The 57,671-nt window shown below is 59.3% G+C and carries 34 protein-coding genes and 2 pseudogenes (1 of these 36 running past the window's edge); 21 read left to right on the top strand and 15 right to left on the bottom strand.

Going from position 1 to position 57,671, the window contains the following annotated elements; all coding sequences use genetic code 11:
- On the top strand, positions 1–337 hold the 3' portion of the coding sequence (locus tag GOB85_RS05700) for a hypothetical protein (RefSeq protein ID WP_173576649.1). 239 nt of this gene lie to the left of the window's left edge; only the last 337 of its 576 coding nucleotides appear in the window; its start codon lies off the left edge, out of view; the stop codon is at positions 335–337.
- 220 nt (positions 338–557) lie between these two features.
- A complete protein-coding gene (gene rho, locus GOB85_RS05695; protein ID WP_173576650.1) occupies positions 558–1,856 on the top strand; it encodes a transcription termination factor Rho in 1,299 nt (432 codons plus the stop codon).
- A gap of 94 nt (positions 1,857–1,950) precedes the next feature.
- Here rho and GOB85_RS05690 read toward each other — a convergent pair whose 3' ends face one another.
- Positions 1,951–2,901 carry an SDR family oxidoreductase gene (locus GOB85_RS05690; protein ID WP_173576651.1) on the bottom strand — a complete coding sequence of 317 codons (951 nt, stop codon included), beginning with the start codon at positions 2,899–2,901 and terminating at the stop codon, positions 1,951–1,953.
- On the bottom strand, positions 2,898–3,497 hold the full coding sequence (locus tag GOB85_RS05685) for a DedA family protein (protein ID WP_173576677.1): 600 nt from the start codon (positions 3,495–3,497) through the stop codon (positions 2,898–2,900). The genes GOB85_RS05690 and GOB85_RS05685 overlap by 4 nt, the downstream gene beginning before the upstream one ends.
- 190 nt (positions 3,498–3,687) lie before the next feature.
- Here GOB85_RS05685 and GOB85_RS05680 point away from each other — a divergent pair, with 190 nt between their 5' ends.
- Both GOB85_RS05680 and GOB85_RS05675 read left to right on the top strand, forming a co-directional pair.
- The gene (locus tag GOB85_RS05680) at positions 3,688–5,679 is read left to right on the top strand and encodes a S9 family peptidase (RefSeq protein WP_173576652.1); all 1,992 of its coding nucleotides are present in this window, start codon (positions 3,688–3,690) and stop codon (positions 5,677–5,679) included.
- 197 nt (positions 5,680–5,876) lie between these two features.
- Positions 5,877–7,220: a sugar porter family MFS transporter gene (locus tag GOB85_RS05675; protein WP_173576653.1), complete on the top strand. Its 1,344-nt coding sequence runs from the start codon at positions 5,877–5,879 to the stop codon at positions 7,218–7,220.
- A gap of 485 nt (positions 7,221–7,705) precedes the next feature.
- Here GOB85_RS05675 and GOB85_RS05670 read toward each other — a convergent pair whose 3' ends face one another.
- The gene (locus GOB85_RS05670) at positions 7,706–8,929 is read right to left on the bottom strand and encodes a cytochrome-c peroxidase (protein ID WP_173576654.1); all 1,224 of its coding nucleotides are present in this window, start codon (positions 8,927–8,929) and stop codon (positions 7,706–7,708) included.
- A 434-nt stretch (positions 8,930–9,363) separates the two neighbouring features.
- Between GOB85_RS05670 and acpA the strand changes: the two genes are divergently transcribed.
- Positions 9,364–10,974 (top strand): acid phosphatase, encoded by a 1,611-nt coding sequence (acpA, locus tag GOB85_RS05665; RefSeq protein ID WP_242011314.1) that lies wholly within the window; start codon positions 9,364–9,366, stop codon positions 10,972–10,974.
- Between the two features lie 70 nt (positions 10,975–11,044).
- On the top strand, positions 11,045–11,821 hold the full coding sequence (locus GOB85_RS05660) for a DsbA family protein (protein ID WP_173576655.1): 777 nt from the start codon (positions 11,045–11,047) through the stop codon (positions 11,819–11,821).
- Positions 11,822–12,160: 339 nt separating this feature from the next.
- Here GOB85_RS05660 and GOB85_RS05655 read toward each other — a convergent pair whose 3' ends face one another.
- On the bottom strand, positions 12,161–13,816 hold the full coding sequence (locus GOB85_RS05655) for a hypothetical protein (RefSeq protein ID WP_173576656.1): 1,656 nt from the start codon (positions 13,814–13,816) through the stop codon (positions 12,161–12,163).
- Between the two features lie 563 nt (positions 13,817–14,379).
- On the opposite strand from GOB85_RS05655, the gene GOB85_RS05650 reads away from it, so the two are divergent.
- Positions 14,380–15,885, top strand: coding sequence for a glycosyltransferase family 2 protein (locus GOB85_RS05650; RefSeq protein ID WP_173576657.1), 1,506 nt, complete (start codon positions 14,380–14,382; stop codon positions 15,883–15,885).
- Between the two features lie 415 nt (positions 15,886–16,300).
- Here GOB85_RS05650 and GOB85_RS05645 read toward each other — a convergent pair whose 3' ends face one another.
- The 3 genes from GOB85_RS05645 to metH form a co-directional block, all read right to left on the bottom strand.
- On the bottom strand, positions 16,301–16,786 hold the full coding sequence (locus tag GOB85_RS05645; RefSeq protein WP_173576658.1) for a DUF4411 family protein: 486 nt from the start codon (positions 16,784–16,786) through the stop codon (positions 16,301–16,303).
- 1 nt (position 16,787) lies between these two features.
- Positions 16,788–17,951, bottom strand: a complete 1,164-nt coding sequence (locus GOB85_RS05640; protein ID WP_173576659.1) for an ImmA/IrrE family metallo-endopeptidase — start codon at positions 17,949–17,951, stop codon at positions 16,788–16,790.
- Between the two features lie 674 nt (positions 17,952–18,625).
- Complete coding sequence (gene metH / locus GOB85_RS05635) at positions 18,626–22,141, bottom strand: methionine synthase (protein WP_242011313.1); 3,516 nt, start codon at positions 22,139–22,141, stop codon at positions 18,626–18,628.
- Between the two features lie 132 nt (positions 22,142–22,273).
- On the opposite strand from metH, the gene GOB85_RS05630 reads away from it, so the two are divergent.
- From GOB85_RS05630 to GOB85_RS05600, 7 genes and pseudogenes are all read left to right on the top strand, one after another.
- On the top strand, positions 22,274–22,747 hold the full coding sequence (locus tag GOB85_RS05630) for a hypothetical protein (RefSeq protein ID WP_173576661.1): 474 nt from the start codon (positions 22,274–22,276) through the stop codon (positions 22,745–22,747).
- A gap of 324 nt (positions 22,748–23,071) precedes the next feature.
- A complete protein-coding gene (locus tag GOB85_RS05625) occupies positions 23,072–25,249 on the top strand; it encodes a peptidase domain-containing ABC transporter (RefSeq protein WP_173576679.1) in 2,178 nt (725 codons plus the stop codon).
- A 2-nt stretch (positions 25,250–25,251) separates the two neighbouring features.
- Positions 25,252–26,718, top strand: coding sequence for an HlyD family type I secretion periplasmic adaptor subunit (locus GOB85_RS05620; RefSeq protein WP_173576662.1), 1,467 nt, complete (start codon positions 25,252–25,254; stop codon positions 26,716–26,718).
- 110 nt (positions 26,719–26,828) lie between these two features.
- Positions 26,829–28,645: pseudogene (locus tag GOB85_RS19765) on the top strand (SEL1-like repeat protein).
- Positions 28,638–32,069, top strand: coding sequence for a glycosyltransferase (locus GOB85_RS05610; protein WP_242011312.1), 3,432 nt, complete (start codon positions 28,638–28,640; stop codon positions 32,067–32,069). The pseudogene GOB85_RS19765 and the gene GOB85_RS05610 overlap by 8 nt, the downstream one beginning before the upstream one ends.
- Before the next feature lie 245 nt (positions 32,070–32,314).
- On the top strand, positions 32,315–33,349 hold the full coding sequence (locus GOB85_RS05605; RefSeq protein WP_338422445.1) for a hypothetical protein: 1,035 nt from the start codon (positions 32,315–32,317) through the stop codon (positions 33,347–33,349).
- Between the two features lie 163 nt (positions 33,350–33,512).
- Positions 33,513–34,847: a glycosyltransferase family 4 protein gene (locus GOB85_RS05600; protein WP_173576664.1), complete on the top strand. Its 1,335-nt coding sequence runs from the start codon at positions 33,513–33,515 to the stop codon at positions 34,845–34,847.
- Positions 34,848–35,588: 741 nt separating this feature from the next.
- Here GOB85_RS05600 and GOB85_RS05595 read toward each other — a convergent pair.
- From GOB85_RS05595 to GOB85_RS05580, 4 genes are all read right to left on the bottom strand, one after another.
- Positions 35,589–36,866: an FAD-dependent oxidoreductase gene (locus GOB85_RS05595; RefSeq protein WP_173576665.1), complete on the bottom strand. Its 1,278-nt coding sequence runs from the start codon at positions 36,864–36,866 to the stop codon at positions 35,589–35,591.
- A 624-nt stretch (positions 36,867–37,490) separates the two neighbouring features.
- Positions 37,491–38,552, bottom strand: a complete 1,062-nt coding sequence (locus tag GOB85_RS05590) for a WD40 repeat domain-containing protein (protein ID WP_173576666.1) — start codon at positions 38,550–38,552, stop codon at positions 37,491–37,493.
- A gap of 101 nt (positions 38,553–38,653) precedes the next feature.
- Positions 38,654–39,661 carry a CobW family GTP-binding protein gene (locus GOB85_RS05585; RefSeq protein ID WP_173576667.1) on the bottom strand — a complete coding sequence of 336 codons (1,008 nt, stop codon included), beginning with the start codon at positions 39,659–39,661 and terminating at the stop codon, positions 38,654–38,656.
- 127 nt (positions 39,662–39,788) lie between these two features.
- Positions 39,789–43,127: an AsmA-like C-terminal region-containing protein gene (locus tag GOB85_RS05580; RefSeq protein ID WP_173576668.1), complete on the bottom strand. Its 3,339-nt coding sequence runs from the start codon at positions 43,125–43,127 to the stop codon at positions 39,789–39,791.
- Positions 43,128–43,246: 119 nt separating this feature from the next.
- Here GOB85_RS05580 and GOB85_RS05575 point away from each other — a divergent pair, with 119 nt between their 5' ends.
- The 3 genes from GOB85_RS05575 (at position 43,247) to GOB85_RS05565 (ending at position 47,490) form a co-directional block, all read left to right on the top strand.
- Entirely contained in the window at positions 43,247–46,405 is a 3,159-nt protein-coding gene (locus tag GOB85_RS05575; RefSeq protein ID WP_173576669.1) for a bifunctional [glutamine synthetase] adenylyltransferase/[glutamine synthetase]-adenylyl-L-tyrosine phosphorylase, read from the top strand.
- 60 nt (positions 46,406–46,465) lie between these two features.
- A complete protein-coding gene (bcp, locus tag GOB85_RS05570) occupies positions 46,466–46,939 on the top strand; it encodes a thioredoxin-dependent thiol peroxidase (RefSeq protein ID WP_173576670.1) in 474 nt (157 codons plus the stop codon).
- 155 nt (positions 46,940–47,094) lie between these two features.
- Positions 47,095–47,490, top strand: a complete 396-nt coding sequence (locus GOB85_RS05565) for a hypothetical protein (RefSeq protein WP_173576671.1) — start codon at positions 47,095–47,097, stop codon at positions 47,488–47,490.
- 405 nt (positions 47,491–47,895) lie between these two features.
- On the opposite strand, the gene GOB85_RS05560 is transcribed toward GOB85_RS05565, so the two are convergent.
- Positions 47,896–48,876 carry a helix-turn-helix domain-containing protein gene (locus tag GOB85_RS05560; protein ID WP_173576672.1) on the bottom strand — a complete coding sequence of 327 codons (981 nt, stop codon included), beginning with the start codon at positions 48,874–48,876 and terminating at the stop codon, positions 47,896–47,898.
- A gap of 213 nt (positions 48,877–49,089) precedes the next feature.
- Between GOB85_RS05560 and GOB85_RS05555 the strand changes: the two genes are divergently transcribed.
- The 3 genes from GOB85_RS05555 to GOB85_RS05545 are packed head-to-tail and all read left to right on the top strand — an operon-like array spanning position 49,090 to position 52,256.
- Entirely contained in the window at positions 49,090–50,055 is a 966-nt protein-coding gene (locus GOB85_RS05555; protein WP_173576681.1) for a thiamine pyrophosphate-dependent dehydrogenase E1 component subunit alpha, read from the top strand.
- A gap of 29 nt (positions 50,056–50,084) precedes the next feature.
- A complete protein-coding gene (locus GOB85_RS05550; protein ID WP_173576673.1) occupies positions 50,085–51,113 on the top strand; it encodes an alpha-ketoacid dehydrogenase subunit beta in 1,029 nt (342 codons plus the stop codon).
- A gap of 3 nt (positions 51,114–51,116) precedes the next feature.
- Complete coding sequence (locus tag GOB85_RS05545; protein WP_173576674.1) at positions 51,117–52,256, top strand: acetoin dehydrogenase dihydrolipoyllysine-residue acetyltransferase subunit; 1,140 nt, start codon at positions 51,117–51,119, stop codon at positions 52,254–52,256.
- A gap of 179 nt (positions 52,257–52,435) precedes the next feature.
- On the opposite strand, the gene GOB85_RS05540 is transcribed toward GOB85_RS05545, so the two are convergent.
- Both GOB85_RS05540 and folD read right to left on the bottom strand, forming a co-directional pair.
- A complete protein-coding gene (locus GOB85_RS05540) occupies positions 52,436–53,152 on the bottom strand; it encodes an NAD(P)-binding domain-containing protein (protein WP_173576682.1) in 717 nt (238 codons plus the stop codon).
- A 328-nt stretch (positions 53,153–53,480) separates the two neighbouring features.
- The gene (gene folD / locus GOB85_RS05535; protein WP_173576675.1) at positions 53,481–54,410 is read right to left on the bottom strand and encodes a bifunctional methylenetetrahydrofolate dehydrogenase/methenyltetrahydrofolate cyclohydrolase FolD; all 930 of its coding nucleotides are present in this window, start codon (positions 54,408–54,410) and stop codon (positions 53,481–53,483) included.
- A 61-nt stretch (positions 54,411–54,471) separates the two neighbouring features.
- Between folD and GOB85_RS05530 the strand changes: the two genes are divergently transcribed.
- The gene (locus GOB85_RS05530) at positions 54,472–55,587 is read left to right on the top strand and encodes a threonine aldolase family protein (RefSeq protein ID WP_173576676.1); all 1,116 of its coding nucleotides are present in this window, start codon (positions 54,472–54,474) and stop codon (positions 55,585–55,587) included.
- 136 nt (positions 55,588–55,723) lie between these two features.
- Here the strand turns inward: GOB85_RS05530 and GOB85_RS05525 are convergent.
- A pseudogene (locus GOB85_RS05525) lies at positions 55,724–57,559 on the bottom strand (TonB-dependent siderophore receptor); the annotation flags it as partial.
- Positions 57,560–57,671: the final 112 nt, after the last annotated feature.

Raw genomic sequence — 57,671 nt, 5'->3', positions numbered from 1 at the left:
TGATCATGGCATTGCGGGGGAATATGCTCTCCTTGACCGTGATCTGCGCGCCCTTACATTCGGCCCCATTACCGGTACGTTCGACATGCCCACCGCAGCGGGGGCCTCGGTACATTGCCGGATGACCGTTCCTTTGCGCGATCGCGTTCTGACACTTGAAGGCACCTGCAGTCCGGGCACACTGGGCGGTTCAATTGCTACACGGAGAAAACCGGTTCTGCTCAACGCGCAGTTCGACAATTTTCTGGCACCAGATATGTCGACCGCTCAGTACTGGCTGACCACACGAGGGTTTTCCGAGGCATTCCAGGCAGATAGCGCAATCAGAGCAAAGTAATTGCATCCCTGCACCTGATGCTTGACAACACCTCTCACTGCTACTACTCGACTGTTCACCACTGATCGGCCTTCACCCGCCCGGTGCGTTCCTCATATCAGGATTTTCGCCATCAGACGTGGCATGATAATGCCGCGTTATGCTGTCCCGGTCCGGGACAGAACTGCGAAAGCCTTGATTCTCCCCAGTGTCCCGCTTGCCATATCAAGGCGCATTTTACATGCATCTCGCTGAACTTAAGGCCAAAACCCCGGCCGATCTTCTTTCTTATGCCGAAAGTCTTAATATCGAGAACGCATCATCGCTTCGCAAGCAGGAGTTGATGTTCACGATTCTCAAGGCTCTGGCCGATAATGACCAGGCCATTTACGGCGAAGGAACGCTGGAAATCCTGTCGGACGGCTTCGGTTACCTTCGTTCGCCTGAAGCCAATTATCTGCCTGGTCCGGATGATATCTATATCTCGCCGGTTCAGGTTCGCCGCTTCGGGCTACGAACCGGCGATACCGTGGAGGGCCAGATCCGGGCACCGCGCGATGGAGAGCGTTACTTTTCTCTCCTTAAAGTTAATACGATCAATTTCGAGCCGCCCGACGCAGTCCGTCATCGGATTAACTTTGACAATCTGACGCCGCTCTATCCGGAACGCCGCCTGCAGATGGAAGTCGAAGGCCAGACGCCTCCGGAACCTGATGCACCGTCTAAAGGCAAGAAGGGCCAGCCGCGTGATTTTACGTCGCGCGTGATTGATCTTGTCGCACCGATCGGTATGGGCCAGCGCGCTCTTATTGTGGCGCCGCCGCGTACCGGTAAGACCGTGATGTTGCAGAGCATCGCCTCCTCAATCAGCGCCAATCATCCGGAAGTCTTCCTGATCGTTCTGCTGATTGACGAACGCCCGGAAGAAGTCACAGACATGGCCCGCTCCGTGCGTGGCGAAGTGGTCGCTTCAACGTTCGACGAGCCTGCCCAGCGTCACGTTCAGGTCACGGAGATGGTGCTTGAAAAGGCCAAGCGTCTGGTCGAGCATAAGCGTGATGTCGTTATTCTGCTCGACTCGATTACCCGTCTTGCCCGCGCTTACAACACGGTTGTCCCGTCATCGGGTAAAGTGCTGACAGGTGGTGTTGATGCCAATGCCCTGCAGCGTCCGAAGCGCTTCTTCGGTGCGGCCCGCAACATTGAAGAAGGCGGTTCGCTGACGATCATCGCTACGGCGCTGATCGACACCGGCTCCCGCATGGATGAGGTGATCTTCGAAGAATTCAAGGGCACGGGTAATTCCGAACTGATCCTTGACCGTAAACTCGCCGATAAGCGCACCTTCCCTGCTATCGACATCACCAAAAGTGGAACCCGCAAGGAAGAACTGCTGGTGGATCGGGCAACACTGTCGAAAATGTGGGTGCTTCGTCGTATTCTTGCCCCGATGGGCACGATGGATGCCATGGAATTCCTGCTGGACAAGCTGAAATACAGCAAATCCAACAATGATTTCTTTGAAGCCATGAACAACTGACGCCTGGCAACAGGCCCTCGCAGCAGCGGTGCTTCTGCGAGGGCCTGTTTTTAGTTAACGACGAGCGTTTTTAATCAATGTTGGCAGACAGAATTCAGTCAAACCCGACATCTGTCAGGCGTTCGGACACTTCCCACAGGCGTTTCGCAATGGCCGGATGCTGCGCGGAGGGCGGAATAACAGCCAGCCCCGGGGCTCCACGTCGCTCACCTGCACCGGTCGGTCCGTAATACTGCCCGTCTCTGGCTTTCGGAGACGCTGCGGCATAAACGAATGGCTCAGCCCCATCCGCAGCGGATTGCCCTAACAGACGGAAAGCGACATGCGCGCCAAGTTCGGTCACGCGGGTCAGCATGTTACCCGTTCTGCTCCCCAGCCCGTTGACGATGAGCTGTGTCCTGGCCCAGCCGGGATGTGCAATGCGGGAATGAAGATTCCATCCTTCTGTCATCGCACGCCGGGAGAGTTCCATACCGAACATAAGATTGGCCAGTTTGCTCTGATCATAAGCATGGAACGGAACATAACGGTATCGGGACTGAAGATCATCGAACAGTATCCGTCCTTTCCAGGCCGCCAGACTCGCCACCGCAATGACAATACCTCCACCAGGTGAAGTCTCAAGAAGCGGCTTCAGGCGGCCGGTCAGGGCGAAATGTCCGAGATGGTTCACACCGAATTGCAGTTCGAATCCATCTTTCGTTTCCAGACGCTCAGGAGGCGCCATAACTCCCGCGTTATTGACGAGAACATCGACGGATGAAACACGGCCCGCCAGTCTGTCTGAAAATTCCTCCACAGAAGCGAGTGAAGCGAGATCAAGCGATGCCGCTTCCACACGAGCGGACGGAACACGATCAACAAGCGTTCTGACGGCCATCTCGTTTCGTTCCGTGCTACGGGATGCGAGGATAACGCGAGCGCCAAGCCGCGCCAGATCGCAGGCCGTCTCGAATCCCAGTCCGCTATTAGCTCCTGTCACAACAGCAACCTGGCCATCAAGGCGTTCGAGCGTGCTCAGGAAAGATCCGCGTTCATTGGTCATTGTTTAAGCTCTGCTTCCATTCCATGCGTGAGGGAGGGATCATTTTCAGCAGCCTCAAGGGCGTCTCTGGTCAGCCGCTTTTCATTTTTCTTCAGGAAAATGAGCATGCCCACAATGACAGCAATGCCGACCGGGATGACAATCCAGGCAGCAGGCCCCGACAACTGCAACGCTTCATGCCCCAGATAATAGGTGATGAGCGCATAACCACCGGCCCAGCACAGGCCTCCTATCGCGTTGAAAAACAGAAACGTGTGCCAGGGCATGTGATTCGCGCCGGCCATCAGCGCGACAAAGACACGGAGGATGGCGATGAACCGTCCAAAGAACACCACCACACCACCATGCCGCCGGAAGACATAACGTCCGAGAAGCAGACGATCCGGTGTCAGGCCCACCTTACGGCCATAGCGCAGGAGAAGGCGGAAGCCGAGCGCCTTGCCGATCAGATAGCCGAAATTATCGCCCATGATGGCGCCGATGACACCCGCTGACGCAACACCATAGATATTCAGCTTGTGTGTCGTCGCCGCATAAAGCGCGGAAGTAATGAGCAGACTCTCGGCCGGGAGTGGAAGCCCCATGCTTTCGAACATCACGACGACGCCGATGACACCGTATCCGTATTCAGACAGGAGTGTATCCAGATAATGTAACAGGGTGGCAGTTCCCGAGCCGCAGTTAAGGAGGACTGAGGAACCGTCTGGACACCGGACTGTCAAGTCTGCACATCCTCATCATGATTTCAGAGTCAGAGCGCCGGGTGGGGCGGGTATCGGAGGTTTCATGACGCGACACACCAGACCATGCGGCTCATGGCCGTCTCCGGTAACGGCAGATCTGGCGGCGGGGAAAACCATCACACTTTCATCGGTGTCGGCGGCAGATGGCGCAGTATTCTGGCTGGAACGACGTCCCGCTGAAGCCGGGCGAACAGCACTTGTGTGCAGTCGGGACGGTGGCGAGCCTTATGATGTGACGCCGTCTTCCATGGATGTGGCGACGAAGGTCCATGAATATGGCGGCAAGGCTTATGCCCTGCACGACGAAAAAGTGGTGTTCAGCAACCACCGCGATAATGGCGTGTATCTGCTGATACCCGATCGCGATGCCGGATTGCAGCAGCAATGCCTTGTTGCGAACAGGGATCTGCGGTTTGCCAGCCTGGCTTTCGACTCTCCAGGGCGTGTCGTCTTTGCTGTGTGTGAGGATCACCGCGTCGACGGTCAGCCCCGGACCACACTGGTGGCTTTGCCGCTGACGCGGAGTGACGAAGGTATCGTGGTGGCCAGCGGGGCGGATTTTTATTCGACGCCCACCGTCTCACCTGATGGCTCACGGCTGGCCTGGATCGAATGGGATCACCCGGCCATGCCGTGGACGTCCACCCGCCTCTGTGTCGCGCCAATTCTGCATACCGGGGACGGCATCGAACTCGGTCCATGCCGGGTTCTGGCGGGCGGCAGGACAAAAGAATCGATCATTGAGCCTCAATGGGCTGATAATCTTACGCTCATCGCCATCTCGGATCGAAGCGGGTGGTGGAATCTGTATCGCTTCGACGTGACAGCAGTATCCTCAGAAGCGGAGCCACTCTGCCCGATGGAAGCGGAAATCGGGCAACCGCACTGGATATTTGGTCTGAGCAGTTACACGCTGCTTCCGGACGGACGCATCCTCACCCTCAGCGTGCGTGACGGACAGACACAGCCTCTGATGCTCACACCGGAGGCATCCGGCTTTACGGCACGACCTGTGGCTCTTGGACAGCCGGATCAGTGCCCCGTGCCGACCGGAGGAAACGCGAACAGCGCAGAAGACATTTATGCCTGGCTTGACGAACCGGCTGACGGGCCTGCCTCGGTTGTCGTCGGCCGGCCCGGCAAGGCGCCGCACGTCCTGAAAAGCGCCACCATTCTTCCTTTTGGTCCGCGCGATATTGCGCTGCCGCAGACGGTTCGCTTCCCGCTTTCAGATGGGGATGAGGGCCACGCTTTCTTTTATGCCCCGACCAATGCGCTTTACACGATGCCGGAAGGCGAGCGGCCTCCGATGATCGTTATGGCTCATGGAGGACCTACCGGGCGGGCTGATGAGAGTTTTTCCTTCAAGGTTCAATGGTGGACCAGCCGGGGGTTTGCTGTTCTCGACGTCAATTACAGTGGCTCGACCGGGTTTGGTCGCACATGGCGTGAGCGCCTGGACGGGGAGTGGGGCGTGCGTGATGTGGCGGACTGCGTCGCCGCCGCGCGTTATATGGCGGATACGGGCCGGATTGATCCGAAGCGTATTGCGATCAGAGGATCAAGCGCGGGCGGGCTGACTGTTCTGTTGGCACTTGCGACCTCTGATATTTTCGCTGCCGGAGTCAGCCTCTATGGCGTGACTGATCTGAGGGCCCTGGCGCAGGAAACCCATAAATTTGAGGCGCGCTATCTCGACAGTCTCATTGGCCCCTGGCCGGATGCCGAGCCCGTTTATCGGGAACGCTCGCCTTTATTTATGGCGGACCGGATCAGGACTCCTGTCCTTTTCCTGCAGGGTCTTGATGACAGAGTCGTGCCCCCGGAACAGGCACGGAGCATGGTCGCCGCCCTGCGCCGGAACCGTATTCCCTGTGCCTTGTATGAGTTTCCCGGAGAGGGTCATGGTTTCAGAGCGACAACCACGATCAAACGGGCTTTCCTGTCCGAACTTGATTTCTACGGGCAGATCTTCGGTTTCACGGCCGCACCTCAGGACCGCACCTCAGAAAGTCACGTTCATCTTAAAATATGAGATGGGTTTCTTAAAACAATTCCGCGGATCAGAAGAAATACAGGGCCGGCCTTTTTCTGATAACGGGAGCGCTGACAGCGGCTTCGACTTCTGGCGAGATTTCAGATATTAACAGGAAGACATACCGTCCCGCTGAACGGATAAAAACAAGAAACCTCACTGCCGAAGCCCGCAGGAAAAAGACGGAATAATACTGGATGAGCGATAGTTTCATCGTCGGCGTGATCGCCGTCGTTGCTGCCATGGGTGGCCTTCTCTTCGGCTACGATACAGGGATCATTTCAGCCGCATTGCTGCAGATCACTCATGATTTCTCGCTTTCCGTCATGGGGCAGCAGGTTGTGACCTCAGCCATCATTGCCGGCGCGCTTGTCGGGTGTCTTGGCTCAGCGCCGGTCTCAGATCGTTACGGTCGCCGCCACACGATCATGATCGCGGCCGCCATCTTTATCGTGGGCACAACTGGCGCGACCGTCTCCGGCACCATTCCGTCCCTTACATTTTCCCGCTTCATTCTTGGGCTTGCTGTTGGGGCCTCATCGCAGATTGTACCTGTCTACATCGCAGAAATCGTTCCGGCGGCGCGGCGCGGGCAACTGGTCGTGCTGTTTCAGATGGCTGTGGTGGTGGGAATCACCGTTTCCTTCATTACCGGCTATTTCCTGCGCGATCATTCCTGGCGGCTTATGTTCGCGCTCGGAGCGATTCCGGCCATTCTGCTACTGGGCGGCATGACGTTCCTTCCCAACAGCCCCCGCTGGATGACGATGCGCGGCGATGTTCCGGGGGCTCGCAAGGTGCTGCGGCTCGTCCGGAGTTCCGACAGACTGGCCGAACTGGAACTGGACAGTATTCTCGCCGCACGCGGCAACCAGGCAGGGTGGCCCGAAGTTTTCAAACCGTGGCTGCGTCCTGCCGTTGTGGCGGCTGTTGGCGTGGCGCTGCTGACCCAGATTACCGGCATCAACGCCGTGCTTTATTACGCGCCGACGATCTTTGCCAGCGTGGGATTCGGTAAGGGATCGGCCATTCTTGCCTCCATTCCCATTGGCGTTGCGATGATCCTGGCGACGATATTCGGAAGCTGGGCCGTGGATGCCTGGGGGCGCCGGGCACTCATGCTTCGTCTGCTGCCATTCTCGGCTTTGTCACTGGCGGTGCTCGCCATCGTGTTCATGCTCGGTGCCACTCAGGGGGCCAATCCGTGGATAGCGGTCGGGGCGCTTGTTGCCTATGCCATCTTCAATGCCGGCAGTCTCTCGGTCGCGGTGTGGCTGATCGGCGCTGAAGTATTCCCGCTTCCCGTGCGCAGCAAGGGCATGAGTCTGGTTGCCGGCAGCCACTGGGCGGCCGATCTGATTGTCTCGCTTATAACTCTTTCCCTGATCGAGGCGATCGGCGCGGCGGGAACATTCTGGCTGTTTGCCGGTGTGAATCTGGCTGCGGTTGCCTTCATTTATAAATATGTGCCTGAGACAAAAGGGCGGTCACTTGAGGAGATTGAGACGAGCCTTCGGGAGCATCGTTTCAATCAGGAATAAAAAGCCAGGTGCAGCCCGGTAAGAGGCTGTTTCAAAAGCCTCATTGCCGGGCAGGAACGCTTCCTGAGGGGCGTGAGCGGCGAGTGTTTCTGAGCACAGAAGGCGGAGCGGTCGTGCCGGCGGTGAGCATCGGACGCAGGCAGAGGGGCTTTTGAAACAGCCTCTGAGGCGCGGGCAGCCTCTGTGACTAACCCGTGGCAGCGGGCCGGATTGTTACTGTGAAGATTGAGCTGTGGATGAGAGCATCCGGGCTCAGCCCGGACCCGGCGGAGACCTCAGGCTCCTGCACCCCGATTGATTAATAATAAAATGGTTTCCAAAGGTCTGTGACCTTTGGTGGGTTCCAGGGCAAAGCCCTGGGAAGAAGCCAACACTTAGTGACAACAGAGCCTTTGCAAAGGCGAGCCTTTACCAGGTCCAGGGCAGAGCCCTGCCAGTCCTGCACCGGCCAGCCCCACACAGGTCAGAGGCCAGATCCTCCGGTATTATTCCCTGACCTGTTTATCTGTCAGTGTCTGAAGAAAAGCGACGATCGCATCGATCTCGTCATCGGTCAGCGAGGGCTTTTTCTGCCCGATGCCGCCGAAAGGGGGATCGGTGTTGATGTTTTCCCAATATTTTTCCGGCAGATCATCATAGCGTTCCGGGCCGTGTGGTCCTTTGCCATACCAGCGCTCCGGGTCGCTGTCGCGGGTGGCATAAAAAGCCACGGCGTCCCGAAGGCTGTGCATGACGCCGTTGTGAAAGAATGTCTTTCTCAGAGCGACATTCCGCAGTGACGGTGTGCGGAACAGCCCGCAATAGTCCGGCCGGTCTCTGAAATCGGTGCGCAGCGGGCCGCAAAGACCGAGATCGTAGAATTTCGGGTTGCTGTTGACCTGAATGGCGTGGTTACGCGGGACGGCCAGGGCGATCATGCCGTAATCGCTTAGTTGCGGTGGTGTGCCATCCTTTGCCGGAGCGCTGATATGGCAGGACGCACAGTTGCCTTTCTCAGGATCGTTGAACAGCGCCAGTCCCTGCGCCTCGACCGGAGAGAGTTTTACCTGTCCCGCGAGAAACCGGTCGTATTTGCTGTTGTAGGGATAAAAAATCTTCCAGTCCTGCTGATAGGCTTCGAGTGCGTCCAGCGCCACGGACAGTCTCGATTGCAGGGATGACGGGCCACGCGCGACGGGCAGACGCAGGGCATCCAGTTCTGCGCCATAGCCTGCGGTCACCAGTCTGTTTTCCGCATCTGCTTCCGTCCGGTTGGCCATTTCGACGGGTGAGAGGAGCGGGATCAGGGCCTGTGCCGCGCCCGTATCCACGCGACCATCCCATGTCAGGCCGCCGGTCGGGCCATTATCGATGCTTTCGTCTGCCTCTTCATCGGAATCGAAGGCATGTTCGGTGAAGCGCGGAACCGCTTCCAGATATGTCAGCGAGGGAGGCGCCCGGAAACCCGTCAGGGTCAGTGAGGAGCCGCCTGGCTCGACCGGACGGGTGTCGGGCGGGCCGTAGGCATAACGCGGATCGTGGCAGGAGACGCAGGCCTGACGTCCTGAGGCGGAGAGGCGGGGATCACGGAAAAGGCGGGCGCCGAGGGCGGTCAGGGCCTGTGCGTGCCGGAAAGCGGCCTCACGGGACAGGGGGGCGGCGTGCGCCCGCGGGCCATTCCACAGCAGCGAGGCCATGACGAGCGTGGCGGATATGAACCCTCGATACATACTGATACCAGCGGCTGTGAAGACCGGAGTGTGGATGCGAGCATCCGGGCACAGTCCGGAACCCCGGTTTATTTATACTAAAACGGTTTGCAAAGGCGCTGTCAGCGTCAGGTGCTGGCGATTTCTCAGAACTTTGCCCTGGAACCCGCCAAAGGTCACAGACCTTTGGAAAGGCTCTGTTGTTGTTACGTGTTGATCTATGATTTTTCAAAGGGTTAGCAGAATCCGGGCTCTGCCCGGACCCGGCAGGGACCGCAGGCCCCTGCACCCCGATTATTAATAATAAAATGGTTTCCAAAGGTCTGTGACCTTTGGTGGGTTCCAGGGCAAAGCCCTGCCGGTCCTGGCCCTGCCAGTCTCACACAGGTCAAAGGCCAGACCTTCTGGTGCAGAGCCCGTGAACTTGCGACTTCTTCCGCTTCCGATACAACGTGATGTCACCCGGGACGGGCTCCGGCCTGCTTCCGCAGATGGAACGGGAGAGTGAAGTCATGGATCGCAGCCTGCAAGCAGCGTTGTCCGCAGTGGGATTCTGTGTGCTGAGCCTCTGCCCGACAGGCGGAGGCATTGCGGCTTCAGCTGCTCAGACAGACGCTCTGTCGCAGATTCAGACCGTGGTTGTGATCTATGACGAGAACCGTTCTTTTGACAGTCTCTATGGTCGGTTTCCGGGTGCGGACGGGCTGGATCAGGCGCCGGCCGATGCGAAGACACAGCGTGACCGCGATGGCAGCGTGCTGCCCGAACTTCCGCCTGTCTGGGGCGGCATTACGGCCTGGGGGGTCACTCCACCCGTTACACAGGTGATGAGCGCGCACCTGCCGAACGGGCCGTTTTCTGTGGATGCGAAAGACGGGTTCAACGTGTCCGACGGGGTGCCGACCACGGATCTGTGGCACCGGTTTTATCAGAACCAGATGCAGATCAATGGCGGGCTGAACGATCAGTTCGTGGCGTGGACCAATGTGGGTGCGATGGTCATGGCCAACTGGGACGGGTCACGTATGAAGATGTGGAAGATCGCACAGCGCTATACGCTGGCGGATCATTTTTTCATGGGTGGCTTTGGCGGGTCGTTCTTTAACCATCAGTGGCTGATCTGCGCCTGTGCGCCCTTTTATCCCGATGCGGATAAGAGCCCGGCGCGGCCACTGATCGCCGAGACCAATGCGGCCGGGACGGCGCTTATCATGGCCGCGAATTCGCCGAAATCGGCGCTGGACGGGCCACCGAAATTTACTCATGACGGCGATCTGACACCTGATTTTCATGCTGTGAACACGATGCAGCCCCCTTATCAGCCGAGTGGAAGCCCGCCGGTGAAAGGGGGCGATCCGGCGTTTGCTGATCCGACACGCCCAACCACACTGCCGCCTCAGACGGCCGCCACGATTGGCGACCGCCTTTCGGATAAGGGGGTGAGCTGGGCGTGGTATAGCGGGGCGTGGAACGAAGTGCTGACGCATGGGTTTCACAGCCCGGTTCCGGATTTTCAGACGCACCACCAGCCATTCAACTATTATAAAGCCTATGCGCCGGGGACGGAGGCCAGACGGGAGCATCTTCGGGACGGGGGCCTGAGCGGGAGCGCGCTGATCGCGGATATTGATGCCGGGCGGCTGCCGCAGGTGGCTTTTTATAAGCCGCAGGGCAATCTGAACGAGCATTCGGGCTATGCGGACATTACGTCCGGTGACGCGCATCTGGCGGATGTGATCGACCATCTCGAACACAGTCCGCAATGGCCGCATATGCTGGTTGTCGTGACCTATGACGAGAATGGCGGGCTGTGGGACCATGTGGCGCCCCCGAAGGCGGACCGGTGGGGGCCGGGGTCACGGATTCCGGCGATTATTATTTCGCCTTTCGCCAGGAGAGGGTTCGTGGATCATACGCCTTATGACACCACGTCGATCCAGCGGTTTCTGAACCGGCGCTTCGGGCTGACGCCGCTGCCGGGGCTGGTGGTTCGGGATGAGGCGGTTCACAGGCGCAGCGGGGTGGCGCTCGGGGATCTGACCGGGGCGCTGATGCTGAAGCCGTGACATTGGCGGACGGTCTTCTGAGGGCGGTCTGACATTCACAACCGGGCGTGGCTGAGGTAGAGCTCCGGGGATGACATCCTTTCTTCGCACTTTTTTTGGCCGTGCGGTCGCCCTGCCCGCGCTTGCCCTCGCCTCCTCCGGCCTTCTGGCCAGCGTTTCCGCCCGGGCGGATGAGACGTTCACTGCCGCGCAGCGGCAGGAGATCGTCTCGATCGTGCGGCAGGCGCTGAAGACCGATCCGTCGATCCTGGCTGATGCGATCACGACGCTCCGGGCGCAGAGCGAGGCCACCAAACAGGCCGATGCGCTGAAAGTCGTGCGCGAGAACCATGCGAAGCTGGCGGGGAGTTCGACGGATGTTGTTCTCGGCAATCCGCACGGGACGCAGACGATTGTTGAGTTCTATGATCCGCGGTGCCCGTATTGCCGCAAGGTTCTTCCCGATCTTGACCGGCTGGTTGCGGAAGAGCCCGGCCTGAAGCTGATCGAGAAGGTTATTCCGGTTCTTGGTGCCGGCAGTCAGCTTGAGGCACAGGCGCTGCTCGCGGCCGCGTTGCAGGGTGGCTATATGAAGCTCCAGCACGCGCTGATGAACGACAGCGAGACACCGTCTGTCGCGCGTATTCGCACGCTGGCCGGGTCGGCTGGCCTGGATGCGGACCGTCTGGAACGGGACATGAAGAGCGCGGACGTGGCCAGTGCGATGCGTGAAAATCTTGCGCTGGCGCAGAAGATCGGAGTGGACGGAACGCCGACATTCGTGATCGACGAGAAGATGATCATTCCGGGCGCGGCTGGTCTTGACGACCTTAAGAACGCGCTGAAAGCGGCTGCGACGGGGCGCTGACGCGGGGTGGATGGTTCAGGGAGACTTATGGCTTCCTGAACCGCTCCGGTCCGGGGTCATGAGGTGGGGTGATCCTTTTTCGGCGTTGCTGTGATCCGGGACAGTGCTGCTCCGGGGTTTTCTGTGCGGTGAAAAAGACGTGTCCCCTCTGCTCCGGGCCAGAGGTTTTTCTTTTCCGACGGGTATTGGAGTGATGCGGGGACGGAAGGATTTCGACGCTGATTCCAGAATGTTATGGACATTTTTGTTTTTAGTCCGGAACGTAAACAGCGTATTTCAGAGGTTTTGCGCTTGTAATCCGGCATGAAGACGGGACGCTGCGTCGTGCCCCGTTCGCCTTTACCACGATGAACCGTTGCTGGCCCGGTGCCATTTGTTCCGGGCAACGCAGGTGTAGGTATATCTGTCATCCACTTCTATCTGCCCGCGCTCACAGGGCGTCGAGGAGGAGGAGGGTGTTCCGAAGGGCACGACCAGCGCGGTCGTCTTCACGGTTCCTGTGCCTGATACGGTGAGGCCGCAGTTCTTTGCGAATTCACCGCCACAGAGGGATACCGATCCGGCATCACCGTCCTGGTTCCATTTGATCCCGCCCTGCCCGCTTCCGGCGGAGAGGGGGTTGTTCCCGTCTCCGTCTATCGACGCGATCAGGGCGGGGACATTACTGGTCCAGTCCACTGACGGATTTGAACGGACGAGATTGGCGAATGACAGTGAGATGCGGTGGCCATTGTAGCTTCTGCCGTTGAACTGGCCCATCACATAGCCGGAATTGGGTGTCCGGGTGTTACATGCGCCGGGAACGACGAAGCCCGATGTCTCGATGGCCTGTGTTTCGCAACTGTCCCATATTTCAAGATGGTGCGGAATGACGCCGGCAAGCACCATATCGACACTGTCTTCTGTCAGTTTATGCCCGTTTCCGCTTGCGTTTACAGTAATTCCGCTGATTTTGTATTGGTAATCTTTATTCTGTACGGCCAGAAGATCGTATTCCACGCCTGTCATCTCCCGACTGATGCTGTCGTTACCGGGAATGAACTGCGCCATATCGTTATGGATGAATTTGTGATCCGCCATGCCGATAAAAACGGCCGGGTGTGAATAATGCCAGACGAGGCCCGGTGCGTGCGATGTTGTATCTGACGTATTATCGATCGTATCTCCTGGATTCCGGCCGGGAGGGGCGGAGACTGCATCGGGGCTGTTCTCTGTCCTCCAGCCCGGGGCGCCGGAATCATCGTCTGTCATGACGTTAAATGTCGTGACGGACGAGTCTCCGCTGCCGGACGTGACGGCTGAATCCGCATCGAGATAAGCAAAATATTCATTGGGATGCGCCAGACCATTTCTGACGGGGGGATTATTGTTGCCGTTTTTCCAGTTTGTATAAACGCGGATCCGGCCCGCGCCCTGGATGAGCGACATCTGGTAAGCATCGAAGGCCGGGGAGACGGAAAAACCGGTTTTTGTGAATGTCACCGCCCGTTTTTTACCGTCCGGGTTCGCGATATCGGAACCTGCTTCCAGACGGGGCGCGTTGTTGTTCGTCTTGGTAAATTCCAGCACGCCATCGGTCAGGCCTGCGCCGTTCCGGTTGGAATAGAACGATGTGTTTGCATCCTGAACGGTGAGGATCGCGCCTGAATTGTCTGAATGGCCCATTTCCATTCCCAGCAGGTTTACATAGGCATCCGCGTGATCCTGCAGGCCGCCGAGGTGAATGGTGCGGGGAGAGGAGGCAACATCTTTGAAATTATCGAAGAATGCCGCGCGGGGCCGGGCGGGCCAGTTGCCGCCTTCCGCGCCCTGAGCGGGGAGGGAGCCGACATTCATTCCTTCATTGACAGTCAGTGCGTCATTCGGCGCGGCGGATGCAGTGCGGACGCTGTTTCTGACAACATTCGTCACGAGATCCGGGTGTTCGCCGATCACTCCGATGGCAGCGGTCGACGCCAGAAGAAATGTAGTCAGGACGGTCAGTCGCTTCATCATGAATAGTCCCGGCTTATGGTTAAATCACGCTGTTTCCTGACAATTATATCCGGATGAGCGGCTGGACATAGCGCTGATCTGATCTTCATGACGTGCAGGGAGAGCGGGGCTGAAAGGCTGTTTCAAAAACCTCTCTCCTGACGGCGTGCGTCCCTGAGAGGCGGGACTGGCAGGGCTTTGCCCTGGAACCCACCAAAGGTCACAGACCTTTGGAAACCATTTTATTATGAATCAAACCGGGTGCAGGGGCCTGCGGTCCCTGTCGGGTCCGGGCGGAGCCCGGATGCTCTCATCGACAGGTCAGTCTTCACAACCTCGGGTATTGTTCATGAAATTCAGATGAACTTCCGGGACACGCCATAAAACTGATGAACTGTTCAGGGGCCTGAGCAGTCCTGTTGCGACTGTTATCAGATCAGGATACCTTCTGATAAATTGTGATGAAAAAATAATGATATTTTTCCGGATGTTCTGTCGTCAACTGATGATCCGTGCGTAGCGCGGACAGAGCTTTCATCATAAAATGACTCAACAAACCAACTACGTGGATAGGTCTGTCCTTTATGAATTCGTCTCTCCCGTCTGTCGCAATCGCTCTTTTCGTCAAGAACGAATTCTCTGATATCGCAGGCTGGATTTGCTGGCACGTGGCTCTGGGTGTCAAAACGATTTTCATCCACGACGACCATTCATCAGACGGAACGTGGGAAATCATTCAGGCGGCGGCTCAGTGTTACGATATTCGGGCCACCAGGACAGATCCGGCTGGCCAGCCGGATTTCTATCTTCGCCAGCGTGACTGTTTCATGGCAACGGCGGAAGAATGTCGCGGGAAATTTGACTGGCTTGGTTTTCTTGACGGCGACGAATATCTGTATCTTCGCCACTCGGACAGCCTGCCGGCTTTCCTGTCGAATTTTTCTCATGCTGACGGAGTTGCTTTTTCCTGGCGCATTTATGGCAGCGCCAATCGGGTCGTGCGCCCCCGGGTGACCGCTGTTGAGGCCTTCACACGGCATTCAACGGCTGAACTCGGTGATAACGGACTTGTCAAAAGCTTTGTCCGCCCGGAAAAAATGGGCAGCACTTACCTCAATCCACACTGGTTTGACGTGCCTACGGAACGCTATGTGCGGCCTGACGGCAGTTTTGTCAGGCATAACAGTCCGGTTCAGGATATCGACTGGTCTGATGGCTTCATCATGCATTTCATCTGTCGCAGCATGGAGCATTACATTCAGCGCATTAAGCGTCGTCTGAACGCGGATCTTTCCGATTCACAGGGATACTGGACCCATTTCGACCGCAACGATGAAACGGATTCCGAACCTCTGCGCCTGATTGCCAGGGTTCAGGAGCGTCTTGCCCCGGTTTACTTCCGGATGGTGTGTTCGGCCATTACGCATCTCCGGACTTCGCTCCGTCTGCCTGCGACTGCCGTGAGCCATGACCATGCCTGGGCGACGGAAGCACCCCGGATTGTTCGTGTTCGCAGCCATTTCGACACGTTCATGTATTGCTCGCGCACGACAGGACATGTGCTGCATACATCAGAGGATGAAGCTGCAAAATATGGTTACGTCCCTGTTTTCGGTGCGATTTTCCCTTCAACACCCGACCTGATTACGTTTTTCATTCCCGGAGGGCAGCAGCTTCTGCTGCGTATGGATTGCGATGAGCGGGTCGCCAGCGAACTGATTTACCGTTTCATGCCGTCTGCCGGGGACGGCCACCAGAACGCGCTTCTTAATCCCCTCAGCAATTTCTATACATCGTTCCTGGAGCCGGGCGACAGTCAGGGCACAGTCGCTGTGGATCGTCATGTGGCGAATACGTGGGAACACGTCACATTTGAAACGGTAACGGGGCATGATTACCCTGCGGTCCATTATGCTCTTCCTTTCAGACCGGAGATGGGAAGCACCATGGACGATATTCTCGCCTGGATCATCTTCTCCCCGGCCGAACCGACACCGGATGAGTTTCTGCGTGTGATGTATTCCATTTCTCCTGCGGTACGGAATCAGATCATGCATTATGTTCCGGGGCTTCTTCATCCCTTCCTGTAATATCGACCTGCGTAAAAATTTAGCGATTATACCGTTTGCAAATAAGACGGCCTGGGACGCCAGATCAACAACAGGCCGGAGTCCTGGCTTGCAGTTCCGGAAGGGGGCATCCTGCAAGGAGTGGTGTTGGGCGCCATGCGCCCGTTCCTGTCATTCAGGCAGGACAGTCCATTTCCCGGAAGCGGACATTGAGGTGGATTTTCCGGATGGCTGAGTTGGGGGGGAACGGAAGGTCCGGGTTTGAGAGTGGAATCGCATAAATGGGATGTGGAGGCTTCTAAAAACCTCTATTCTGGTGTTTCTACTCACAACATCATCAATGAGTTAATATCCCAACTCGATCGTAAAAGAGTGTTTCTTAAACCATTTATTTGCATCTTTGATGTTGTAATTCGTCACCAAAGGCGCCGAATTTTTAAAATGTAATGCCTCGCGTCCTCAAGAAATCGAACGTATTTATGAAAGGTACGCCTTGGTCATGGCAAACGTTACCAAGCGGCACTCTTTTCTTGCATGCAGGATCATAAAGCTCGTGCGTCACGACGGTGGCATTGATTACTTTGGCTTTTGCTACGATCCACGGATCGGCCCCGCTGAGAAAGTGAGCTATTCCGGGGGATTTATAATTAGTGCTAGCGTTTAAGGCGTTAACAATTGTCCCATAAACTCCTTGGGTAGCAGTATCAGACACATCCAAAAAAACAGAGGAGCTTTGTCTAGCTTTCACCCAATCCGCTAGCTCGTCCGTGCCGTTGGCCAGTTCGGCGTAAACCATATCAATAGAGCGCACATCGGTGCCCGCGAAAGCTGTATCGAGAAACGTCCAGAAGGAAGGCACTAAGTCAAACGCGTAGTACCTATTCTTCGCCTCAATAAAAATATTACTGTCTATCAGATACACTTTACGCCTGCAGCTTGTTGTAAATGGCTTTCATTTTACTCGGTTTAGCGCCCAGTAAAGAAGCCGCTTCACGAAGTAACATTGTCCCTCGAACGGCCTCAGTCAGTACAGAACGTGTAAAGCTCCGTCCGTATCGGATCGGCAACATCACATGCTGAGGTACAGAACCGCTTTTATCTTTACGTTTTTCGGCTTCATCATCCCATCTGGCCTGTTCTCTCTGATAGAACGTCGAATATTCTTCGTAGCTAATAAGCCTACAATCCAATGCACGACGAGCAATTACCACGCGACTTACTTTAAACATCCCCGCCAATTCGTCGACCTGCTCATTAAGAGAAGTATGTCGGCGCCAATGCTCAAGAAACTCATTCTTGGGGGTAAGTATTTCAGCTGCAACCTTATTGCAAAAAGCTTCAATTCCGGCCACACGGTCCCGCCGAGGAGCTCCTAAATCAACATTGGAAATGCCAGATTCTCCAAGCCACAAGTGTGCAAGTTCGTGCGCAAGTGTGAAAATCTGAGCCGATTTTACATCCCTGCTATTGATAAGAATAAGTGGAACCAAGGGATCGCTAATTGCAACTCCCCTGAACATATTAACACTCAATGGCCGATGTGTGTTGTTGCCCACCATACTAGTTCTCATGACCCAGATTCCGGCATTTTCTGCCTGAGCAACTAAGAACTTCAGGTATTCTTCGAAGGTCCCCTTTTGGGGCCTGGGTCCTAAACTCAGTGTTTGAGAGATCATTTTTGCGACTAGTTCTGGTGGCATGTCCTGAGATGCGCTTCCTATGAAGGAAACCTTTTCATACCCCTGTTGTACTCTATATTCCTTGAACCAGTCTCTCTTATATAAAATGTCTTGTAGAAGATTTTTGGTATTCACATCCAAATTCCGCCCGACACTACCTACTGTGCGGAAATCCATGAGAGGAAGGTCTTCCTCGGGTGGTTTTTGCAGATAAAAGTAACCAAACGGTATGCCGAGAACTTTTGCAGCAGTCTGAGCTTGGATGAACGTCGGATGGTCATTCCCAAGTGTCCAAGACACGACTTTCTCTTCGCGAATGTTTAGTCGATCCGCGAGTTCAGCCTCAGAAACACCTGCACGACGCAGAGCCCAAGAAACAATATCTTTATTTATCAGAGCCTTGGACATTTTCCGCTCAAAAGCAAATTCCTTCTTAAAGTGTACACGCAACAGATAACTTTGACACCTTAAACGAGGTTTAGACCTTGTCGTCCGAACATTTTATGTCGAAGTTGTCAACCATTTCCATCTCCGTGAAGTTGCGGGAAGACTTAGAGCCAAGTGTAATCCCTCGTCCATAAGAGACTGTGCAGTCTTTCAGCTCTCCGGGAAGATATATTTTTGGCCATATCCGTTATGCGAAAAGCTGGTCGTCGACACGTATGTCCGCCTTGAGGCGTAAGCCGCCAGTCTCTTCTCTCCGGGCCTGGTCCGCTTCCGGTAACCCTTCCCGAAGGCGGATCAACGATGTCCTCATCAATCGTGTTTGCAAACGGTATCGTCACCAAAAATTTACCCCCGGACCCGGAAGGGGTCGGTGATCCATTCACCGGATCTGCTGATCAGAAAACAGGTTTCCAAAGGTCAGGGATCTCTGGAAACCATTTTATTATAAATAAACCGGGGTGCAGGGGCCTGCGGTCCCTGCCGGGTCCGGGCAGAGTCCGGATACTCTCATCGACAGGTCAGTCTTCACACCCCTGGTATAAGCCGGTTTCCAAAGGTCTGTGGCCTTTGGCGGGTTCCGGGGCAAAGTCCTGGGATAAGTGTTCCTGACAACGTTATATCAGGAAAATCTGTTATCAGACCGTGAAGTATTTTGCTTTTGGATTGAGTATCACCAGTGCCGAAGTGGATTGTTCCGGGTGGAGCTGGTAGCCATCCGAGAGAGAGACGCCGATGCGTTCAGCGTCGAGGAGTTTCAGGATGGGTTCCTGATCTTCCAGACGGGGACAGGCGGGATAGCCGAAGGAGTAGCGGGAGCCGCGATAGCCCTGACTGAGGAGCTTATCCATATCGCGGTCATCTTCTGAGGAAAAACCGAGTTCGGCACGGATACGCTTGTGGGTGTATTCGGCCATGGCCTCGGCGACCTCGACGGAGAGTCCGTGGAGATAGAGATAGTCCTGGTAACGGTTTTGTTCGAACCAGTCACGGGCGATGTCGGACGCTTTCTGACCGACGGTGACGACCTGGAGGCCGATGACATCGCGCTGTTCGTCGTCCACGTCGCGGACGAAGTCGGCGATGCATTCACCGTCCTCGCGGGGCTGGCGGGGCATGGTGAAGCGGCAGACTTCGGTGGTGCCGTCTTCGGCGAAGAGGATGAGGTCATTCCCCTGCCCTGCGGCTTTCCAGTAGCCGTAGGAGGCGCGGGGGGTGAGGATGCTATCGGCCTCGGCGAGCCCGAGCATGCGGCGCAGTACCGGACGGAGTTCCTGATCGGCCCATGTCAGAAAATCATCAAGGGAGCGGCCCTGTTTTTTGAAGCCCCACTGGAACTGATAGAGCGAGCGTTTGTTCAGGAACGGCAGGACGGCGTTTGTGTCGGTCTCGATCATACGCGGTCCCCAGAAGGGAGGCGTGATGACGGGTTCGTCTTTTGTCAGACGGTGGCGGCGCTTTTGCGCAGCGGCGACATCGACGGGGCCGAAGCCGCGCTCTTCGGCGACCTCCGGGGTGCGCGGGGTGTTGCGGCTGGCTTTGCCTTCGCGGCGTTTGGCGATGGCGGCGCAGTAATCGTCGAATTTGTTCTGAACGACGTGGTCCATGAGGGTCAGGCCGTCGAAGGCGTCACGGGCGTAGACGACGCGACCGGTCGGCGCGTAGGAGGTGACGCAATCTTCCTCGACATAGTTGCGGGTCAGGGCCGCGCCGCCGAGAATGACGGGCAGGTCCAGGCCCTGCCTGCTGATCTCCTGGAGATTCTCTCTCATGACGACAGTGGATTTCACGAGAAGGCCGGACATGCCGATAGCGTCCGCCTTGTGGGTGCGGGCGGCTTCGATCATGTCGGCGACGGGGATTTTGATGCCGAGATTGATGACGCGGTAGCCGTTATTGGTGAGGATGATATCGACGAGGTTCTTGCCGATATCGTGCACGTCGCCTTTGACCGTGGCCAGCACGAGTGTGCCGCGCGCCTGGCCCTCTTTCCGTTCCATATGCGGTTCGAGCCAGGCGACGGCGGTTTTCATGGTTTCGGCGGATTGCAGCACGAAGGGGAGCTGCATTTTACCGGAGCCGAAGAGTTCGCCGACGACTTTCATCCCGTCGAGCAGGACGGTGTTGATGATGTCGAGCGGCGGCATGGTCTGCATGGCCTCTTCGAGATCGGCTTCCAGGCCTTTGCGGTCGCCGTCGACGATGCGGTCTTTGAGGCGCTCGGGAGCGGTTTCGGCTCTGGCTTTTTTGGCGACATCGGCGGCTTTACGACCGGCGAAAAGTTCGAGCAGGCGCTGGAGGGGATCGTAGTCTTCAGTTCTGCGGTCGAAGATGAGATCTTCGGCGACCCGGACTTCTTCCTCGGCGATGAGGTGAAGCGGGCGGATTTTCGAGACGTGGACGATGGCGCCGGTCATGCCGGCTTTGACGGCGTGATCGAGGAAGACGGAGTTGAGCACGGCGCGGGCGGCGGGGTTCAGGCCGAAGGAGATGTTCGACAGGCCGAGCACGATCTGGATGTCAGGGAAGCGCTCGCGGATGAGGCGGATGCCTTCGAGCGTCCATTCGCCGAGTTTGCGGTCGTCTTCGACGCCTGTGGCGATGGTGAAGGTCAGCGGGTCGATCATCAGATCGGACTGCGGCAGACCGTATTGTGTGCAGGCGAACTCGACGAGGCGGGAGGCAATCCGGAGTTTGTCTTCCGGGGTTTTGGCCATCCCGACTTCGTCGATGGTGAGTGCCACGACGGCGGCGCCGAATTTACGCGCGAGTTTCATGCGCTCATGCGCGATGTGTTCGCCGTCCTCGAAGTTGATCGAGTTGATGATCGGTTTGCCGCCATGGAGTTTCAGGGCGGATTCGATGACGGGCGTTTCGGTGGAATCGATGACCAGCGGGGCGTTTACCGAGGAGGTGAAGCGGCGGATGACCTCGTCCATTTCGGCGATTTCGTTGCGACCGACGAAGGCGGTGCAGATATCGAGCGCGTTGGAACCTTCGGCGGCCTGTTCGCGGCCGATGGCGACGCATCCGTCCCAGTCGTTTGCTTCCTGGAGTTCGCGCCATTTCTTCGAGCCGTTGGCGTTGCAGCGCTCTCCTATAGAGAAGTACGCGTTTTCCTGGCGCAGCGGGGTCTGGCTGTAGAGGCTGGCGACGGAGGGGACCCAGGTCGGGTTGCGTTTTACGGGCGCGGGGCGGTGTTTTCCGTCCGGGGCACGGCGGCGGAGCATGGCGTCGAGGGCGGCGATATGGGGAGTGGAGGTGCCGCAGCAGCCGCCGACGATGTTCAGGCCGTCTTCGACGATGAAGCGTTCGACCCAGCTGGCCATTTCGTCCGGGCTGAGAGGATAGTAGGTTTCGCCGTTGACGAGTTCGGGCAGACCTGCGTTGGGCTGAACGGAGAGCAGTCCGGGCCAGTTTTCAGCGAGCCAGCGGACGTGTTCGGCCATTTCCTGCGGACCTGTGGCGCAGTTGAGGCCCATCAGGTCTACATCAAGGCTGTGGATGACGGTGGCGGCGGCGGCGATATCGGGGCCGACGAGGAGGGTTCCGGTGGTTTCGACGGTGACCTGGACGAAGATGGGTGTTTTCGTGCCGAGTTCGGCGCGGGCGATTTTCATGCCGTTAACGGCGGCTTTGATCTGAAGCGTGTCCTGGCAGGTTTCGATGAGGATGGCGTCGACGCCGCCCTCGATCAGGCCCCTGCCCTGCTCGGCGAGGCCTGCTTCGAGCGTGTCGTAGTCGATATTGCCCAGGGAGGGCAGTTTGGTGCCGGGGCCGACGGAGCCGATGACGTAACGGTGGCGGTCGTCATCGAAGCTGTCGGCGGCTTCACGCGCCAGGGTTGCGGCGATGCGGTTGATTTCGCGGGCCTGATCCTGGAGGCCGAATTCGGAGAGGGTGAGGGGCGAGCCGCCGAAGCTGTTGGTTTCGACCATGTCGGCCCCGGCCTCGAAATAGCCACGGTGGATCTCTCTTATGAGTTCGGGGCGCGAGAGGTTGAGGATTTCGGTGCAGTTTTCCTGGCCCCGATAGTCCCGCTCGGTGTCGAGGTCGAGAACCTGGACGCGTGAGCCCATGCCGCCGTCGCAGAGGAGGACCTGTTCGCGGAGGGCTTCGAGGAGGGGGGGGCGTGGGGATCTGGCCGAGGTCATTTGCCTGTGCACCGGAATTGGGGAAGAACGGGATGGGCTCCGCATGGGGCGCATGGGAGGACGGCGGTTATCACAGAGGGCGTGGCGGCTGTCCAGAATACTTCGGGTGACAGAGGAAGAACAGGGCGCCTTATGGCGACAGACTCGCATAAAATCCCGCTTATCGTGGCGACTCCCGGCCGGCTGGCTGCCTGGCCGGGCGGGACGAAACGGGAATCTCTGCTCCTTGATGCGACGACGCAGGGACTGGACGGATCGGGTGACGGATGGCTTGTGACGGTTCGGGCTGAGTCGGGCGGATCGGGCTTTCGGGCCGAGGGGATGGCGGACGGTTTTCAGGGTTCCGGTTTTCGGGGGTCAGGTCTTTCAGGACGCGGGCCTGCGCCTGCCGGGCTGTCACACGGGCGGTCATGTCCCTGCTGTGTGTGGCGCGAGCCGCTGACATCGCAGTTGCTGGCGTTGTTTCAGGCGCGGGCGCGGGGAGAGTGTGCTTTTTTCCGTCGTGTTGCGGTTGCTGTTTTTTCTGACGGAATGGCGCGGGTTTCCGCGTTGCTCGAAGCGGATGCCATTACGGGCGGCCTGTTCAATATTCAGGCCGCAGAGTAACGAAAAATCATTCTTCTTCATATAAGACGCTGGTGGAGTTGTGAAACGCAGCTGACATCCGGGCTTGAAGACTGGCGCAATTGTCGCAAGAAACGCAATAACGTCACGATGAATTCAGAGGCAGCGACCTCGTGGTTTGTGTGGTAGAGGCCTTTCAGCGTTTTGCCCCCGGGGTGAGACGCGGGCATGTTTTGTAGAGGACGATCTGTGGATCCAGCCGATCACGCGCCTGGCGCTTCCGGCCCGAACGGGCCTTCCCGTGAGACATCGGGGGGAAGTGTCACCGGCTCATCACCAGGCCAGACGGAACGCCCCTCTCCGGTTATGATCCGGCTGCGGGCTGTCATTGCAGTAGCTCATTTTCATGGCCTTGAACTCGACATTCGCGATTTTGCGGCGGAACCGGGAGAGACTGTTCCTTCACCTGCCACGCTGACGCGCTGGCTCAACGATCAGGGCGCGGTCGCGAAGGCGATGCGCATCAAGTGGCGTTATCTCGTCAGGATGAGCAATTCGCCGCCGATCGTGCTGATGTTCCGTGACGGTTCGGCGGCGCTCATGGTCAACGCCGATGCTGAACGGGGTGTCGTGTGGCTGCGCGATCCTCTGTCTGATGAGGGGCAGCCACCTGTTCCCGTCGATGAGATGCGGCTGTCGCAGGTCTGGACCGGCGACATCCTTCTGGTGAAGCGCCGTCGGGATCAGAGCGAGGCGGATGCTCCGATCAATGTGTCCTGGCTTGCCAAGATGGTGCTGCGCGAGAAGAAATCTCTGCGCGACATCGCCATCTCCTCGATGACTCTCAGTATCCTGCAGATTTTCCCGCCGCTGATCGTCATGCAGGTGATCGATCGCGTGGTGAACAACCGTTCCATGGCGACGCTTGTCTCCATTGTGGCGATTGTTCTGGTCCTGTCTTTTTATGAAATTCTGCTGACGTACGGACGCCGGGAACTCACGCTTATCCTGACGACGCGCATCGACACACGCATTTCGCTGCATCTTTTCAGCCGTCTTCTGGCGCTTCCGCTTGAATATTTCGAGCGCCAGCAGACCGGTGACGTCATTGGACGGGTGATGGCGATTTATAAGGTGCGTGACTTCATGACCGGCCGGCTCATGTCGACATTTCTCGACCTGTTCACGCTGGTGGTTATTCTGCCGTTCCTTTTCTATCTCAGTTCCACCCTTGCGTGGATGACGGTTGCGGCATCCGGTGTGATCGGTCTGATCATCGTGGTCTTCATGGGGCCGATGGGGCGCATTTACGGCAAGCTGGTGCGGGCTGACATGGAGCGCTCGTCGGTCATGTATGAAACGGTGGCCGGCATCCGGACGATCAAGACGCTGGCGCTTGAGCCTGCGCGCAAGCAGGAATGGGATGTGCGGACGGCGGATGTTGTCCGGTGGAAACTGGCTGTCGGGCGCATGTCGAACTGGCCGATGACGCTGACTATGCCGCTTGAGATGTTCATTAACCGCGGCATTATTCTTGTGGGTGCTTATCTCGTGCTGACCAATGCGAGCAGCGTGGGTGTTGGCGCGCTGGTTGCTTTCATGATGCTTGGCAGCCGTGTTGCGTCGCCGCTGACCAATCTTGCCAAGCTGCTTGATGACATGAACGAGGTGACGACGTCTCTGGGTGAGGCCGGTTCCGTGCTGAACCAGCCCACTGAGACGAAGGCGCTGACGACGGGCATGCGTCCGCGTATCAAGGGCGCGCTGTCGTTCATTGATGTGAATTTTTCTTATCCGGGGAGCACCACCAAGGCGCTCAACGATGTCTGTTTCGAAATTCCCGCCGGCACGATGCTTGGTCTGGTGGGCCGTTCGGGGTCTGGTAAATCGACTGTCACGCGTCTGCTTCAGGGTGTCAGCCGGTCTTACACGGGATATCTGAAGCTGGATGGCGTTGATCTTCGTGAGATCAATCTGACGCATCTTCGCCGGTCTTTTGGCGTGGTGCTTCAGGACAACTTCCTGTTTCGCGGCACGATCCGTGACAACATTACCGCTGGCCGGCCGGGTCTGACGATTGATGATGTCGTAAGGGCCGCGCGTCTGGCGGGTGCGGAAGAGTTTATCGAGCGGATGCCTGCCGGGTATGAGACGTGGATTGAAGAGGGTTCGACGAACATCTCGGGTGGCCAGAGGCAACGTCTTGCGATTGCCCGTGCGGTGATTTCCGATCCCAAACTGATGATTCTGGACGAAGCGACATCGGCTCTTGATCCGGAGAGTGAAGCGCTGGTCAATGCGAACCTTGAACGCATCGGCAAGGGTCGCACGATGGTCATCGTGTCTCATCGCCTGTCCTCTCTGGTGAACTGCGACCAGATTCTGGTGATGGAACGCGGGGAAGTCGCGGATATTGGTCCGCATGAAGTGCTGCTTGAACGCTGCTCTATCTATCGTACACTGTGGATGCAGCAGAACCGGCACACGAGCAGCCGGAGCGCCCGGAATGATGAGGCCGCACCGCTGATCGCTGAGGGAGACTGACCATGACCGCACAGGATGTTGTGCCGGCCGACGGCGGCGAAAACGATGAGACTCAGAAGCCCAGGGACTTTCTGCCCCAGGCGGGTGATCCTTTTGCGCCGGGTGATCTGCCGCCTGCGCTGCTTGAATTTCATTCTCCCAGCGCCGCGCTCGTCAACCTGCCGCCGACGCCGGCGGCTCAGTATATTGTCTGGCTGATCGGGGCTCTGACCACGGCGAGTGTTGTCGTGATGGCTGTGTTTCCGCTGGACCGGGTTGTGTCCACGCCTGGCAAAATTGTCTCGACCCAGCAGACGCTCGTTGTGCAGCCGCTTGAGACGTCGCTGATCCGGAGCATCGACGTTCACGAAGGTGATTTTGTTCATAAAGGGCAGGTGCTCGCGCATCTCGATCCGACGATCAACGATGCCGACATCAGCAACATGCTGACTCTCTCGCAGAGCTACGGCGCGGAAGTCGACCGCCTGATGGCGGAAGCGCAGGGCCGGGATTATACGCCGGACGAGACCGATCCGGCCTCGGTTCAGCAGGCGGCGACATTTTTGCGCCGCAAGGCGGAATTTGACGCAAAAATCAGCGGTTATCAGGAGCAGATCGGGGCGCAGACCAGTGACCTGCAGGGATATGAGGCGAACGCCGCCATGTATGCCGCGCGCGCCAAGGTCGCGAAGGATGTCCATAACATGCGGATGCGTTTGCAGGCCGATCAGGTTGGCAGCCGTCTGTCGACCCTGGGTGCGCAGAACGATCTGATGGAAGTGGAGCGCTCTGAGATATCTGCCCAGCAGCAGGCGGCATCCAGCCGGAGCAAGCTGCGGGCGCTGGCGGCTGAGCGTCAGGGGTATATCGAGACCTGGAAAGCGCAGATTTATCACGATCTCAGTGAAGCGCAGCGCCGGCAGTCCGAGGCTCAGAGCAGTTATCAGAAGGCAAAGCTCCGCAAGAGCATGACCATGCTCAAAACGGGCGAGGACGCGATTGTGCTGACGATTGCCAAGCTGTCGACAGGCTCTGTCATCACGACGGGCAGCGAGCTGATGACGCTTGTCCCGGTTGGCAGCGGGCTTGAGGTTGAGGCGAGCCTTCGGGGCGCGGATGCCGGCTTTGTCAGACTTGGCGATAAGGCCCTGCTGAAATTCGCGACGTTCCCTTATTCTCAGTATGGCGGCGCGGAAGCGACTGTTCGCGAAATCAGCGCGGATTCGTTTGGCGCCCAGGGGAAGCCCTCATCGGCGGCGGGCGCGCCGGCCGGGCAATCTCCGGAACAGACCAGTCCGACGGGAGACGGCACGTTCTATCGCGTCAGGCTGCGGGTTGACCGGTATACCCTGCATGGCGTGCCACCTTTCTTCCATCCGCAACCGGGTATGCCTGTGACTGCGGATATTCAGGTGGGCAAGCGGACGATCATGCAGTTCATGCTGAACAGCATCATGCCTCTTGTCACCGACGGCATGAGGGAGCCGTAAAAGGAAACACTGCGTCCAGACCTGATCGGACGCGCTGACTATCAGGCTGGCTGGCTGTGCATGGTCCAGCTTACCGTCCACAGGCGTTATCCTGTGACTGGCCAGGGAGGATCATCTTGGGTCTGTTTTCACGTCTGATCGCACGCCGGTCACCGCAGGCAAGACTGGAACACGGTCTTCGCCTGCTTAAAGACGAAGATTTTACTGAGGCGTTCGCGGAAATCAGCGCGGCGGCTCAGAGCGGACTGCCGGAGGCGCAGTTCCGGCTTGGTCGCCTTTACCTTGATGGGACGGGTGTTCCGCGGGATCTTGTCGAAGGGGCGCGGTGGACACGCCGGGCGGCGCAGGCTGGCTGGAATGAAGCCCGTTTCGTGCTGGCCACGCTTTACCTGGTCGGGCTTCCGGCTGCCGCCGAGAGTGATGATTTCGTGCTGTCCGATGTGGCGCAGAATGTCACCGGCGAAGCGAATTATCAGAAGGCGGCGCACTGGGCCTGCTCGCCGCTCAGAATAGCTCCGCGGATGCTCAGGCCCTGTATGGGTATGTTCTCAGTGTCGGGCCTGATGACGTCAGAAACCCCGAGGAAGCGCTTGTCTGGTACGAACGGGCGGCGGAGGCTGGCTGCGCGCAGGGCCATCTCGGTCTGGGCCTGGCGGCGCTCAATTCAGCGACTACCGGGGAAGAACAGGCCCGCGCGATCCATCATCTGCGGATTGCGGCGGAGGGAAATGTCGGGTCCGCCCTTTATCTGATGGGCATCATTTATGAGCGCGGCGCCGGGGTTCCTCAGGATATCGCGCTTGCGACGACGTATTATGGCAAGGCTGCTGAACACAATATTCGCTCTGGCCAGGCACGGTATGGTCTGGCGCTGGTTGAGGGGCGCGGCATCGGGCGTGACCCGGTTCGTGGCGAGACCTGGCTGCGCAAGGCGGCTCTTGCCGGCGACTTTGAGGCTGCCGCGCTGCTTGGTGATATCCACGCCCGCACCGACGATATGGTGCCGAACTATCTTGAGTCCGCCAACTGGTACCGGCTTGCCGCCGAGGGTGGTCGTGCCGGGGCCGCGCGGGCGCTGGGTATGCTTTATCTGACCGGGTCGGGTGTTGAACGTAATGCCGAACAGGCGGCGCACTGGTTCAGGGTCGCATCGGAGCATGGCGATGCGGCGGGCACGGCGGATCTGGCGAATCTCATCCTGCTGAAGGGCGGCCTGGAAACAGACCGTCTTGCGATGAGGGAACAGTATGAAAAAGCGGCCCGCAGCGGGGATCTGGTTGCCGCGTTCAACTTTGGTGTCTGTCTGGCCGAAGGGGTAGGGGCGGAACGGGACGAGGAGCAGGCGGCGATCTGGATGCGCAAGGCGGCGGAAGGCGTCGTCAATGCGCAGTACTGGTATGGTCGCATGCTTCTTGAGGGACGTGTTGGCGCGGACCGTGACGAAGAAGGCCGGGACTGGATTCGCAAGGCGGCGGAAGCGGGAATGGTGGACGCCGAACTGCTCTACGGACAGCTTCTGCTCTCGGGTCGCGGTGGCCTGCGCAATCATACGGAAGCGGCCCGGATGTTTGAGCAGGCAGCGGCGCGGGGCAATGTTCCTGCCATGTTCGCGCTTGGTGCCATGCTGGGTGGTGGCCACGACATTCCTGAGAATCGCGAGCGTGCTTCTGAATGGTTTGGTCGGGCTGCGAGTCATGGCCATGCGGCGGCGCAGCTGATGATGGGGCGCTACCTTACGCGGGGTCTTGCCGGGCACACCGATATCGAAGCCGGACGCCGGTGGTATCAGAAAGCAGAAGCACAGGGCATCGCTCAGGCCAGCGTCGAACTCTCTCAGCTAAGTCGCAACAGTGCCTCCGCCGGTGAGAACGAACAGGAGAAGAGTGCGGAGTCTGTCGTGACGTCTCCTGAGCGTGTCATTGGCTAGAGGACGGCCGGACAAGCCGACCCGGAGGCGGAACGGATCGGCAGGAGCCGCGAAAGCTGCGTCCCCGGAAGACGCTGCACGGGCACTGATGCCGGAAACCGGAAATCCGGACGCGGAGCCGGCATCGCGCAGGCACGGGGCGCCGCGACCTGCCGGGCTGATAACATCCGCAGACCGTGCCAACTGGAAGCGCTGGGCTGATGAGCAGGCTCAGGACTCCTTTCATCAGGGCCAGCAGAGCTGGAAACAGGGTGATCAGGCGGGCGCTCTTCGCTGGCTGGAACGGGCGCATCGGATGGCGCCTGACAGCCCCAATGCCGCTTTGCTCCTTGCGGTGGTGCGGCAGGCGAACGGGTTTCGTGACGAGGCGATAGCCCTGCTTGAAACCCTGGCGCGGCGCTACGATTTCCGGCAGGGATGGGTGCTTCTGACGGCGGCTCTTCTCAGTGCGGGGCGTGCTGGCGAGGCCGTGAACACCCTTTCGGAAGCGTTGTCACGCCATGCCTGTGACGACGATCTTGCGTGCCTTGCCGATCGGGTGACGGTCGCTGCCGGCCTTCCGGGCTGGTGCGGGATTGATGATCGGGGCGCTGTCCGCCTGGGAGGAGAAGAGCTTGCGAGGCTGTCTCCCGCGCCGGCCCGACGTCGCGGGGCTTCGGGAGCAGACCGGAAGTTGCCCGACAGTCTTTCGCTTGAGATTGATGGTGTGGTCTGTGAGACCGGTGTGTTTGCTGACGGGTTTTTGTGGCCTTTTGGCACAGAGACCGGCTCGCCATGGGTCGGCTCTGACATCGTTGCTGTTTTTTCTGATGGCAGGCCGCTTCCGGGCTCACCATTGCGGCCTGCCATCGCCATGCGGACCGAGGGTGTGGTTCAGTCGGGTCCGGACGGGCTGACCGGCTGGGTCTGGCATCCGAACAATCCGGAGCGACCGCCTGTGATCCGGGTTGTGTGCGTGACGACCGGCGAGGATCTGTTTTCCCGGACCGCGGATGAATTTTCCCGGGATGTGAGCTCTGACATACCGGTTGCGCGGTTTCGCGCCATTTCGATTCCATGGTCAGAGCTTCCTGATGGTCCGGTTCATGTGCTGAATGAGGCGGGAGATGATCTTGCGGGCAGTCCGCTTGATCCGGGTCTTGAACGTCGCGCTGCTTTGTGGGCTGCGAAACAGGCTTGTTTCGCAAGCATGCGGAGCGAGCCGTCCTCTGACCTGCCGCCGCCGTTTCTGCCGGTTCCGGTTACGACCGCGCCCTGTTCCGGGCCGGTTGTTTCAGCACATTTCGCTGGCGGAACGCGCCCCGGCATCATGGTGATTGTTCCGGTTTTTCGGGATGTTCGCCGGACGCAATCCTGTCTTGAGAGCCTGCTTGCGACGCTGCCTGCGGAAGACGCTGATTCTTTCGCGGATGTGCGCATTTTCATTGTCGATGATGCTTCTCCGGACGCGGACATGCCTGCGATGCTGGAGACGGTAGCGCAGGATGCCCGTGTGACGGTGCATCGCAATCCGCGCAATCTGGGCTTTTCAGCCTCCGTTAATGTCGGTCTGCGGGCAGCGTTTGCGAAACCGGCGCGGAGCCGGCGCCTGAAAGGTGGTGGGGGATGCGATGTGATCCTGCTCAACAGCGACACGCTGGTTGCCGAAGGATGGCTTGAGGAATTGCAGGCCGTCGCCTGGTCGGATGCTGCGATCGGCACGGTTACGCCGCTTTCCAATGACGCGACGATTATGTCGTATCCGGATCTTGCCGGAAACGATGTGCCGACTATGGCACAGACAAAGAGAACAATGCGGCTGGCACGGACGGCGAATGGCGGCACGGCGACTGATGTTCCGACCGCGCATGGATTCTGCATGTATATCCGGCAGGACTGTCTGGCGCAGACCGGGGTGTTGCGCGCGGATCTGTTCGCGCAGGGATATGGGGAGGAGAACGATTTTTCTCTTCGCGCGCGCTGTCTCGGATGGCGCAATGTTGCAGCGCCGGGCGCGTATGTCGCACATGTCGGGTCTGTTTCTTTTGGCGCCACGCGGGATGCTTTGCTGACGCGGAATCTTGCTCTGCTGAACCGGCTGCACCCTGGCTATGACGGGCTTATTGGCGCGTATGTGGCTGCGGACCCGCTGTTTGAGGCGCGCCGGCGGATTGATCTCCTGCGGTGGCGGCGGGGATGGACGACTGAAATGCCATCGGAACGGAGCGGATCCGACCGTAAAAATCCTGGCAGGACAAAGGTTTATCCGAAACACTCCGTTATTCTCGTTACCCATGACTACGGCGGCGGGGTCGAGCGCGTCGTCATGGAACGCGCACGCGGGCTTCGGGACAGCGGCATCCGGCCTGTTTTTATCCGGCCTGTCGAAGGAGGGTGCCGGATTGACGGGTGGAGACGTCCTGAGCGGAACAAATCGGGATCACGGGATACGAAACTGCCTGATTCCGCCAGCGGATTCTATCCGAACCTGCGATTCCGGCTTCCTGACGAATGGCCGATGCTGTTGCGGCTTCTGACGGCTGATCCTGTTCTGCACATTGAGTGGCATCATGCGAGCGGGCATCATATGGCGATGCGCGAACTCGCTCAGGCCATTGGCGTGCCTTATGATGTTTATGTGCATGATTACATCTGGTTCTGTCCGCGTATTTCTCTCATGGGCATTGCCGGACGTTACTGCGGCGAACCGGATGTGGCGGGATGTGAAGAGTGTGTGACAACTCTGGGGCGGAACGTCGACGATGACCTGCCCGTCGCGGACTATATTCTGCGTTCCGCCAGAGAACTGAAATCCGCCCGTTCTGTTGTGACGCCCTCCGGGGATGCGGCGAAACGCATGGAGCGCCATTTTCCCGGTCTGACGTTTCGGGTGGAACAACCGGAAGATGACTGTCCGGATCAGGATCTGACGCATTTCGGCTATGGCGCGACCGGGGCGGAACCGGTCTGTGTCAGGCCGGTTATGGCACCGTGTCATGACCGGGTTCGGATCTGCGTGATCGGCGCGATTGGCAAGGAAAAGGGATATGATGTTCTGCTTGCCGCGGCGCGGAATGCACGGGAGAAGGCATTGTCTCTGGACTATATTGTTGTCGGGCATACACCTGATGACCAGGCGCTGATGGAAACCGGGCATGTTTATGTGACCGGCGCGTATAAAGAGGAGGAAGCGGTCGCTCTCATCCGCGCGCAGCACGCTGATTACGGGCTTATTCCATCGGTCTGGCCTGAAACATGGTGTCTCGCGCTGGGTGTGGCCTGGCGTGCCGGACTCAGGGTTGCCGCGTTTGATATTGGCGCTGTGGCAGATCGGATACGTGCAACGGAAAGGGGGACTATTCTGCCGCTCGGTATATCGGCGGCCCGACTTAACGTGATATTGATCTCCCTGTGCCAGCGTCCGGGAATGACGCCGGCCCGGTAAATGCCGACCGAATGGGAGATTGACCCCCGACAGTCTCCGGCTCCGGCCGGGGCTGCCGGATTAACCTGACTTTTTATTATATAACCTACGGAACAAGCTTTATGTCCCAGAGTGGCCAGACTCCGAATCAGAACCGTGTAACCGATCTCAAGGTGTCCGGTCACCTGATGACATTAGACCAGGGTTTATTCTGCGTATTTCACGCCCCTTCACAGGAAGCACCGAGCCCGAACGGGCTTCCGGGTGTGCGCATCACTCTGCCGCCTGTCCTCAATGACAGTGTAACGATCTCGACGTTTGATCAGACCGGCTGGCTTGGCGGCGCGAATAACGCGGCTCTGATTCGTGTCTCGCACGGGTCGGCTCAGGTGCTTGTCACTGTTTATCAGGAACTGAATTCACAGCATGAAGCGCCACGCCTTCAGGTTGTGCGTCTGAGCGATGCCGTGTCACCCGGGACGGCGGCAGCCACGCATGCGACACAGCTTCCTGTGGCGGCGGCTCCCGGCGTGCAGGCGACAGCGGCCACGGGAACCAGTCAGAAGCCGGCGGAAGTGGCTGCTCACATTCAGCGGCGTGGCGATGTCGGGGCACGACTTGGCGAGTGGATGGGGCAGCCGGGCAGCAGGGCCTGGATCGAAGGGTTCGGGATTTCTCCGGATACGCTGATCGGCCCTGAGGACATCGAATACCAGGCTGTTCTGGGCAAGGGCTGGCTTTCTCCCTGGGCTGAAGGGGGACAGTATTGCGGAAGCCGTGGCATGGCTCTCCCTATTCTTGGTCTGCGGGTTCGTCTGAAAGGCGATGCAGCGAAGAAGTATAATTGTGAAATCGAAGCGACGTTCACCGACGGCACGGAAACTGGTCCTGTCGATGATTCCGGGACGGCTGAATCTGAAAGTCTTGCTCCGCTGGAAGCTTTCCGGATCACCATCACGCCGGCTGGTCGGAAGCGTGCCGTGAAGCAGGCTGCTGACGATCTTCCTGAAGAGGAGCTTGAGGAAGATCTGGCACTTCTCGAAGTGACTGAGGAAGCTGAAGAGTTTGAGGACATCGTTGCGGCGCCGGTGAAACGCTCACGTGCGCCGAAGCGTCCTGAAAAAGTCTCTCATGCTCCGAAAAGCAGCAAGCCTGCCGGCAAAACGTCTCCGGCTCTGTCACGGGCTCTGCCTGTCATGAAAAAGAGCACGCCCGCGAAGCCGGCTGTTCCTGCGAAATCTTCCGCAACTTCAGCGAAGCCTGGCAAGGCGACCACGGCACGCAAAGGCACACGTCGCTGATATTCCATTCCGGTGGAACAGACTGCGCTGTTCCACCGGTCTGACTTTTTTATTCTCTGCTGTTCAGTTCCATAATCACTGTCTGGCAATAAAACAGACGGTTACTGACCGCCATGAGCAGGAAATGCCGTGGCGGGCTTCATCCTGAAATCGGATTACGATTTTGAAATTCCTTTTTGTACACCAGAATTTCCCCGGTCAGTTTCTTCATATTGTGCGACATCTTGCAAAATCGGGGAGCCATGACGTCGTCTTCATCAGTGAAGGCAATGAAAATGCGATCCCTGGTGTCAGACGCGTTATTTATCGTATGCCTCCCCGGCCGTCCGAGACTATTCACCCTGGCGCCCGTGAGTTCGATCTCGGGCTGACACGCGCTGACGCGGTTGCGAAAGCTGCGATGACGTTGCGGAATCTTGGTTTTGTTCCAGACATCATCATCGGTCATCACGGGTGGGGAGAGCTTCTCAATCTGGAAGATGTCTTTCCGGGTGCGCCTCTGCTTGGATATTTCGAGTTTTTCTACCACACAGATAAATACGATGTCGGGTTTGACCCGGAGTTTCCCGTTGTTCCGGAGATGCTTCCGAAGATCCGGGCCAAGAACGCGATCAATCTTCAGGCGCTGAATAATCCCGGCTGGGGTCAGACGCCGACATTGTTCCAGCGCAATACTTACCCGGAATGGGCACAGTCCCGGATCACTGTGCTGCGCGAAGGAGTTGATCTCGATCTCTGCGCACCCGATCCGAAAGCGTCAAAGCGGACATTGAAGATCAAGGATGTCACGATCTCGCCGAAAGACAGGCTGGTCACCTATGTCTCCCGCGATCTGGAGCCTTATCGTGGTTTCCATGTTCTGATGCGTGCCCTCCCCCGTATTCAGAAGGAGTGCCCGCAGGTCCGGGTGGTCATGGTGGGGGGAGACGGTGTCAGTTACGGGTCACGTCTGGTGAATGGCACCTGGCGCGAGCGCATGTTGTCTGAACTTCAGGGGCAGCTTGATCTGAGCCGGATTCATTTTGTCGGCAAGGTTTCTTACGATGATTTCCGGGCGCTTCTGAAACGATCTGACGCGCATGTTTATCTGACCTATCCTTTTGTAGCGTCCTGGTCTCTGCGTGAGGCCATGGCGATGGCGTGTCCGATTGTTGGCAGCAACACAGCGCCGGTCCGCGAATTTATCGACGATCATCGCACGGGTTTGCTGACTCCGTTTACGAAGCCGGAAAGAATTGCTGAAAGCGTTCTGGAGCTTCTGGATGACCGTCGTCTTGCAGGGCGGCTGGGAGAGGCTGCGCGGGCGGATGCCGAGGCGACCCTGTGTCTGGGCGATTATCTGTCCCGCTATGAAGATCTGATTGAGCAGCTGACCGGACAATCACCGTCATGTGTCGAGGCGCCGAAATCGAGGACGCGCCGGGTGAGCCGGCCTGTTGCGGAGGCGGAGAAGAAAAAAAAGACCGCTAAAATGGGTGCTGCGCGGAAGAAAGCCTGACGGATGGAGCGAGGCGGGACGCGCTGCCCCGGTTCCCGACAAAAGCTCTGTTAGCGTTACACCAGAGGTTGTGAAGACTGACCTGTCGATGAGAGCATCCGGGCTCTGCCCGAACCTGGCAGGGACCCGCAGGCCCCTGCACCCCGGTCTGCTGATCATAAAACGGTTTGCAAAAGCTCTGTTGTCATTAAGTGTTGGCTCCTTCCCAGGGCTTTGCCCTGGAACCCACCAAAGGTCACAGACCTTTGGAAACATACTTATTTATCAACAGATTGGGGTGAAGGGGTCCGCGACCCCTTCCGGGTTCGGGCAGAGCCCGATCTTTTTCTAACCCTTTGAAAAAATCACAGCTCAACACCTAACGACAACAGAGCCTTTGCAAAGGCGGGGCTTTGCCGGGTTCCAGGGCAGAGCCCGGCCAGTCCTGCGCCGGCCAGTCTCACACAGGTCAAAGGCCAGACCTTCTGGTATTACCTCCCAGGGCTTTGCCCTGAAACCCACCAAAGGTCACAGACCTTTGGAAACCATTTTATCGGGGTGCAGGGGCCTGCGGTCCCTGCCGGGTTCGGGCAGAGCCCGGTCTTTTGCTAACTCTTTGAAAAATCACAGATCAACACGTAACAACAACAGAGCCTTTGGAAACCAGCTTGTCGATCAAACAGATCGGGGTGAAGGGGTCCGCGACCCCTTCCAGGTACGGGCAGAGCCCACTTCACACGATCCGGCCTTGACTGAACCGGCTCAGTCGAGACGCACGGAGGGCTGGACGTAGCCGCCGAGCCACTCGGACAGGCAGGCTGCTGTTCCGCGAGCAAATCCGTGCAATTCAAACTGATGCTGACGATAGAGCGCTGAATGGCCAAGGCGGGCGGAGAGGCCGTTCAGGCGGCCGCCACCAAATGTCTTGCCATCGGCGAAGACGCCCCATCCGTTATAATCGCCCAGGGACACGATTGCGCCCTTGTCCTGATATTTGAAGGGAGGCATCGGGTCGCCGAGAAGCCAGGCGCCCATGTATTTCGCGAGGTGGTGTGCCTGCTGGCGGGCGACCTGGGCGGTCGGTGCCAGGGGGTTTTCGGAGACATTCGCACAGTCGCCAACGGCGAAGATGCGAGAGTCATCCGTTGTTTGCAGTGTTGGTCCGACCAGAAGCTGACCCGAACGGCCACAGGCGAGGCCACCGAGCTTTGACGTGACTTCGGGCGCACAAACGCCGGCGGCCCAGACCCGGAAGCTGGCATCGATACGGGAGCCGTCTTTCAGGATGAAGCCGTTTTCGTCCGCGGCGCTGACCATAGCGCCCGTTCGCACGTCGATGCCGATTGCCCGAAGCTGTCGGGTGGCAGCCTGAGAGACGTTTTCGGGGAAGGCCGGCAGGATTCGTGGTCCGGCTTCGAGGAGACAGATGTTGAGTTCCGGTTTGCCGGGCACGAAGCTGTAAAGGGCGGCGAGATCGAGTGCCTTGTGCAGTTCCGCTGCCAGCTGGACGCCTGTGGCGCCACCGCCGACGATGGCGATTTCCAGCGGTTTGCCCAGGGCGAAGGTCTGGAGAACGGCGCGGCGGAATTTGTCGTTGAACGCGTTGGCTTCGACGAGGTTGTCGATGAACTGGCAATGTTCGGCCACGCCGGGTGTGCCGAAATCGTTCGCGCGGCTGCCGAGCGCCAGCACCAGGGCGTCGTAATCCAGCGTGCGTTCATCGAGAACCTTTTCGCCGTCCTCGATGAGCGGGGCGAGGGTCAGGCGTCTGGCGTCGCGATCCAGATTCGAGATTTCACCGTAACAGAAATCAAAATGGTGGCCTGCCGCATGGGAAGCGAAAGGAATCCGGTCTACTTCGTTCGCTGCCGTGCCGGCGGCGAAGCAATGCAGCATCGGCTTCCAGACGTGGGAGAAGCTCTTATCGACAAGCGTGACCTCAGCGCGGCCTTTTCGCCCGAGCGAATCTCCCAGTCTCGTTGCGAGCGCGAGACCGGCGATACCGCCGCCGACGATTACGAGCCGGGATTTCCTGCTCACGGATTTTACCTTTCAGAAGGCGGCCTGCGCCTGCCTTCGATCCTCTGTCCTGTCCATTTCGCCTGCCACTGCGGGCCTGCGAGCGTCGCGAGTCTGCCTGACGCGCGCGGACAATAACACCCCACCCGTCTGGCCCGCGCCATTCCCGCACGGTCACTTTCCGGCGACATCGCTCCGGCGGCGGACCGGAAAATGAAGCTTCTACAGTATGTTAAGGCTCTGTTAGCATGAGGTACCGGCTCCTTCCCAGGCTTTGTCCTGGAACCCGCCAAAGATTACAGAGTTTTGGAAAAACTCTGTTGTTGTGACGTGTTGATCTGTGATTTTTCAAAGGGTTGTCAGAATCCGGGCTCTGCCCGAACCCGGCAGGGACCACAGGCCCCTGCACCCCGGTTGATTAATAATAAAATGGTTTCCAAAGGTCTGTGACCTTTGGTGGGTTCCAGGGCAAAGCCCTGGGAAGAAGCCAACACATAACGACAACAGAGCCTTTGCCGGGTTCCAGGGCAGAGCCCTGCCAGCCTCACACCCAACGCAGGTCAAAGGCGAGACCCTCTGGTATAAGGCTTTTTGCAACAGCCTCTGAAAGCAGTCATCTGACGGGGCGGGGTGACCAGGCCTCCGTCAGTCGCCGGCTGTAAGATCCACGAGGCCGATCCGTCCGTTTTCCGTGCCGTATCCGAGGGTGCAGCCATCGGCGCTGATGGCGAGGGCTGTGACGGCACTTTCGTCAGCGGCACAAACGGGCAGGACGCGCTGGGAATTGTAATCGATCATCAGGACTGCGCCGTTTGCAAATCCGGCGACGAGAAGATCCTGTGTGGGATGCGTGGCGACGCGGGTGCAGAGGACACCCGGGATGCCGGGCGTTTCGGATGGTGGTTTACCCATCGGACCACCGCCAAAGAATGGCCAGAGCACGACGGAGTCGGAGCCGCCTGTCGCGAGCCATTTGCCATTACGGGTGAAGGCGAGCGAGGCAACTTTTGTCGGGTAGCCGCTCATCCGCATGTTGTGGCCGTCTGACAGGCGCCATCCGTGCAGGTCATTTTCCTGCATGGAGGTGACGAGAGCTTCACCGGCCGGATGGATGACGACACCGAGATGGCTTCCCTTCCATTCGAGCAGACGGGGCTTGTTTTCCTTTGACTGCACGAACCAGAGGGAGGCGCCGTTGTAATGCGACGCGGCGATCCGCTTGCCTTTCGCGTCGAAGGTGATGCCGGAAACGGTCGAAGGATGTTCGAGAGTCCGCAGCAGCGTGGTGCCATCGTCCTTGCGGAGCTGCACGTCCTTGCCGGAGGCGCAGGCGATGATTTTTGTTTTTCCGTCGGACCAGCTCACGACATGCTCTACCCAGCGACGATTTTTCGTGAGCGTCTCTGATGCTTCGGGGGAAACACGGGCGAGGCGGCAGTCTTCGCCGCCGGTCAGAAAGGTGTTGCCGGCGACGTCGGGGGCGAGGGCGAGGACGGGTCCGTCATGGGCTTCCACGACTTTCCAGGCTTCGGGTTTTTTCAGATCGGTGCGATCGGCGATGATCAGGTCGCCTTCACCTGTAGCGAAGGCGAAGCGGGTGTTATCGCGTGAGGCGCAGCAGGCGATGATGTGCCCGTCTATCGTCCGTTCCGCGCCGCGATGCTCCACGATCCCGGCGAAGACAGGTTCTGACGACTGACCGCTCATTCCGGTTCCATTCTTTCCAGTGATTCAGGCTGCAAACAGACTTTCTGCCCGGATGTGCCGGGCGGAGTGCCTGTCAGGGGTGGTTTATCAGGGTTGGTTTATCAGGCGCGGCAGCTCTCGAAGCCGCGACGCAGACGCGGGCGGTTGAGGTTTTTCCCGATAAACACGAGGCGGGATTCCTGTTTTTCACCATCTTTCCATGGGCCGATGAAGCCACCATCCGCCATCATATGCACGGCCTGGAAGGCGAACCGTTCGTCGCGGCCCCTGAAATTCAGAATCCCTTTTGAGCGGAGGATGTCGCCGCCCTGTTCCTGGAGCAGGGCGTTGATCCAGGCGTGGAAGCGGCCTTCATCCAGCGGTTCGGGGATGGCGAAGGAGACGCTCGTGATATTTTCTTCGTGGGAGTGTTCGGTGTTTTCGAGGAAATCCGGTTCATAGGCCAGGGCGCGCTGAAGATCGAAGCCGCCCTGATCGAGCACATCGGTCAGGGGCACGTTGCCGCGTTGGGCGCGGTGGATGCGGACGTAAGCGTTGATCTGGCGCAGGCGGGTTTCGATTTCTTCGAGCTTTGCTTCATCGGCGAGATCGGTTTTGTTCAGGATGATCACGTCGGCGAAGGCGACCTGATGCACGGCTTCCGGGCTTTCCCGCAGCGTCTGCTCCACGTTCAGAGCATCGACGACGGTGACGACGGCATCCAGGCGGGTTTTGCCGCGCACGTCTTCGTCCACGAAGAAGGTCTGGGCCACGGGAGCCGGGTCGGCGAGGCCGGTGGTTTCCACGATGATGCCGTCGAATTTTGTGCGACGTTTCATCAGGCTGGCGAGGATACGGATCAGATCGCCGCGCACGGTGCAGCAGATGCAGCCGTTGTTCATTTCGAACACTTCCTCGTCGGCATCCACCACGAGATCGTTATCGACGCCGAGTTCTCCGAACTCGTTGATGACGACGGCATATTTCCGGCCATGTTCGGCTGTCAGAATATGGTTGAGCAGTGTTGTCTTGCCGGCACCGAGAAAGCCTGTGAGGACCGTGACCGGCACCAGCGCGCCTGCATCCGGACCGGGTTGTGCGGCGGTTGAAGCGTCCTGTGTCGCGGACATGGCAATCTCCTTATTCTGGCGACTTTGCGGTAAAGCCGCACGGGGTCGGCAGGTCTCCCTGCCGTTTGACGGGACATATAGGCATGCCGTTGCTTCGGGGCAAAGATGACCTGCCAGGCCTGGCGGATCAGAAAATTTTGCGCAGCACGCCGGGCAGGAAAATGGTGAAAGGGCTGACGGAAAAGGACGGATCGTCCAGCTTGCCGTTGATGTCGAATTTCACGGCGAGGAACCCCCCGCCTTTTTCGGGCGCGAACAGGCGCCCGATGGCGGGAAGACCGCCGGGCAGGGCGTTGACCGCGAAGGCCGGGACGATGGTGCCGGACAGATCGAGCGTGCCCTTGTCGAGGTTGATCGGGCCTTCCAGCGTGGCCCCCAGAGCGCCGTTACCGGCCTGTCCATCACGGATGTGCAGGACGCCATCGGCGAATGAGACCGGCATTTCAAATCGCTGCACTTCGAACTGAGACTGGTTTTTCGAGTTCAGCCAGCCATAGATCGACAGATTCCGTACGACCTGGAGGGCCTCGGGGGCTTTTGTGATCAGGAACGGCGAGACGGCGAGTTTGCCCCTGAACGGCGCGTCGGCGCGGGCATCGTCGAAGCGTCCTTCGAACCGTGCATGGCCGCCGCTCAGCATGTTTGTCACATTGAGCCGGTTCAGCAGCGTGCCGAAATCCGGCACGTCGGCGGTCAGGCGTCTGATGCTGCCGGCCGGTTCGATCGTGGCGCTGGCGGGGGTGGGCGTGGTCATGGAGAAGTGCAGGCGGTTCAGGCGCACACCGTTGTGGTCCAGGCTGGCTTTGACGCCGCCGAGGGCGCGGTCCTTGCTGTACCAGAGCGTATCGGCGGTGACATTGATGAGCCAGGGACGACCGGGGGGGCCTTTGATCCGGCCGCTGGCTGCCTCGGGCACGTGAATTGTTGTCGGGGCGTCCTCTTTCGGCTTGCCCTGGACCAGCGGCGTGAGATCGAGCGTACGGGCCTGGACGTTGACCGCGATCGGGCTGCTGGCGCCGAGTGGGATTGTGAGCTGCGCCGAACCGGCAGAACGGCTCACGCGGAAATTCGGCAGCAGCAGTTCCGGTGGCGCGTTCGGACGAAACACGACCTCGCCGTTGAGGTTCAGGTCCGGGGCGACCGCGTTGATTTCCTGAGCGGACTGCAGCCTGCCGCCGTCAATATACAGCATGGCATGGGCTCTGGCCGGCACGGCGGGGGCTTTGCTCCACACGGGCAGGTGAATACCGGCTTTGTACATATCGAGATCGAGCGCGAGGGTGTCGGGCCGGTCTTTGATCATGTTGTAATCGACGGCCAGTTCGGCGCGGTTATAGAAATAGGCTCCGACCGGTATGCCGGCTGCCTCGACGTTATCGGGTGTCAGATGCATATGGGCCAGGACGTGGTCGACGCTCTGGCCAGGCAGCACGCTGTCGAAATCCGTTTCGGCTTTGACGTCGGTGGGGATGTGGCTGAACAGGACACGCCCGGCCAGTTCCATGCCGTGCATGGTCACGGATGTGTCCAGCGTTCCATCATCGACGGCGCGGCCCATCGCGACGTCTCCGAGATGGACATGCGTGACGTGCGCGTGCCCGTCGAGCGTCATGTCGTCCGTGCTGACATGGGCGCGCAGAGGCAGTTGCAGCATGAAGCGGATCAGCGCGGTTCCGAGCGGATGGGTGAACGGGACCGGGTGACGCGACAGGATGTGCAGCCGTGGTTCGGCGAGCAGGGCGAGCTGATCCCGAAGGTCGCCGCTGAGTTCGATATTGATGGTGCCGATCTGATCTTTCTTATCCAGATCGCTGATGATCATGCTGCCTGGCTTAAGGGTCAGTCTGCCTGTTCCGTTCGCGCCGACATTATGGCCAGTGCGGATGGTCGGCTGGTATCCGTTGCTGAAAGCGATGCGGATGGTTCGCGGATCGACGAATTCGAGATGGGCGTCAACATCCTCCATGGGGATGATCGGGCGGAGCCAGTGCAGTTCCATGGCCTTGCCGTCGAGACCGCCTGAGACGCTGGTGATGTCTGAGGATTTGCCTGTCTGGTCAGGACCGATGCCCAGCGTGATATGCAGGTTTTGCACGGCGCCGGCGGTGATGTTTGTGCTCACCCAGGTGCGGGCGCCCTTTGCGGCGTGAACCGGCCAGTAATCGCCCAGCTTTGTGAAGGGCATATCTGACAGGGCGGCGCTCACCGTTCCGGTCAATTTCTGTGGCGAGGCAATATCCTGCCAGTCCAGCTGGCCGCTGGCGGTGAAGCGGGGGGGAGGCAACAGCCCGGACGGTGTCTCCGCTGGAAGCGTTTTGTTCCGGAGAACAGGCGACGGGCTGGCGGAAGGCGGTTCGCGCAGCTGAATCGCGACATGTCCGATGGTGAGATGAGCGGGCCAGGCCTGGGGCTGCCGGTCATCGAGGAGGAGATGCAGCCCTGCGGTTCCCTGTTCGGTCAGCAGGGGTGAGCCGGCGGCGACCACCTGACCCTGACCCAGACTCAGTGTCGCGGTGATTTCGCGCGGCATCATGAGATGCGCGGCACGACCGGAACGCAGGGTGACGGTCGCGTCCAGTCCGACGGGGGCGCGCACGGCGTCCAGAGCGGGCAGCGCGGCGGACAGGGCTGAGGGGGTCATCGGATCGAGGGTGATGTGCCAGATGAGTGCGCCATCCTGAGCCAGAGCGCCGGTTGCCGTCAGTTTTGTCCGGAAGGGGTGCGCGGCATCGCCCTGATCCGGTGTCGCGGACAGACCAACGGCCAGTGTTCCGGACAGGCCCCGGCGGCGCTTCACGGAAACCGGTGTCAGGGCGGCTTCGAGCGGATCGATCGTCCAGCGTGTGTGCAGCGCTTCGTCGGCCAGGGTGATGTGGGTGTCGGCGAGCAGAAGACGTCGGAGTTTTGAGGGATCGATGTCCGGACCGCCACCTTTGGTGTCGGACGGACGACCGGGGAGATCGAGATCGACGGCGCCGGACGCGTCGCGCCGGAGCTGCACATGCGCGCCTCTGATTCGCAGGTCTGTTGCGGCGATCGCGCCGTGCAGCAGCGGGAAGGCATCGAGGGCTATGGCGCCGGATGCGATCTGATCCGCGACATGGCCCTGAGAGTCGAGAATACGCACGTCATCGAGTTCGAGAAGGACCGGAGATCCGAATCCGTCCCAGAGGCCCGGCCATCGCAGACGGGCCTGAGCGACGTCCAGTCTTCCGCGCGGAGGTTCGCCTCTGGCTCCGTCGATGATGACGAGAGGGAGGAAAGGCCGCAGCACCGGAGTGACATTGACCGGGCCGAACATCATCGCGACCAGCAGTGACAGGCAGGCGAGGACCGGCAGGCCGATCACGATTCCGAAGGCGGCCACCAGGCTGATAAGCAGACGTCCCGACCGCTTCTTTCCCGCCTGCTCCGGAGGAGCGGAAAGCGGAGGCGGGACGAGGCCGGCTTGACCGGGATCGCTCATCGCCGCATCCCTTTCAGGCTCATCATTCCGTAAAGCTCATGTCCCGGCGCAAAACCTCTCATTCTCCCTCTTCGGCACCCTCTGACAGCCCGGCTGACAGTCTGGCAAAGACGGGGGCAATGCGCCGGAAATATGGCGTCGTGCCCGTTGTGGATGGCGATGACGGTGGTTCCGGGGCCGTTTCGGAGGTGCAGCGCGGGGCGGGCTGGCGCGGTCGCCGGCACACCACCTGGCCGGAGGCGGAGTGGCCGCAGCCTGCCGACCCGGAGGCTTCCGGACGGTTTACTGAAGATCTGTCCGCGCTTTGGGACGAGGCGGGTCTTGAGCCCTCCCTGCTGGCCGGACCGGGAATCGCCGCACTTCTCCGTTGCGTCGGGGGCAACAGCCCGTATCTGGCGGATCTCATTCGACGCGCTCCGCATGATTTCGCGCGGCTGCTTGCGGATGGTCCGGATCTGTTTACGGATATGGCTCTGGCAGAAATTGCCGGGCTGCCTGTGACGAGCGCGCAGGAGACGGTGGCGTCCGCGCTGCGTCAGGCGAAGGGGCGCATCGCGCTGGCCTCTGCGATTGCCGATATTGGTAAATTCTGGCCGCTGGAATCGGTCACGCAGGCCCTGAGTCGGCTTGCTGACACAGCGCTCGATATTGCTGTCAGGCATTTGCTTCGGGCCGCCCATGATGCCGGGCGTCTCTCACTGCGCGATCCGGCGCGTCCTGCGAGCGGCAGCGGCTACGTCGTTCTGGCGATGGGAAAGCTTGGCGCGCGGGAACTGAACTTCTCCTCGGACATCGATCTTGTGGCGCTGTTCGACACCAGCCTGCACGCTGACCCTGACTCCGCGCGGCAGATTTTCATACGCATGACTAGCGACCTTGTCCGGCTCATGGAAGCGCGGGACGCGAATGGGTACGTCTTTCGTACTGATCTGCGGCTGCGCCCTGACCCCTCCGCGACACCGCTGGCTGTCTCGATGCCTGCCGCCATTTCCTATTATGAGAGTCTGGGCCAGACATGGGAACGGGCGGCGATGACCAAGGCGCGTCCGGTGGCGGGCAATATCGCGCTGGGTCGTGATTTTCTGCGCATCATCCATCCGTTTGTCTGGCGCCGGACGCTCGATTTCGCGCTGATCGACGACATTCACGACATGAAGGCGAAGATCGACCGGCACCGTAAGCCGGGCCGGACGGGACTCGCCGGGCTGACCGATTCCTGTCTGAACGATGCCGACGCCGATGTGCGCTGGCTTCTGGGTCACAACGTCAAGCTCGGTGAAGGCGGGATTCGCGAGATCGAATTCGTGGCACAGGCGATGCAGCTGGTCTGGGGAGGGCGGACGCCGAATCTGCGGGACCGCACCACGCTCGGCGCTCTGCGGACACTGACCCGTTCCGGGCATATGCCACGGGAGGATGCCGAGACGCTTGCGCGGGCCTATCGGCTGCTGCGTGAAATCGAGCATCGTGTACAGATGCGGGCCGATCAGCAGACTCATCAGCTTCCTGAGACTGAGGCGGGTTTCGGGGCGCTGGCGGTTTTTCTTGGTTATGCTAGTGGTGGCGATCTGGCGCTTGACCTTCTGCCGCAGATGCGGGCCGCGCGACGGATTTTCGAGCGGCATTTCACCATGCCGGCACGTGAAGGCGCCGTTGAGGACACTGACTTTGATCTGACGGGCGATGATCTGCCTGCCCGGCTTGGTGAGATCGGGTTTCCCTCTGCGGATTGTGACGCGGCGGCGACCATTCTGTCTCACTGGGCTGGTAACACCCGGCGCGCGTTGCGGTCGGAGCGGGCTCACGCGCTGTTGCGGAGTCTGCTGCCGGGCCTGCTCACGAGCTTCATCGCGGGACGTGAGCCATTAGGGTGTGTGCGTCATTTTGACACGCTGCTTTCCCGGCAGCGGGCGGGAGTGCAGCTTCTGTCGCTGCTGGAACGTAACCCGAAGCTGATTACCCGGATTGTCGCGATCTTTGATGCGTCGCCGTTTCTGGCCGATCATCTGGCTGACACGCCTTCCGCTCTGGAGGGGTTGCTTGAGCCGGCGGAGAGCGAAGATACGGCCCTGACGGTCGCGACCGGGCAGATCCGCCTTCTTGCGGCGGAAAAACCGCCTCTGGAAATTCTGATTACCCGTCTTCGTCCGGTGGTGAGGGCTGAGGAGTTCCGGCTCTCCGTGGCGCGGCTTGAGGGGCGGCTGGATGAGGACAGTTCGGCTCATGCGCGGACGGCTGTCGCTGACACGGTGATGGCCGCGTTGCTGGAGGCGGTCTTTCGCGAGCATCGTGACCGCCACGGCCGGGTCGAGGGCGGGGGCATCACGGTTGTGGCGCTCGGCAAAGCCGGGTCACGCGAGATGATGACCGGCTCCGACCTTGATCTGATGCTGATTTTCGACCACCCGGACGATGTGTCGCACAGTTCGGCGCTGAAGGGTGCGACGGACAGGCCGCTGCGGGCCCTTCCCGTTTCGCAGTATTATCTTCGGCTTGCCAACAGCTTCATCGCGGCGCTCACCGCGCCGGATGCCGAGGGGCCGCTTTATGCGGTGGACATGCGGCTGCGTCCTTCGGGGGCGGCTGGCCCCGTGGCTGTCTCCCGCGCGGCGTTCCGGCATTATCATGCCGGTTCGTCCTGGACCTGGGAGCGCATGGCCCTGACGCGGGCGCGTCTTGTCACAATAGCGGGCGAACCGGGCGCCAAACTGAAGCTGAAAGCGGCGCTTCAGGCGGATCTGGACAGGGCTCTGACCGGGATCGGTCAGTCCCGCTCGCCTGACGAAATCCGGGCGGATGCGGTGGCGATGCGGCGCCGGCTCGCGCGTGACCTTCCCCCCTCCGGTCCGTGGGATGTGAAACGACGTGCCGGCGGCCTGATGGAGGTGGAATTCATTGCCCAGACGCTTCAGCTTGTGGCCGGATCGGCGGAGGCGCGCTCGCCCTGCACGCCGCGGGCCTTCCATCTTCTGGCCCGTGCGGGTGTGTTGTCACGTGCCGATGCCCGGGTTCTGATCGGGGCGGACGAGACCTGGCGCAGCCTGCAAAGCGTTCTTCGTCTGTTATGGGGTCCCTCCCCGCCTGCCGATCCGATGCGCGATCTGCCGCGTGCGACGCTGGATCTGCTGTGCGGGAGCATGGCGGTGTCCGGGCTGCCCGAACTCACGGAGCGTGTGGAGAGCCTTGCGCTGACGGTGCGGGAAATGTTCACGCGGCTTATCGGGGCTGTCAGCGGAGGCGGGGAGGCGCCCGGGAAGGCCACCGGGAAGGCATCATAATTCCGCCATTGTGACTCGTAGTCGTTGCGCGCTGTGTTGCTCTCGGGCAGGCTTTACATCATGAGCAACGAACCTGTTTCAGTGGGCGATAAGGCCCCGGATTTCTCCTTGCAGGCCAGCCGTGGCCGGACTGTGTCGAGCGCTGAGCTCAGCGGCAGGCCTTACCTGCTGTATTTTTATCCGAAGGCCGACACGCCGGGCTGCACGACTCAGGCCTGTGGCATTCAGGAAGCACTGCCTGCGCTGGGCAGGCTGAACCTAACGGTGATCGGGGTCAGCCCGGACCCTGTGTCGAAGATTGATAAATTTGCCGATAAATACGGGCTGGAGTTTCCTCTTGCCAGCGACCCGGAGCATGAGCTTGCTGACCGCTATGGCACATGGGTTGAGAAATCCATGTATGGCCGGACGTATTTCGGGATGGAACGCAGTTCGTTCCTGATCGGGGCGGATGGTCACATCAAAGCGATCTGGCGCAAAGTCAAACCGGCGGACCATGTGGCGCTTGTGGAAAAAGCGGCGGCTGAACTCTGAGTTTTTCTGTGGCTCTGAGCATGTTCCGTGGCTGATTTCTGGTTCTGTGTGACCATTTGTCGCATTTTCTGCCCGGAATTCGCCATGAATTCAGAGCTTCATGGTTTTCTGGACCGGGACGCACAGCGTCGCGTCTCTGGTCAGGGAGACATGATATGAACAAATCCTTCCGTTCACTCATTGCGATACCGGTGCTGGCGGGTCTGCTCGCCGGGGGCACGGTGTTGCCTGCCACGGCTGGCGCACATGGATATGACATGAGGGGAGGCGGGCCGCGCTGGGGTGGTCCACCTCCGGGGCCGCAGTGGCGCCGTGGACCCGGATGGGGCGGAGCCGGCTGGCGTGGTCCTGGCTGGGGACGCGGGGCTGTTGTCGGTGGCATTCTTGGCGGTCTGGCGGTCGGCGCGATGGGGGGAGTGGCGATGGCCCGTGTCGCACCTCCGCCGCCGATGGCTTATGGGCCTCCGCCACCGCCGCCTGTCTATGCTGTTCCGGCCCCTTATCCGATGGCCACGCCCTACCCTGTCTACTCTCCTTACGCATCCTGGTGACGCTGATCCTGCTGTGCCGGACGGGGACAGTTTTTGTCCTGTAATACTGGCCTTTGACCTGTGTGAGACTGGCTGGTGCGGGACTGGCGGGGCACTGCCCTGGAACCCGGCAAAGGCTCTGTTGTTGTTACGTGTTGATCAGTGATTTTTCAAAGGGTTAGCAGAATCCGGGCTCTGCCCGAACCCGGCAGGGACCGTCACGCGAAGGCGTGCTGCGCACGACGGCCCCTGCACCCTGATTGATTCATAATAAAATGGTTTCCAAAGGTCTGTGACCTTTGGTGGGTTCCAGGGCAAAGCCCTGGGAAGGAGCCAGCACGGAATAACAACAGAGTGTTTGGAAACCGTTTTATAATTAGCAAACCGGGGTGCAGGGCCTGGGCTTTCTTACATGACGGTCAATCTTTATGCGGGCTGGTATAAGGTCTGATGCTTTGCTGCGGGGAGGGTTTCCTGCGGGATCTGCTGATGCTGCATGGTGCGAATTTTCCGATGCAGTGTTGATCGGCTGATCCCGAGAAGGCGTGCTGCCGGGGATACTTTGCCGCCCGACATTGCCAGCGCGCCTTCGATGACCGTGCGTTCCGCTTCCTGAAAATCCGGCACGCCGTGTGAGCGGGTTCCCAGATCGAAACAGACGCTGGCGCTGGTCTCGCTCAGGCCGAGCATTGACCGTGCCGCGAAGGTTGATTCGACGACGACGCGTGCCTCGTCCAGCGCCACCATGGGCAGCGAGATTTCGCTGGTTTCACCCAGGATCACGACTGTCTGATTCCGAAACGCCTCAAGAAAGCTTCGTCGCTCGATGCGGCGCGCGGCGTCGATCAGCACGGCTTCCATCATCACGGCGATACGGCCCCCTGGATCGGGTCGTGTGGAACTGGCATCGAGTACTCCCGCCACACGACCGTCCGGGCCATAAAAGGGCACGGCCGAACAGGTGAGATAGCGCAGACCAAGTCGCCAGTGCTGCTCCATGTGGACCGTGACCGGTTTGCCTTCGACGAGCGCTGTGCCGATTCCATTTGTGCCGACTTCCATTTCGACCCAGCGTGCTCCGGGCCAGAGATGCCAGCGGCGATGTCCTTTCTCCAGCGGATAATCACCGCGGTTTGCCAGGACCACGCCCTGGGCGTCTGCCATCAGAACTGTATAATCAAGGGTGGAGACGATGCCGTGCAGCCGGTCGAGCTCCGGTTCAGCGATTTTCATCAGTGGGCCTACCCTGCTGCATGCCTGACGCAGTTCGGCCCCGCACAGAAGTTCAGGGGATTTCTGCTCGTTCTGGTCGAGCCGGTACAGAGTCGCGCAGCGTGTCCAGGATGCTCTGATCAGAGGCGGCAGGGCAGCAAGTCTTTCATCCGGGATGAGAATGGCTTCGCTCATTGTTCTTCTTTCTTTTCTGGCGGTCCGTTTCGGGACTGTCGCAGAAACGCGACAGTCGTCTCCCTGATGCGTCACATAAGCGTGACTGCGGCGATCCCTCCCCTTACCCGTATGCGTCAAAGGCCGTTCTGATGGCGTGACACAGAACGTGGTTCAGAACGCCGGATGGCGCTGACAACAACAGAACATCCGCTGATCAACAGGGGAGACACCATGCAAATTGCCCGTGATATTTTACTCAGTTCCTATCGCTCGATGCGAACCATACGGGAGTTCGAGGAGCGTCTGCACGTAGAATTCGCGACAGGCGAAATTCCTGGATTTGTGCATCTCTACTGCGGCGAGGAAGCCTCGGGCGTGGGCGTTTGCTCGCATCTCACCGAGAAGGACACGATTGCCAGCACCCATCGCGGACATGGCCACTGCATTGCAAAAGGCGTGGGCGTGGATGGCATGATGGCGGAAATTTATGGTCGCCAGACCGGTGTGTGTCGCGGCAAAGGCGGCTCGATGCATATTGCCGATCTGTCGCTCGGCATGCTCGGGGCCAATGGCATTGTTGGTGGCGGACCTCCGCTGATCTGCGGAGCGGCCCTGTCGCACAAGATTCTCAAAGACGGTGCGGTTGCCATCGCTTTTTATGGCGATGGGGCTTCCAATGAAGGCAGCACGCTGGAGAGTCTGAACCTCGCGACTGTCTGGAATATTCCGGCGGTTTTTGTGGTCGAGGATAATGGTTACGGCGAAGCGACCGGTTCTTCCTATGCCTGCGCGGGAAATCAGAAAGACCGGGCCGCAGGCTTCGGGATGCCTTATTTCGAATGCGACGGAAACGACTTTTTCGCGGTTTATCAGGCTGCTGGTGAGGCGATCAGTCATGCCCGGAACGGCAACGGGCCGGCGATGCTGCATGTACATCTTGCCCGGTGGTATGGGCATTTCGAGGGTGACGCGATGACCTATCGTGCTGACAATGAAGTTGCGAAACTTCGTGCGGAGCACGACTGCCTTGTGAATTTCCGTAAACGCGTGACGGAAGCCGGGCTGCTTGACGCCTCTGCGCTCAATGATCTTGACACAGCGGTGAAGAGTGAGATCGACGCCGCCGTTGCGGCAGCGAAGGCAGCGCCGCTGCCCGATGAGGCTGATCTTCTGAAAGATGTTTACGTTTCCTACTAAAATACACGTTCCGGAACAGGACGAAAAGAATGAGTAAAAAGAGTTTCCGTCAGGCGATCAATGAAGCTTTGCGGCAGGAAATGCGGCGTGATCCGCGGGTGATCCTTATGGGCGAGGACGTGGCCGGTGGCCGGGGCGGCACTTCCGGTGTCAAAGATGCCTGGGGCGGTGTGCTGGGTGTTACGAAGGGGTTGCTGACTGAATTCGGTGAGGATCGTGTGCTCGATACCCCGATCAGTGAGGCCTCGTATATCGGTGCTGCGGCGGGGGCTGCCGCAACGGGGCTGCGACCGGTTGCTGAGCTGATGTTTGTTGATTTTGTCGGCTGCTGTCTCGATCAGATCATGAATCAGGCTGCAAAATTCCGTTATATGTTTGGTGGCAAGGCGCGGACGCCTCTGGTGATCCGGGCCATGTATGGTGCGGGTTTTAATGCGGCGGCCCAGCATAGTCAGGCGCTGTATCCGCTGTTCACGCATATTCCCGGGCTGAAGGTTGTGGTGCCATCCTCGCCTTATGAAGCGAAGGGGCTTCTGATTGAGGCGATCCGGGATGATGATCCTGTAATCTTTCTTGAAAACAAGGTCATGTATGACGACGAGGAAGATGTTCCTGATGACCCGTACACCATCCCGTTCGGAGAGGCGAACCTGACACGGGAAGGCGATGATGTAACGATCGTGGCGTTTGGCCGCATGGTCAAATTTGCCAATGAAGCCGCTGATCGTCTGGCAAAAGACGGGATTTCCTGCACGGTGATTGATCCGCGCACGACATCGCCTCTGGATACCGGGACAATTCTCGACTGCGTGACCGATACGGGACGTCTTGTGATCGTTGATGAATCCAGTCCGCGCTGCAATCTCGCGACCGATGTTGCGGCGCTGGTGGCAGAGGAGGCATTCGATGCGCTGAAGGCACCGATCCGGCGGGTTTGTCCGCCGCATACGCCGGTTCCGTTCGCGACGGTCCTTGAGAATCTCTATGTTCCGAGCGTGGAGAAAATTGAAGCAGCGGTGCGGGCTGTTGCGTCCTATCGGGTGAAAGAGGAGGCCTGAACGATGAGCGGCACCATCATACCTGTCACCATGCCGAAATTCGGGCTGGCGATGACGGAAGGCAAGCTCGCAAGCTGGAGTGTGAAGCCTGGAGAAACCGTAAAGGCCGGTCAGGAGCTGGCTGATATTGAGACGAGCAAGATCACGAATGGTTATGAGAGTCCGGCGGAGGGCATTCTGCGTCGTCATGTTGCCGAAGCGGGCGAGATGCTGCCGGTGGGAGCGCTGATTGGTGTTCTTGCTGATGACGCAGCATCTGATGACGACATTGATGCGTTTATCAAAAAATTCCGGGACGAGTTTTCGTCTGGTGAGGAGAGTGAGGCCGGGAGCGCTGAGCCGCAGCGTCGGGTTATCGAAGCTGGTGATCTGAAGCTTTCCGTGCTGGAATCAGGTGTGGATCATGATGGTGTTCCCGTTCTTCTGATCCACGGATTTGGTGGCGATCTGACGAACTGGATACTCAATCAGCCTGCGCTGGCTGAAAAACGCAAAGTGATTGCGTTCGATCTGCCCGGGCATGGTGAATCGACCAAAGAGGTGGGTGACGGAAGTCCCGTAACATTTGCCGCGACGATCGGGAAACTCATTGAGGCACTGGCGCTGAATCGGGTTCATGTCGTCGGGCATTCTCTGGGCGGCGCGATTGCGCTTGAACTGGCCGCATTGAAAGGTGACGCGGTGGCATCGCTGACTCTGATTGATCCCGCCGGCCTGGGGCAGGACATCAATATGGCGTTTATTGGCGGCTTTATCGAAGCGGATCGCAGAAAGACACTGGAGCCGGTGATCGGATATCTGGTTCACGATAAATCTCTCGTCACGCGGGCGATGGTTGAGAACATCATTCGCTTCAAACGTCTGGACGGCGTTGTGAAGGGGCTCAAAACCATTGCACAGACCTGTTTTCATGACGGAAAGCAGGCGTTTGGGTTGCGACCGGTTCTTGAAGCCTTCCGTGGACCGGTTCAGGTTCTCTGGGGTGAAGACGATGAGATCTTATCGGTCTCCGGTGCGGATGGATTGCCGGAGTCCGTGACGGTTATTCGTTATCCCGGAACGGGGCATATGCCGCAGCTTGAGAAAGCGTCTGAGGTCAACAAGGCTGTTTCAGCGTTTCTTGATAAGGCTGAGGCGAAATAACCGGGGCACTGTTCCCGGTTAAGGCGGGCAGTGAAGGGGGCGCTGCCGGCTACCCGGAGGGGGTCGTCACGCGAAGGCGTGCTGCACACGACGCCCCCTTCACCCCGATCTGTTGAAAAAAGGGGCCTGCGGTCCCTGCCGGGTGCGGGCAGGCCCTGGATGTTTTCCCGCTACTGATATCAGGATGGCGCCCCGAAATCGCCGGGGCTGTTATCCGTTGCCGTCCATTGTGCCGTGCGCTTCGGGCTTGCTTCGTTCAGCGCCTTTCGGACGCCTGCAACATCAAAATCACCGCAATAAACGGGAGTGCCGGGCTGTTGCCGCCAGGATTCCGCAAGCGGACCTGTATCGACGGCATCGAAGCCGATGTCATCAATCAGTTTTATCACGACACGCTTTGCCGACAGGTCATCGCCCGCGACGGGCAATGCGATGCGGCCTGGCGTGCCAGCGGGTTTACCGTTTTCAAGCAGATGCCGGGCGTAGATGTTGTTGAAGGCCTTGATGACCGGGCGGCCAATCTGTTCGGACACCCAGACGCTTTCGGGTGTTCCGCTTTCGATGGCGGCGATGCGGCCATCACGTTCGCGCGGATAGTAATTGCCGGTGTCGACGATGACGACATGGGAGGGAACGCCTTCGAACGGCGTTTTTCCGAGGGCCGGGATATTCTTCTCAGGGATGGTGACAACGATCAGATCGACGTCTTTTACAGCGTCCTGAACTGTTGCGGCCTGAGCGCCTGTTTCCTGCGCCAGCGCGGTCAGAGTTTGGGGGCCGCGTGAGTTGGCGACTTTGACGTGATGTCCGGTTGCGGTGAAGCGCCGCGTCAAGGTGCCCCCGATCTGTCCGGCTCCGATAATCCCGATCTTCATGACGTATCCTTCCGTCCTGATAACTGCCTCTGAGGATATGGGATGGGTTCCGGGCGAGTGACAGGGGCGGAGCTGTGACGGGCGTCCCTGCGTGTTGATGTGTGCTGCGCGGAAAAGGCGGGGCTGTTACGTTTCAGAGCGCTGCTTTGCCGGCGCTGAGAAGGGTGGCCGGGCTGTGCCCGAACCCGGCAGGGACCGCGTCACGCGAAGGCGTGCTGCGCACGACGGCCCCTGCACCCCGGTTGATTAATAATAAAATGGTTTTCAAAGGTCTGCGACCTTTGGTGGGTTCCAGGGCAAAGCCCTGGAAGAAGCCAGCACTTAATGACAACAGAGCCAAAATCGTGGGTCAGGCTGATTCGCTGAGGCTCAGGCGGGCGGCGGTGAGGGTGTTTTGCAGCAGGCAGGCGATGGTCATCGGGCCGACGCCACCGGGGACGGGGGTGATGCGGCCCGCGATGGGAGCGACTTCGTCGAAGGCGACATCGCCGACCAGTTTTGTTTTGCCGGAAGCTGTCGGGACGCGGGTGATGCCGACGTCGATGACCGTGGCACCGGGTTTGACCCAGTCGTGGCGAATGAGACCGCTGACGCCGGTGGCCACGACGAGAATATCGGCGGTGCGGGTCAGGGCCTGGGGGTTGATGGTGTCGATATGGACGATGGAGACCGTGCAGCCTTCGTTCAGCAGCAGCAGGGCCATTGGTTTGCCGACGAGGTTGGAGGCCCCGACGACGACCGCGTTCAGGCCGCGCAGGTTTCCGAGTTCCGATTGCAGCAGCATCAGGCAGCCGAGCGGCGTGCAGGGGATGAGGCCGGGGAGACCGAGGCTGAGACGGCCGGCGTTCACTTCACCGAGACCATCAACGTCTTTTTTCGGGTCGATGGCATTGGTGATGCGGCGGGCGTCAATGCCGTTGGGGAGCGGAAGCTGGACGAGGATGCCGTGGATCTCGGGATCGGCGTTCAGGCGGCCGATCAGGGTGAGGAGGGCTGCTTCGGTGGTGGTCTCAGGGAGCATGTGCATGAAGGAGCGCATGCCGACGTGGTGAGTTTCCAGCGCTTTATTACGGACGTAGATTTCACTTGCGGGATCATTGCCGACCAGCACGACGGCGAGGCCGGGGGTGACGCCGTATTCCGCGTGGAATGCAACCACGTCCGCCGCGATCTGTTTTCTGAGACTGACGGCAAAGGCCTTGCCATCGATCCGGCGGCCTCTTTCGGGGCCTGATGCTGTGTCGGCGGGGCGGGTTGCGGGGGTGGTCAGGTCTGACATGGGCTGGATTCTGCTCGGGTGCTGGGGTGAATATGCCTGGAATGAACGGACGGGACGCAACATGAACCAAAATACTGTCGGGCAGTCATCCGGTGACACGCTGGTTTCCGAAGGAAAGACTGCGGAACACATACGCAGGAACTTCGCCAGCGACAACGTTGCGCCGGTCTGTCCTGAGATTCTCGCAGCACTGGGGGCGGCCAATGTCGGTGCTGTGCCGTCTTATGGCGCTGATCCGTGGACGGAACGGCTGGGGGTCCGGGTTTCGGAGGTTTTCGGGACGGAGGTGCGGGTGTTTCCGGTTTCGACCGGGACGGCCTGTAACAGTCTGGCGTTGTCGGCTCTGACGCCGTCCTGGGGGGCGGTGCTGTGCGATGAGAGCGCGCATATTGATAACGAGGAGTGCGGGGCGCCAGAGTTTTTCACTGGCGGAGCCAAGCTGCGCGGGCTGCCGTCATCGGACGGGCGGATCGATCCGGATCTGCTGGGCCGCACGCTTGAGCAGGGCGCCGGGGCGGGGGCTCATTCCAGCAAGCTCTCCGCGCTGAGTGTGACGCAGGCGACAGAATGGGGCACGGTTTATGGTCCGGAGCATCTGCGGGAGGTGACGGGGCTGGCGCGGGCTGCTGGTCTTGCGGTCCACATGGATGGCGCGCGCTTCGGGAACGCGCTGGCGCATCTGGGGTGCTCGCCGGCTGAAATGACCTGGCAGTCGGGTGTGGACATTCTGTCACTGGGAGCGACGAAGAGCGGGGCGCTGGCGGCGGAGATGCTGGTGGTATTCGACCTGGCGCGGGCGGCTGACATGGATCGCCGGCAGAAACGGGCGGGGCATGTGTGGTCGAAGCAGCGGTTTCTCAGCGCGCAGTTGCTGGCGTGGCTGGAGGACGATCTGTGGCTGCGCAATGCGGCGAATGCCAATGAGATGGCGGCGCGGCTGGCGCGGGGGCTGGTGCGTCAGCCCGGGGCTGTACTGCCGTTTGAGACGGAGAGCAACGAGGTGTTTGTCGTGTTGCCGGAGCTGCTGCTTGAGGCGCTGGAGGCGGCGGGGTTCGGGTTTTATCGCTGGGTGACGCCACCGGGCGTGGACGGAACGCTGATCCGGCTGGTTACGAGCTATGACACGCGATCTGAGGATGTGGACGCGCTGCTGGGGGTGCTGGCGGCGGTGGAGTGAGGGACGGGCGGGTCCGGGACGCCGGAAGCCACACGCCAGGACAGATACGCCCGAAGGCGGAAACAGGAATCCGCCCGGAAATACAGCCAGGATGCGCAGGACTACGTCCCGGTGATCCTGTCCGGCCATGATGGCTTTACCAGCTGTATCCTATGCTGGCCTGGGCATTACGTCGTTCTCCGTAATAGCAGTATTCTCCGTCAGAGCCGTAGGCAAAACAGTTGGCGATATAGTGCCTGTCGAAAAGGTTGCGTACGCTTGCTGACGCTTTCCACCCATGAAGCGAGCGGGACAGGTTCGAAAGATCGTAACTCACGGACCCGTCGAACAGGGCATATTGCGGAAGCCATACGCTTCCGTAAGTCGCTTCTCCGCCATAGGCTTTTGCCGAATAGCGCATCCCGCCTCCGAAACCGAGACCTTTCAGTGCTCCTGAGGGCATCGTGTAGAAGGCGAACAGGGAGGCATTGCCTTTGCCCGACTGGATCAGCGGCTTTCCGGTCGAATCATCTTTAATCTTCTGGACACTGACAGCGGCTGTCACCATGAAGTTGCGGAACGGTTCGGCATGGGCTTCGAATTCGAATCCATCCGAGTGAACCAGCCCGCTTTGCACGCTGTAGCCGGTATTGGCGACGGACACGAGAACGTTGCTCTGTTCGATATGGAAGCCTGCCGCGGTGAATAAAACGGATGTTCCCGGGATCTGATATTTCAGGCCGCCTTCAAGCTGTTTGCCGATCGACGGATTGGCCTGCCGCAATGTGGCGCCACCATCATTGGAGACAGTGCCTGACTGTGGCTGAAAGGAGGTCGAGTAACTGATATAGGGAGCAAGGCCGAAATCGAAGTGATAGAGGCCAGAGGCACGCCATGTGATCTGGCCTGAGTTCTGCCGGGTATCGGATCCGGAAAGATGCTCGATCTGATGGGAGCGGTACCAGTCATTGCGGATACTGCCTGTAAGGATCAGACGCTTCCAGCGAAGCTCATCCTGTCCGTAAGCGCCGATCTGGTGGGAATTCGTCATGTAGTTCAGATAAGGCGTCAGAGCGGGAATGAACATATGATAATCGGGGTGCAGTACGTCCAGATCGGGCGCATCGCCGTAAGCTTCCGTATCATTGGCTTTCTGCTGCATGTAGTCGAATCCGAACATCAGCGCGTGATGCAGCGGCCCGGTGCGGACACGGCCTTTGAACTGACTGTCGAAAGCTAAATTGTAAGTATGCTCGTGCGTTCCGTATGCGGAACGGGACAGCATCTCGCCGCTGCTGCCATCGTCGCTGTCATAATAACCGTTATTGTAGACGCTTCGGTATATGGTTCTGATATCGTCATAACGGCCGCGGGTGCTGAAGCTCCAGTCATCGTTGAAGCGATGGTTGAAGATATAGGTGATCGCGCCCTGCCTGCGGTTGAATTTTTCTGAGGGCACATCGCCGTCATAGAAATTCCGTGGCAGGTAACCATAGGATGCCCGCCTGAGAGAGCCGACCAGCGGGACGCCGCCATAGGAGCCGCTTTCCGGGTCGTACTGATAATTGCCCAGCAGGGTGAGGGTGGTTGGTCCGTCCCCTCCGAACGTGAAGGAGGGGCTTATGCTGAAACGTCTGCTTCCCGTTTTGCTCAGCTGGGTGTGCTGTCCGTTCGCCGTTCCGTATATCCGGTATCGGACAAGGCCGTTATCTGTCGCGAATCCGCCGACATCGGCATCGACGCGATAGAGATCGAACATGCCGCCGGTTGAGGTGACGCCGCCGTAAAACCGCTGGTCTGTCGGCAGTTTGCTGGACAATGCGGTCAGACCGCCCGGGCTTGACTGGCCGTAAAGCGCGGAGGCCGGGCCCTTGAGGATTTCGATGCGCTCAAGGCGGAAGGTATCGGTCTGGGCCACTGCGAAACCTGTGGGACTGTCCTGAAACTTCAGCCCGTCAAGAAAGGTTGGCACGGTGAAGCCGCGCAGATCGAAGAGAGGTGGTCCCCATTTTTCGGACAGGGCGATAAGCTATCATCTGGCCTGAACGAGGACGGGTTTTATGGGCAAGGTTACGCGGAAACGGTATGCGGCAGAGTTCAAGTCA

Origin of the sequence: Acetobacter fallax (assembly GCF_011516735.1) — a bacterium.
GTDB lineage: Bacteria > Pseudomonadota > Alphaproteobacteria > Acetobacterales > Acetobacteraceae > Acetobacter > Acetobacter fallax.
This window is presented reverse-complemented; position numbering and strand designations above follow the sequence as displayed.

Bases quoted from the DNA above. Each gene is read 5' to 3' on its own strand.
- rho (WP_173576650.1), top strand. From the start codon at position 558: ATGCATCTCGCTGAACTTAAGGCCAAAACCCCGGCCGATCTTCTTTCT.
- GOB85_RS05690 (WP_173576651.1), bottom strand. From the start codon at position 2,901: ATGACCAATGAACGCGGATCTTTCCTGAGCACGCTCGAACGCCTTGAT.
- GOB85_RS05685 (WP_173576677.1), bottom strand. From the start codon at position 3,497: ATGTTCGAAAGCATGGGGCTTCCACTCCCGGCCGAGAGTCTGCTCATT.
- GOB85_RS05680 (WP_173576652.1), top strand. From the start codon at position 3,688: ATGACGCGACACACCAGACCATGCGGCTCATGGCCGTCTCCGGTAACG.
- GOB85_RS05675 (WP_173576653.1), top strand. From the start codon at position 5,877: ATGAGCGATAGTTTCATCGTCGGCGTGATCGCCGTCGTTGCTGCCATG.
- GOB85_RS05670 (WP_173576654.1), bottom strand. From the start codon at position 8,929: ATGTATCGAGGGTTCATATCCGCCACGCTCGTCATGGCCTCGCTGCTG.
- acpA (WP_242011314.1), top strand. From the start codon at position 9,364: ATGTCACCCGGGACGGGCTCCGGCCTGCTTCCGCAGATGGAACGGGAG.
- GOB85_RS05660 (WP_173576655.1), top strand. From the start codon at position 11,045: ATGACATCCTTTCTTCGCACTTTTTTTGGCCGTGCGGTCGCCCTGCCC.
- GOB85_RS05655 (WP_173576656.1), bottom strand. From the start codon at position 13,816: ATGATGAAGCGACTGACCGTCCTGACTACATTTCTTCTGGCGTCGACC.
- GOB85_RS05650 (WP_173576657.1), top strand. From the start codon at position 14,380: ATGAATTCGTCTCTCCCGTCTGTCGCAATCGCTCTTTTCGTCAAGAAC.
- GOB85_RS05640 (WP_173576659.1), bottom strand. From the start codon at position 17,951: ATGTCCAAGGCTCTGATAAATAAAGATATTGTTTCTTGGGCTCTGCGT.
- metH (WP_242011313.1), bottom strand. From the start codon at position 22,141: ATGACCTCGGCCAGATCCCCACGCCCCCCCCTCCTCGAAGCCCTCCGC.
- GOB85_RS05630 (WP_173576661.1), top strand. From the start codon at position 22,274: ATGGCGACAGACTCGCATAAAATCCCGCTTATCGTGGCGACTCCCGGC.
- GOB85_RS05625 (WP_173576679.1), top strand. From the start codon at position 23,072: ATGATCCGGCTGCGGGCTGTCATTGCAGTAGCTCATTTTCATGGCCTT.
- GOB85_RS05620 (WP_173576662.1), top strand. From the start codon at position 25,252: ATGACCGCACAGGATGTTGTGCCGGCCGACGGCGGCGAAAACGATGAG.
- GOB85_RS05590 (WP_173576666.1), bottom strand. From the start codon at position 38,552: ATGAGCGGTCAGTCGTCAGAACCTGTCTTCGCCGGGATCGTGGAGCAT.
- GOB85_RS05585 (WP_173576667.1), bottom strand. From the start codon at position 39,661: ATGTCCGCGACACAGGACGCTTCAACCGCCGCACAACCCGGTCCGGAT.
- GOB85_RS05580 (WP_173576668.1), bottom strand. From the start codon at position 43,127: ATGAGCGATCCCGGTCAAGCCGGCCTCGTCCCGCCTCCGCTTTCCGCT.
- GOB85_RS05575 (WP_173576669.1), top strand. From the start codon at position 43,247: ATGCGCCGGAAATATGGCGTCGTGCCCGTTGTGGATGGCGATGACGGT.
- bcp (WP_173576670.1), top strand. From the start codon at position 46,466: ATGAGCAACGAACCTGTTTCAGTGGGCGATAAGGCCCCGGATTTCTCC.
- GOB85_RS05565 (WP_173576671.1), top strand. From the start codon at position 47,095: ATGAACAAATCCTTCCGTTCACTCATTGCGATACCGGTGCTGGCGGGT.
- GOB85_RS05560 (WP_173576672.1), bottom strand. From the start codon at position 48,876: ATGAGCGAAGCCATTCTCATCCCGGATGAAAGACTTGCTGCCCTGCCG.
- GOB85_RS05555 (WP_173576681.1), top strand. From the start codon at position 49,090: ATGCAAATTGCCCGTGATATTTTACTCAGTTCCTATCGCTCGATGCGA.
- GOB85_RS05550 (WP_173576673.1), top strand. From the start codon at position 50,085: ATGAGTAAAAAGAGTTTCCGTCAGGCGATCAATGAAGCTTTGCGGCAG.
- GOB85_RS05545 (WP_173576674.1), top strand. From the start codon at position 51,117: ATGAGCGGCACCATCATACCTGTCACCATGCCGAAATTCGGGCTGGCG.
- folD (WP_173576675.1), bottom strand. From the start codon at position 54,410: ATGTCAGACCTGACCACCCCCGCAACCCGCCCCGCCGACACAGCATCA.
- GOB85_RS05530 (WP_173576676.1), top strand. From the start codon at position 54,472: ATGAACCAAAATACTGTCGGGCAGTCATCCGGTGACACGCTGGTTTCC.